The organism is Desulfopila aestuarii DSM 18488, from assembly GCF_900143695.1.
Lineage (GTDB): Bacteria > Desulfobacterota > Desulfobulbia > Desulfobulbales > Desulfocapsaceae > Desulfopila > Desulfopila aestuarii.
This window is the reverse complement of the sequence record NZ_FRFE01000032.1, coordinates 1-57,671: the sequence shown is the minus strand read 5'-3', so window position 1 is coordinate 57,671 and position 57,671 is coordinate 1. Positions and strand designations below refer to the sequence as shown.

At 51.0% G+C, this 57,671-nt stretch carries 50 protein-coding genes, 1 tRNA gene and 1 rRNA gene (1 of these 52 running past the window's edge); 32 read left to right on the top strand and 20 right to left on the bottom strand.

Annotated elements, in window-relative coordinates; translation table 11 throughout:
* From BUF15_RS21845 to BUF15_RS21835, 3 genes are all read left to right on the top strand, one after another.
* Positions 1–719, top strand: the 3' portion of a protein-coding gene (locus tag BUF15_RS21845) for an integron integrase (protein ID WP_200802450.1). The gene continues 547 nt to the left of window position 1, outside the view; only the last 719 of its 1,266 coding nucleotides appear in the window; the start codon falls outside the window, past its left edge; it ends in the stop codon at positions 717–719.
* Positions 720–948: 229 nt separating this feature from the next.
* Complete coding sequence (locus BUF15_RS21840; RefSeq protein ID WP_073615842.1) at positions 949–1,809, top strand: DUF2156 domain-containing protein; 861 nt, start codon at positions 949–951, stop codon at positions 1,807–1,809.
* 251 nt (positions 1,810–2,060) lie between these two features.
* Positions 2,061–2,711: a class I SAM-dependent methyltransferase gene (locus tag BUF15_RS21835; RefSeq protein WP_073615841.1), complete on the top strand. Its 651-nt coding sequence runs from the start codon at positions 2,061–2,063 to the stop codon at positions 2,709–2,711.
* Between the two features lie 61 nt (positions 2,712–2,772).
* Here BUF15_RS21835 and BUF15_RS21830 read toward each other — a convergent pair whose 3' ends face one another.
* Entirely contained in the window at positions 2,773–3,126 is a 354-nt protein-coding gene (locus BUF15_RS21830) for a translation initiation factor Sui1 (protein WP_073615840.1), read from the bottom strand.
* Positions 3,127–3,142: 16 nt separating this feature from the next.
* Positions 3,143–5,335, bottom strand: a complete 2,193-nt coding sequence (locus BUF15_RS21825) for a DNA topoisomerase 3 (RefSeq protein ID WP_073615839.1) — start codon at positions 5,333–5,335, stop codon at positions 3,143–3,145.
* A gap of 265 nt (positions 5,336–5,600) precedes the next feature.
* Between BUF15_RS21825 and BUF15_RS21820 the strand changes: the two genes are divergently transcribed.
* Both BUF15_RS21820 and BUF15_RS21815 read left to right on the top strand, forming a co-directional pair.
* Complete coding sequence (locus BUF15_RS21820) at positions 5,601–6,899, top strand: CDP-alcohol phosphatidyltransferase family protein (protein ID WP_073615838.1); 1,299 nt, start codon at positions 5,601–5,603, stop codon at positions 6,897–6,899.
* Positions 6,900–7,139: 240 nt separating this feature from the next.
* Complete coding sequence (locus BUF15_RS21815) at positions 7,140–7,472, top strand: hypothetical protein (RefSeq protein WP_073615837.1); 333 nt, start codon at positions 7,140–7,142, stop codon at positions 7,470–7,472.
* A gap of 58 nt (positions 7,473–7,530) precedes the next feature.
* Here BUF15_RS21815 and BUF15_RS21810 read toward each other — a convergent pair whose 3' ends face one another.
* Positions 7,531–7,905: a hypothetical protein gene (locus BUF15_RS21810; RefSeq protein ID WP_073615836.1), complete on the bottom strand. Its 375-nt coding sequence runs from the start codon at positions 7,903–7,905 to the stop codon at positions 7,531–7,533.
* A 318-nt stretch (positions 7,906–8,223) separates the two neighbouring features.
* Positions 8,224–8,826 carry a superoxide dismutase gene (locus BUF15_RS21805; RefSeq protein WP_073615835.1) on the bottom strand — a complete coding sequence of 201 codons (603 nt, stop codon included), beginning with the start codon at positions 8,824–8,826 and terminating at the stop codon, positions 8,224–8,226.
* Between the two features lie 709 nt (positions 8,827–9,535).
* Between BUF15_RS21805 and BUF15_RS21800 the strand changes: the two genes are divergently transcribed.
* On the top strand, positions 9,536–9,808 hold the full coding sequence (locus BUF15_RS21800; RefSeq protein WP_073615834.1) for a hypothetical protein: 273 nt from the start codon (positions 9,536–9,538) through the stop codon (positions 9,806–9,808).
* Positions 9,809–9,929: 121 nt separating this feature from the next.
* On the opposite strand, the gene BUF15_RS21795 is transcribed toward BUF15_RS21800, so the two are convergent.
* From BUF15_RS21795 to BUF15_RS21775, 5 genes are all read right to left on the bottom strand, one after another.
* A complete protein-coding gene (locus BUF15_RS21795; protein ID WP_073615833.1) occupies positions 9,930–13,577 on the bottom strand; it encodes a DUF3683 domain-containing protein in 3,648 nt (1,215 codons plus the stop codon).
* A 465-nt stretch (positions 13,578–14,042) separates the two neighbouring features.
* Positions 14,043–15,701 (bottom strand): exodeoxyribonuclease V subunit alpha, encoded by a 1,659-nt coding sequence (gene recD, locus BUF15_RS21790; RefSeq protein WP_073615832.1) that lies wholly within the window; start codon positions 15,699–15,701, stop codon positions 14,043–14,045.
* Entirely contained in the window at positions 15,698–19,231 is a 3,534-nt protein-coding gene (recB, locus tag BUF15_RS21785; RefSeq protein WP_073615831.1) for an exodeoxyribonuclease V subunit beta, read from the bottom strand. Before recB ends, recD begins: the two co-directional genes overlap by 4 nt.
* On the bottom strand, positions 19,228–22,398 hold the full coding sequence (recC, locus tag BUF15_RS21780) for an exodeoxyribonuclease V subunit gamma (protein ID WP_073615830.1): 3,171 nt from the start codon (positions 22,396–22,398) through the stop codon (positions 19,228–19,230). Before recC ends, recB begins: the two co-directional genes overlap by 4 nt.
* Before the next feature lie 120 nt (positions 22,399–22,518).
* Positions 22,519–22,821: a hypothetical protein gene (locus BUF15_RS21775; RefSeq protein ID WP_073615829.1), complete on the bottom strand. Its 303-nt coding sequence runs from the start codon at positions 22,819–22,821 to the stop codon at positions 22,519–22,521.
* Between BUF15_RS21775 and BUF15_RS21770 the strand changes: the two genes are divergently transcribed.
* A complete protein-coding gene (locus tag BUF15_RS21770; RefSeq protein WP_073615828.1) occupies positions 22,822–23,865 on the top strand; it encodes a thioredoxin domain-containing protein in 1,044 nt (347 codons plus the stop codon).
* 75 nt (positions 23,866–23,940) lie between these two features.
* Here the strand turns inward: BUF15_RS21770 and BUF15_RS21765 are convergent, their stop codons facing one another.
* Positions 23,941–24,435, bottom strand: coding sequence for a universal stress protein (locus BUF15_RS21765; RefSeq protein ID WP_073615827.1), 495 nt, complete (start codon positions 24,433–24,435; stop codon positions 23,941–23,943).
* A gap of 306 nt (positions 24,436–24,741) precedes the next feature.
* On the opposite strand from BUF15_RS21765, the gene BUF15_RS27530 reads away from it, so the two are divergent.
* From BUF15_RS27530 to BUF15_RS21745, 4 genes are all read left to right on the top strand, one after another.
* Positions 24,742–25,470, top strand: coding sequence for an MOSC domain-containing protein (locus BUF15_RS27530; protein ID WP_073615826.1), 729 nt, complete (start codon positions 24,742–24,744; stop codon positions 25,468–25,470).
* A gap of 442 nt (positions 25,471–25,912) precedes the next feature.
* On the top strand, positions 25,913–26,158 hold the full coding sequence (locus BUF15_RS21755; protein WP_073615825.1) for a hypothetical protein: 246 nt from the start codon (positions 25,913–25,915) through the stop codon (positions 26,156–26,158).
* 294 nt (positions 26,159–26,452) lie between these two features.
* Complete coding sequence (locus tag BUF15_RS21750; protein WP_073615824.1) at positions 26,453–27,163, top strand: GAF domain-containing protein; 711 nt, start codon at positions 26,453–26,455, stop codon at positions 27,161–27,163.
* A gap of 369 nt (positions 27,164–27,532) precedes the next feature.
* Positions 27,533–29,170, top strand: coding sequence for a glutamate synthase-related protein (locus BUF15_RS21745; RefSeq protein ID WP_073615845.1), 1,638 nt, complete (start codon positions 27,533–27,535; stop codon positions 29,168–29,170).
* A gap of 97 nt (positions 29,171–29,267) precedes the next feature.
* On the opposite strand, the gene BUF15_RS21740 is transcribed toward BUF15_RS21745, so the two are convergent.
* The 9 genes from BUF15_RS21740 to hisB all read right to left on the bottom strand — a co-directional run bounded on the left by BUF15_RS21740 (position 29,268) and on the right by hisB (position 38,156).
* Complete coding sequence (locus tag BUF15_RS21740) at positions 29,268–30,605, bottom strand: helix-turn-helix domain-containing protein (RefSeq protein ID WP_073615823.1); 1,338 nt, start codon at positions 30,603–30,605, stop codon at positions 29,268–29,270.
* 25 nt (positions 30,606–30,630) lie between these two features.
* Entirely contained in the window at positions 30,631–32,574 is a 1,944-nt protein-coding gene (locus BUF15_RS21735; protein WP_084554350.1) for an AMP-dependent synthetase/ligase, read from the bottom strand.
* A complete protein-coding gene (ubiE, locus tag BUF15_RS21730) occupies positions 32,571–33,254 on the bottom strand; it encodes a bifunctional demethylmenaquinone methyltransferase/2-methoxy-6-polyprenyl-1,4-benzoquinol methylase UbiE (protein ID WP_073615822.1) in 684 nt (227 codons plus the stop codon). The genes BUF15_RS21735 and ubiE overlap by 4 nt, the downstream gene beginning before the upstream one ends.
* Positions 33,251–33,388, bottom strand: a complete 138-nt coding sequence (locus tag BUF15_RS27210) for a hypothetical protein (RefSeq protein WP_159441350.1) — start codon at positions 33,386–33,388, stop codon at positions 33,251–33,253. The genes ubiE and BUF15_RS27210 overlap by 4 nt, the downstream gene beginning before the upstream one ends.
* A gap of 1 nt (position 33,389) precedes the next feature.
* Positions 33,390–34,760 (bottom strand): asparagine--tRNA ligase, encoded by a 1,371-nt coding sequence (asnS, locus tag BUF15_RS21725; RefSeq protein ID WP_073615821.1) that lies wholly within the window; start codon positions 34,758–34,760, stop codon positions 33,390–33,392.
* A 93-nt stretch (positions 34,761–34,853) separates the two neighbouring features.
* Positions 34,854–35,768: a damage-control phosphatase ARMT1 family protein gene (locus BUF15_RS21720; RefSeq protein WP_073615820.1), complete on the bottom strand. Its 915-nt coding sequence runs from the start codon at positions 35,766–35,768 to the stop codon at positions 34,854–34,856.
* Positions 35,765–36,502, bottom strand: a complete 738-nt coding sequence (locus tag BUF15_RS21715) for a tRNA lysidine(34) synthetase (protein ID WP_234981246.1) — start codon at positions 36,500–36,502, stop codon at positions 35,765–35,767. Before BUF15_RS21715 ends, BUF15_RS21720 begins: the two co-directional genes overlap by 4 nt.
* Positions 36,503–36,699: 197 nt before the next feature.
* Positions 36,700–37,314, bottom strand: coding sequence for a hypothetical protein (locus tag BUF15_RS21710; protein WP_073615819.1), 615 nt, complete (start codon positions 37,312–37,314; stop codon positions 36,700–36,702).
* Positions 37,315–37,550: 236 nt separating this feature from the next.
* The gene (gene hisB / locus BUF15_RS21705; protein WP_073615818.1) at positions 37,551–38,156 is read right to left on the bottom strand and encodes an imidazoleglycerol-phosphate dehydratase HisB; all 606 of its coding nucleotides are present in this window, start codon (positions 38,154–38,156) and stop codon (positions 37,551–37,553) included.
* Between the two features lie 250 nt (positions 38,157–38,406).
* Here hisB and BUF15_RS21700 point away from each other — a divergent pair.
* The 5 genes from BUF15_RS21700 (at position 38,407) to truA (ending at position 41,426) form a co-directional block, all read left to right on the top strand.
* Positions 38,407–38,481: transfer RNA gene (locus BUF15_RS21700), tRNA-Gly, on the top strand.
* A 72-nt stretch (positions 38,482–38,553) separates the two neighbouring features.
* Positions 38,554–38,982 (top strand): 50S ribosomal protein L13, encoded by a 429-nt coding sequence (gene rplM / locus BUF15_RS21695; protein WP_073615817.1) that lies wholly within the window; start codon positions 38,554–38,556, stop codon positions 38,980–38,982.
* Positions 38,983–39,000: 18 nt separating this feature from the next.
* Entirely contained in the window at positions 39,001–39,393 is a 393-nt protein-coding gene (gene rpsI, locus BUF15_RS21690; protein WP_073615816.1) for a 30S ribosomal protein S9, read from the top strand.
* 179 nt (positions 39,394–39,572) lie between these two features.
* A complete protein-coding gene (argC, locus tag BUF15_RS21685; protein ID WP_073615815.1) occupies positions 39,573–40,613 on the top strand; it encodes an N-acetyl-gamma-glutamyl-phosphate reductase in 1,041 nt (346 codons plus the stop codon).
* A gap of 27 nt (positions 40,614–40,640) precedes the next feature.
* Positions 40,641–41,426, top strand: a complete 786-nt coding sequence (gene truA / locus BUF15_RS21680) for a tRNA pseudouridine(38-40) synthase TruA (RefSeq protein ID WP_073615814.1) — start codon at positions 40,641–40,643, stop codon at positions 41,424–41,426.
* Between the two features lie 60 nt (positions 41,427–41,486).
* On the opposite strand, the gene BUF15_RS21675 is transcribed toward truA, so the two are convergent.
* Positions 41,487–42,461, bottom strand: a complete 975-nt coding sequence (locus tag BUF15_RS21675) for a LysR substrate-binding domain-containing protein (protein WP_073615813.1) — start codon at positions 42,459–42,461, stop codon at positions 41,487–41,489.
* Positions 42,462–42,747: 286 nt separating this feature from the next.
* Here BUF15_RS21675 and BUF15_RS21670 point away from each other — a divergent pair, with 286 nt between their 5' ends.
* The 16 genes from BUF15_RS21670 to BUF15_RS21590 form a co-directional block, all read left to right on the top strand.
* A complete protein-coding gene (locus BUF15_RS21670) occupies positions 42,748–43,170 on the top strand; it encodes an NADH-quinone oxidoreductase subunit A (protein ID WP_073615812.1) in 423 nt (140 codons plus the stop codon).
* Positions 43,143–43,670, top strand: a complete 528-nt coding sequence (locus BUF15_RS21665) for an NADH-quinone oxidoreductase subunit B (RefSeq protein ID WP_073615811.1) — start codon at positions 43,143–43,145, stop codon at positions 43,668–43,670. Before BUF15_RS21670 ends, BUF15_RS21665 begins: the two co-directional genes overlap by 28 nt.
* Before the next feature lie 56 nt (positions 43,671–43,726).
* Complete coding sequence (locus tag BUF15_RS21660; RefSeq protein ID WP_073615810.1) at positions 43,727–44,260, top strand: NADH-quinone oxidoreductase subunit C; 534 nt, start codon at positions 43,727–43,729, stop codon at positions 44,258–44,260.
* Positions 44,257–45,375, top strand: coding sequence for an NADH-quinone oxidoreductase subunit D (locus BUF15_RS21655; protein WP_073615809.1), 1,119 nt, complete (start codon positions 44,257–44,259; stop codon positions 45,373–45,375). The genes BUF15_RS21660 and BUF15_RS21655 overlap by 4 nt, the downstream gene beginning before the upstream one ends.
* A gap of 10 nt (positions 45,376–45,385) precedes the next feature.
* Positions 45,386–46,390 carry a complex I subunit 1/NuoH family protein gene (locus BUF15_RS21650; protein WP_073615808.1) on the top strand — a complete coding sequence of 335 codons (1,005 nt, stop codon included), beginning with the start codon at positions 45,386–45,388 and terminating at the stop codon, positions 46,388–46,390.
* Position 46,391: 1 nt separating this feature from the next.
* Positions 46,392–46,832 carry a NuoI/complex I 23 kDa subunit family protein gene (locus BUF15_RS21645; protein WP_073615807.1) on the top strand — a complete coding sequence of 147 codons (441 nt, stop codon included), beginning with the start codon at positions 46,392–46,394 and terminating at the stop codon, positions 46,830–46,832.
* Entirely contained in the window at positions 46,829–47,353 is a 525-nt protein-coding gene (locus BUF15_RS21640; RefSeq protein WP_073615806.1) for an NADH-quinone oxidoreductase subunit J family protein, read from the top strand. Before BUF15_RS21645 ends, BUF15_RS21640 begins: the two co-directional genes overlap by 4 nt.
* Complete coding sequence (nuoK, locus tag BUF15_RS21635) at positions 47,353–47,679, top strand: NADH-quinone oxidoreductase subunit NuoK (RefSeq protein WP_073615805.1); 327 nt, start codon at positions 47,353–47,355, stop codon at positions 47,677–47,679. Before BUF15_RS21640 ends, nuoK begins: the two co-directional genes overlap by 1 nt.
* 17 nt (positions 47,680–47,696) lie before the next feature.
* Positions 47,697–49,178 (top strand): monovalent cation/H+ antiporter subunit D family protein, encoded by a 1,482-nt coding sequence (locus tag BUF15_RS21630; RefSeq protein WP_073615804.1) that lies wholly within the window; start codon positions 47,697–47,699, stop codon positions 49,176–49,178.
* Positions 49,175–49,426 carry a hypothetical protein gene (locus BUF15_RS21625; RefSeq protein WP_073615803.1) on the top strand — a complete coding sequence of 84 codons (252 nt, stop codon included), beginning with the start codon at positions 49,175–49,177 and terminating at the stop codon, positions 49,424–49,426. The genes BUF15_RS21630 and BUF15_RS21625 overlap by 4 nt, the downstream gene beginning before the upstream one ends.
* On the top strand, positions 49,416–51,206 hold the full coding sequence (locus tag BUF15_RS21620) for a Na(+)/H(+) antiporter subunit D (RefSeq protein ID WP_073615802.1): 1,791 nt from the start codon (positions 49,416–49,418) through the stop codon (positions 51,204–51,206). The genes BUF15_RS21625 and BUF15_RS21620 overlap by 11 nt, the downstream gene beginning before the upstream one ends.
* Before the next feature lie 84 nt (positions 51,207–51,290).
* Positions 51,291–52,814, top strand: coding sequence for an NADH-quinone oxidoreductase subunit M (locus tag BUF15_RS21615; protein ID WP_073615801.1), 1,524 nt, complete (start codon positions 51,291–51,293; stop codon positions 52,812–52,814).
* Between the two features lie 34 nt (positions 52,815–52,848).
* A complete protein-coding gene (locus tag BUF15_RS21610; RefSeq protein ID WP_073615800.1) occupies positions 52,849–54,261 on the top strand; it encodes an NADH-quinone oxidoreductase subunit N in 1,413 nt (470 codons plus the stop codon).
* A 132-nt stretch (positions 54,262–54,393) separates the two neighbouring features.
* Positions 54,394–55,626: a M48 family metallopeptidase gene (locus BUF15_RS21605; protein ID WP_073615799.1), complete on the top strand. Its 1,233-nt coding sequence runs from the start codon at positions 54,394–54,396 to the stop codon at positions 55,624–55,626.
* A gap of 180 nt (positions 55,627–55,806) precedes the next feature.
* The gene (locus BUF15_RS21600; RefSeq protein ID WP_073615798.1) at positions 55,807–56,721 is read left to right on the top strand and encodes a hypothetical protein; all 915 of its coding nucleotides are present in this window, start codon (positions 55,807–55,809) and stop codon (positions 56,719–56,721) included.
* A 779-nt stretch (positions 56,722–57,500) separates the two neighbouring features.
* Positions 57,501–57,671, top strand: a 16S ribosomal RNA gene (locus BUF15_RS21590); the annotation flags it as partial.

Genomic DNA, 57,671 nt, shown 5'->3' with positions numbered 1-57,671 from the left:
GCAAACTTCCCATTGTATTTTCTGTAGATGAAATACGAAAGTTGTTTGCTCATGTCTCTGGAACAACAGGACTCACACTTAAGCTAATCTATGGGGCCGGTCTCAGAGTGAATGAATGTTGTCGGTTACGTATTCAGGATATCGATTTCAGTCAGCAACTTGTCTATGTCCGGGATGGCAAAGGAGGAAAAGACAGGACCACCTTATTACCCACGACCCTTATTGAACCACTGCAGCAACATCGAACCCACGTCCTCGATCTCCATTCAGTCGATCTCGCTGAAGGATATGGCTCAGTGTGGCTGCCCAGTGCACTCGATGCCAAATATCCGCAGGCTTCAACAAAAAAGGGATGGCAGTGGCTGTTCCCTTCACAAAACCTTTCAGCAGACCCTGAAAATGGCGTTATTCGCCGCCACCATATTTCTTCATCAGCGATACAAAAAGCGATGAAAACCGCAATCACGATGTCCGGTATTCACAAACATGCATCTGTACACACCTTGCGCCATTCATTTGCCACCCACCTGCTTCTCAACGGCATCGACCTTCGACAGATTCAAGAGCATCTTGGTCATTCACGTATCGAAACGACTATGATCTACACCCATGTCATAAAAGACATGCGCAACCCAACCACTAGCCCCCTTGACCTCTTGACCTCTTGGACACCTAACCGTGGGGTTCGTTGTCTCAAATACGCCATGACCTGGATCTGACTTTCAGTAAATCCTGCAGTATTTTACAAAAATCATTTTTTTCCATAATTTAGACTGGCGCTTGCGTCCTTGGTGTTGCATCATATAAGCCATCGTGTCCTGAATATATTTCTGATACAGGTGTACATGAAAAGATAAACATCGTTGTATTTGGCTGGATGGAGGTTTTAACCCTCACCCTGGCCAGACAGATATTCACCCACCCAATTCAACTCTAAACGAGCGTTCCATGAACGACATTCCCCAATACCCGGCCACCTGCCCACTCACCCTCGACCTGCGCCCTGTATTGCATGAGCTGTTACGGTTGCTGCCGGATGGAGTCTCTGAATTCACCTTTGCCAATCTCTATCTCTTTCGCGAGCGGCATAATTATCGCCTTTCCCGCTTGCCGGAAGGATTATTCATTATTTTAGGTAATGACGATGGCAGGCCATTTTTCCTGCTACCCTTTGGTCTACCGGAGCCTGTTACGCTGGCTCAGCTCTTTCATGATCACCAGCGAATGAAATGTGTTACCGACAGTCAAAAGGCGATTCTGGAACAGTTGGGATACACATTGATTGAGGATAGAGATAATTTCGACTACCTCTACCTGCGCACAGACCTGGCTGAACTGCCTGGCCGAAAATTTCACAAGAAACGCAACCTGATAAAAGGGTTCATCAACAATCATGACTATACGGCAAAACCGCTTTTGGATGAACATATCCCGGCAGCTCTTGAAATTCTTGAGAGATGGCGGGATGAAAATGGCGCACCAGGTGATTATACAGCTGCCCGTGAAGCCCTGGAAAAGTCGTGGGAACTGCAACTCTGCGGCGGCATCTACTTTGTGGATGATCGTCCCGCTGGCTACACCCTCGGGGAAGAGCTGGCCAATTCAACCAGTTTTGTTATCCATTTTGAGAAGGCCGTTATAGAGTACAAAGGTATTTACCAGTTCATCAACCAAACCTTCGCCTCGATTTTGCCTGACTTCTATCAGACTATCAACCGCGAGCAGGATCTTGGCGACCCGGGTTTACGGCAGGCAAAGCACAGCTACAAGCCTTCCAGCTATGTGGTTAAGTACCAGGCCACCCTTTAAGGCCACCTTAACGTCAGGACCGGCCGAGAGTTCGAATACCCCTCGGCTGGCCTTATTGCAATACGATCTCAGCATCATCGTCTTCCATTTACCCAAGCCATCTCCTGACAAATAGAATTTGCTATTTGGCCACCGCTGCTTATGCTGTGAAAGTGCACTTTCGTTATGCACCACTCTCAGTGGTCAGCAATCTCAGCGTTTTCGCTTCGATCCCAGCCAGGGCACTGTAAACCTCCACGACCCGGTATTTCATGGCCCCTTTGCGGTTTCGCTACCAGACTATAGAATTCGGAGATACCGATATTCACCTCCGCACGCTCCGTGACAATCAGCAATTCTCAGACAATGATGATATTGCCGCCAATCTTGGGATCTGCTCGGCAGCCTGGCCCATGTTCGGTGTGGTCTGGGTCTCAGGAGAGGTGCTCGCTCATCTGATGTCCCGGTTCAGCATCGCCGGCAAACGGATTCTCGAGGTCGGCTGCGGCATCGGCCTGGCCAGCCTGGTCCTGAACCATCGCCTTGCCGATATCACTGCAACTGATCATCATCCAGAAGCAGGAGCCTTTCTTTCCGAAAACACAAAGCTAAACAACGGTCCGGCCATACCTTTTGTCAGAACCGGCTGGACGGATGAAGAGAGCGACCTGGGCGAGTTCGACCTCATTATCGGCAGTGACCTGCTTTACGAAGCCGATCACGCAACATTGCTGGCTACCTTTATAAATCAGCACGCGCTGCCAAGATGTGAAGTGATCATCGTCGATCCCGGTCGGGGACACAGCAACCGTTTCGGACGGCAAATGGTGGAGTTGGGTTATGAGGAGGGAGGAGGAGAAACAGTGGATGTAGGACTGCTCAGCCGGCCTTTTCAGGGCCGGATATTACAGTATAGTCGTTAAGCTGCATGCTATGCAGGCATGACGCTACGCTGCCGTGAACCTGGAAGGAAACAGCAACGACTCAACCGCCCGCAAGTTTTACCGTATAGCCGGCCTGTTGAAGAAGTTCGCGCAACAATTCCCGATGGTCACCCTGAATCTCGATCACCCCATTTTTAATGGTGCCGCCGGTGCCGCATTTCTGTTTCAGGTTTTTGGCAAGAACCTTCAGTTCCGCCTCGGCCAGTGGCACCCCGGAAATAAGTGACACACCCGCCCCTTTACGTCCTTTGGTCTGCCGGCTGATCCGCACCACCCCGTCATTCGGTACAACCTGTGCTTTTTTGCAGCTGCACTGTTTGGGCGGCTGTCCGCAACCTGGGCAGAGTTTTCCCGTCTCTGTCGAATAGACCAGTCCCTGTCGTGTTTTTTTCATATGTTTCTCATCCAAGTTACGCCTGCGGTGAAGTTGCTTTGTCGTTATCCGCTTCCGGTCGGCTCTGGTTGTTCTGAAAGACCAGTTCCGCGCCTGGTTTCCCGTTTTCATCACGCCGCAAAGGGCATTTTCCTTCCCGACCAGTGGAACAGCCCCAGAAATAGCTGCCCATCCGTCGGTTGCTCTCATAACGGATCAGATATCCTTTGCCACAGGTTGGGCAGGGAGGACCGCTGTCCGGCCGCTCCATAAAGGCGGCGCCAGGTGCACCATTATAGTCGGACCGCGGCGGGCACCCCTTTTCGCGCCCTTCGGAGCAAACCCAGAAATATTTCCCCTTTTTGTTCTTTGACTCCAGTCGTGATAGCCGTCCACCGCAGAGGCAGCGGTAGACCTTGCCGGTAACCTTTTCAGAAAAGCGGGTGGCAAGCGCATACCGCACCATATTGGCCATCCGCCGGGTCAGCTCGGCGATAAATTCCTCTCGACCCAGCTGCCCTTCACAGATCCGATCCAGCGCATCTTCCCAGATTGCCGTCATACCGGGATTCTTGAGCGTCGGATGGATTTTGTCGATCAGCTCGCGGCCCAATGGCGTGGAAACGAGCACCTTGCCCTGCTTCTCAAGGTAGTTGCGATTTTGCAGCTCGCCAATAATATTGGTTCTGGTGGCGGAGGTACCGATGCCGGAGTTCTCTTTGAGCCGCGCCTTAATGACCGGATCCTCAACAAACTTGTGTACCTCGGTCATAGCCACCTGCAGCGATGCTTCGGTAAACCGACTGGGCGGTTTGGTGAACTTCTGCTCTTTTTCCACATCGGTGATATTCACTTCATCACCTTTCGCCACCACGGGCAAAATCTTTTCCTTGGTCTGCTGATCGTTTAAGACCATCCATCCCAATTCCTTAATGGAAATGCCGGTGCCCTTCCAAAGCTCATCCTCAACCTTTACCACGACGTTGCTCGAATAGTATTCATAGTCGGGATAAAACTGTTTCAAAAACCGCCGAGCCACAAGCAGATAGATATTGCACTCCTCTTCCGTGAGGTTTTTCGGCATGACCTCGGTGGGGATAATACCATGGTGGGCCTCGGCCCCCTGCTTGCTGGTATCCCAGGCCGGAGACTGGATGGTGGGGTCGGCGTCGTGCGCGCCTTCGATATTCTGGGCCCGCAGGGTCTGCAGCACAGAGGGCGCGTCTTCGAACATCTCGTTGGGCAGATAGCGACATTCGGTACGCATATAGGTAAGCACCTTGTGCCGTTCATAGAGCCCCTGGCCGATATCCAGCGTCTGCTTTGGCGAGTAACCGAACTTGTCCTCGGCCTTTTTCTGCAGATCGGATAAGAGAAAGGGCAACGGTGGTTTTTTTCGCTTCAGGGCTTGTTCCCTGGCAGTCACAACACCGGTTTTCCCCAGCACCTTCTCCCGCAGCTGATCGGCAGCTGCTTCATTAACCAGCCGCCCTTCGGGGTCGAGCCCCAAGGCGAGTTCATCGGGCATCCAGGTGGCAACAAATGGGCCTTCGGCATGTTCCACCGTGGCCCGCATGACCCAGTAGGGCTTTTTCACAAACTGCTCAATCTCGCGATCGCGATCCACAACCAGGGAAAGTGTCGGGGTCTGCACTCGCCCGGCAGAAAGCAGGGTATTGGATTGCCCGGCGGCAATGGTGAGCGCCCGGGTAACGTTTATCCCCACCAGCCAATCGGCATTGGAGCGGCAGGTGGCCGCGTCACGAATATTTTTAAACTCTTTGTTGTCGCGAAGATTTGCAAAACCCTTTTTTATTGTCCGCACATCAAGGGCCGATATCCATAATCGTTGGGCCGGGCCGGTATAGCCAAGATAATCGAGCACCTCGTCGATGATCAGCTGGCCTTCACGTTCCGGATCGCCTGCATTGATAACCTTCTCGGCCTTCTGCAGGAACCCCTTGATAATACCGAGCTGTTCCATGGTTCTGGGAATCGGCTCAAGTATCCATTTCTCAGGGATGATGGGTAGATCAGCAGCCCGCCACTGCTTATAGCGCGGGTTGTAGACGTGCGGTTCAGCCTGCTCCAGGATATGGCCGATGCACCAGGTACAGACAACATCCCCCTGGCAGACAAAATACCCCCTGCCTTTACCGGTAATTCCCAGAAAGGTGGCCAGGTCTTTGCCGACACTCGGTTTTTCCGCTATGAGCAGGGTCATCCCCATCGTTACTTCTCCTCGGTTTCATCGGGTAGCGCTGAAAAGATGGCGCGATTGTGGTCGTCTTTCCTATCCTGTTTGGCAGAAAAAATCAAAGTTCTCTCACCCTCGTTGCCACTTTTTTGTCTCGACACCACAGGAACTGCCGCAACTTTTTTCTCATCAATGGACTATTTGCCGGTAAAATGGTAAACAGTCCACCGATAGAAATGTGACCGTTGATCCGGCCAGCCCGGGCAGCATCCCAAACGCACCTCACCCAGAGTAGACCATGGAACGATTCATTGTAATTGCTGCTGCCGGCGCTATCGGCACTGCTTTTTATATCTGGTTCAGCCAGATGATGAAAAAACAGTCGATGCACGACTATATCTACGCCCATCAGTGGCTGCTGCACCCCAACGCCATCTGTTACTGGCGAACCGGCATGGCATTCGTTGGCCTGGTATTGTACTTTTTCACCGGCTTTCAGGCTGCCGCCATTTTTATTTTTACCTTTGCCGCTATTCTCGACGGCGTTGACGGCATCGTAGCAAGAGGCTGCGGACTCGGGACAAAATGGGGGGAATGGCTTGACCCCATGTGCGACAAGTTGACCTATCTGCCGCCGCTCATCGGCTTTGCCTACAAGGGCATTCTAGGGATCAATCTCATCTGGATCCTGGTGGCGATTGAATTTGCCGGCCAGTTTTTCGCCCGGCACATCCTCAAATTGCTCAATGTCTCAGGCGCGGCCAATAATTTCGGGAAAATCAAGGCCATTATCTGCTTTGCCCTGGTGATCTTCTGCGCCCTCTTAGACGAGAACCGAACGATCATCAATCTGGGCGACGAGGTGTTGACTGCCTGCATCATCCTCTCCACCGCCTCGGTGGTATTTAAATTCATTCCCAATCGGCTCTATGCCGATATTCTCTCAACCCTGAACTTTATTTGCGGCGTTACCAGCCTGGTACTCACCAGTCAGGGGCGGTTCGCCTGGGCCATCTGCATTATTATTATGGGCCAGCTCTTTGACCTGTTCGACGGCCGGATGGCGGAAAAACACGGTGGCACCAAATACGGGCCGTATCTCGATGACATTGCCGATTTCGTCAGCTTCGGCCTGGCACCCGCGTATGTGATGGTAAAGGCCGGCGGCTCATTCGCCTGGATCTTTGGTCTGATCTTCATTGGCGGCGTAGCTTTCAGACTCATTCGCTTCGTCACCACCGACAAAGACCGTACCGATCTGCCGCCCGGCATCTTCAACGGTCTGCCCAGCCCAGCCGGGGCACTGATCGTACTCGGGGCTGCTCTGATCTTTCCGCCCAACATCCTATTAGGGGTCGCCATGATCTCGGTGGCGTTGATGGTGAGCCATATCCGCTTTGCGCATTTCGGCCGCGTGATTCTAAAAGAGATGCCGCGCCCCTTATTTTTTCTGACCAGCGCCACCATTATCGTCGCCCTTGCGTATGTCTTCAAAACCAAAAACGCCGAAATGTTCGGTTATCTGATCCTGACATCTGTAATTTTCTACATCTTTGCCGGTAGAAAATGGCATGCTCCATCGGAAAGTGAACAGTAGGATTCAGCAGTATTTTTTCGCGACCACCGGGCCACAGGCCCGGTCCCGCAGCCCTGTCCGGACAATATTTTACGTGACAGCCCCGGCAAATGTCTTAAAATATACGGTAGATGCTGGACTTACACAGCAAGGGACGGACAGGCTTTTCCATAGATAGACGACCGCGAAGTCACCGTATACGATAACGCAATACCTTTAGGCAGCACCCGGTTTTATTGCACAGATGTAGATGTAACCATCATGTTTCAACCACTTGACTCCCCACAGCCCAAACAACTGCCCCGTACTGTCGAAGAAGTCGTCGACATCCTCTTCTCCGATCTACTCTTGCGAGACCGCGTAATCATGGCCACGCTCTCCGAAGAAGAGCTCGACTCTTCGGTTTATCTGGCTCTTGCCAAGTCTATTCGAAAGGAATTCGGGCTCTACAACGGCAACGATCACCTCATCGAATCCTGCCGTTCGTATCTCGGACGAGAGTATGACAGCTTTGAAGATCCCGCAATGGTGATCATCAAAGAACTGTGGAGGAAGATTCGGGCCAATCATCACCTGCGGCTGGTGAAGGCATAGCCCGAATCGCTTCGTTGCAGGGCCGATTCCCCGCTCCATTTTCCTTCAGAGAGAATGGTTACATCCGAATTTTGGCCTCGGTCTTCTCCGGATTCTTCTCAAGGTGCTTGTATCTGTTGCAGGCAGAAGTCGCAAATCTGCCGACAATATGCGGCAGGTCGGATTCGCCCCATATCGAGGCGAATTGTGGGTTGGACACCAGGTTATCATGTAAAACAAACCGCGGTTCGACATCACTTTCCATGAGGTGATTCAGCCGGATATCCTCATACCGTGGCTTCACCTCCCCTTCACTTGCTTTGTTCACCAGATCCTGAATGGTGTGCACAAAGAACTTCTTCACATCCTCAGTTGATTCAGCACTGCCGATCTGTTGCCTGAAAGCGGGCAAGAGTTCCTTTTCAATTTTTGAAAACGAATGCTGTACTGTCATGTACACTCCTCCTGTCAGAATGGGCAAGAAACGATAAGGGCATCATGGATAGAGCGGGAAATGAGAGATGCTGCCAGCCATCTCCATCAACCAGTCAGGCTTGCTCAATCTCAATGTATGCTTTACCAAGGTCCCTGTCAATGCAACCTTCCCAGAGCACAACCGGCAGGCAATCGTTATTGACAGCAAAGTACAGAGCTGTGAAACAATCCACAGGCTCCCATGAGCTGTTATGCAAAAGAAAACTGCCCTCAAGTCGGAAAACCTGGAGGGCAGTCGTGGAGAAGGAGATGTTATGTCTTTTTTGAAAAATTGCTTTTAACCGGCAGCCTCGTAGTACTCGTTCACCTTCTCCCAGTTGATGACCTGAAAGAACGCCTCGATATATTCCGGCCTGCGATTCTGGTATTTGAGGTAATAGGCATGCTCCCAGACGTCGATGCCGAGAACCGGCTTTTTGCCGAGGGTTAAAGGGTTGTCCTGATTCGCAGTGGTCACAATGGCAAGACCACTCTCCTCTCGAACCAGCCAGGCCCAGCCACTACCGAAGAGAAGTGCGGCACTGGTGGAAAACTTCTCCTTAAATCCCTCAAAACTGCCAAACTGCTTAACGATAGCATCAAATGCTGGCCCTGCCGGTACAACATTTTTTTTCAGCATCGGCCAGAAAAATGAGTGATTGGCATGTCCGCCGCCATGATTCCGAACGGCGGTCCGGATGGTTTCCGGCACCTCGTTCAGGTTGGAGACGAGCTGTTCTGCGGTGTGACCGCCAAACTGCTCATGACCTTGCAGGGCTCCATTGAGTTTATCTACATAGGTTTGATGATGCTTGGTATGGTGAATTTCCATGGTCTTCGCATCGAAATAGGGCTCAAGTGCATCATAACCATATGGTAAATCTGGTAATTTATGACTCATATCATCCTCCAGATAAGAAAGTGGGATACTTCAGCTGTGTGACGCTTCCAATGCGCCAGGAACAATATTCAGTACATTGGCAGTCACAACTACCACAATGTGGTCACACGGAGAACTTGTCAAGTCAGGACTTACAGGAAGTTGCCAATGATATGCAAATTAAAACAGACACATAAATCAACCTACCTTCAAAATTCATCGTTGAATGGAGCAGATGCATCGATTGCCACTACTCTTCAGAAATAGAGGGCAACAGGCTCAAGCAGAATACAGATATACGGCTTCAAAGCCATTACACTATTGCCAATCAAGAATACGACAAAATGGGATAATGATAGAAAAACAGCCTCTTCCGCACCTAACACGCTCTAGCATTTAACAAAATCACAGCCACCTTGTGGCATTCACAAGCACCCCAACGCACATAACCTCGATAATCCGTTATTTTTGCAATGTGCATTCATTTTATATGGCATCATTTTTTGCTTCCGTGCATAATAGGCGCCTATTGTGTTTGTCCCGTAACAATCCTACCCAACCACCCATACCGGTTACGACAACACATTTTTTGCGTTCCTCAGATCGCAATCCACGTATTGCAGGTGAAGTCTCGGAAAATACTGCTGAGGCCATACGATTTTTGCTACACGGAGCTGAATGTCCACTGGGTCTTTAGCTTATAGCTTTATTCTTGAGGTTGTTTTCGTTTATGAAAGAAGTCATCGGCTCATTTGCCGTAACCGATAAAACATTGCGGCAGCAGACGGTTGTCATTAGCCAGGAAATCACTCTCGATAAAACCGGAACACTGATAGCAACCAGCAAACACCTGAACCTCAACTCTGTGGATGGAGAAGAGGTTTTTCGTAGCGAGGACGACGGCACCCTTACCCTCGCAAACGGCTCCATCCTCAAAAAATCAAGTAACATCCGACTCGGCCCTCCTGAACCACACAGTTCGCATCCAAGAAGATCGGCCTAACGCCTGCACATCCTCCTGCTTACCAGTGCAGCTTGAGGATTTAGCTTCAAAAAAAAAGCAGAAGCTCCGAGTCACCGGAACTTCTGCTTTCGTTTTTTTGTGGCAGCAAATACTATCCTGATCAGAAGGTGACTTTTTCCACCCGATTACCAAGCAGTTCGGTAAATTCGCTTTCCCAGCTGTCACCGCCCAACGCTTTTGCCAACATCACCGCAAGATGCTCGGGTTTTACCCCGAGATCACGATTACGTCCTAATCCAGAAATACAGGAAGGACAGTTCGTAACGATGGTCGGCTCACCGTTTATTCCGGCTTTCGCTGCCTCGATCGACTCGCGCTTACGCTGCATCATCTTATAGCTGATATCCGGCCGGGAAATGGCCAGCGTCCCCGCTTCGGAACAGCAGTTAGCTGCATGTTTCACTTCACCTGCGATCTGGCGCACCAAAGAAACACCCTCACCTTCCAACGAATCGTGGCAGGGAGCGTGATAGAGAACCGCACTGTTTTTCTGGCCTTCAAAATTCCGGCTGCTGTTTTCCAGGACAAAGCGGGAAACGTCCTGAACCTCGCAATCAAAAATCTCCTCGGCACCGGCATCATGAATGGCCTCACGACAAGTACCGCAACTGATAACGAACTTATCAAACACCAGATACCCGAGCATCTCTCTGATCTGACTCAGGATAATGGTGTTTCTGAGAGTAATCTCATCATGCATCTTTTTCTTGGCGTTCACCTTCGACGGGAACCCGCAGCAGAGAAACGGCGGTGGCAAAACGACGCGCACATTATTCTTTAACAGAATGTAGATGGCCGCCATGCTGATGTTTGAATAGAGCCGCTCCGAGCCGCAACCGGGGAAGTAAAATACGGTCTTCACCGGTTCACCGGCCGGTTTGAGCATCAACGCCTCGTTTGCCAGACATTCCGGCAGCCATGCCCACAGTGTCTTGGTCGGAGCCGGCATCATCGGCGACTTGAGCATGGTGACATACTGCCAGTCTTTTTCTTTCAACTTCTCCGGGACTTTCTGCAACAGGCGGGTTCCAAGCTGCTGCAATTCGCTTCCCCACTCCAGCACGCCCTTCCTGAACACCGAATTGAAGACCTTGTTACGGTTCTTCAGATAGGTGAGCGAAAGTTGGGTGGCCGGTGCGGTATGCTTGTAACCGAGATCACTCAGGATGGAACGCTCAAGCACGCTCACCTCAGCCGTATCGATATTGACAGGACAGGGTGTGAGGCATTTGCCGCACATGGTGCAATGGTCTGCAATCTCTTCCAGGTTCTTCATCTGGTTGAACCGTGGCTGGTGCGAACGCTGGATATCATAGAGCAGTGCCTCGATCAGTGAGCCAATCACCATGTTCTTGTTTCGCGGATGCATAAAGATGTTGGACCCGGGATAGTAAACGCAACAGCCAGCCATGCATTTGCCGCAGCGCACGCATTTGGAAATCTTGGCAGCAAGTGTTTCCAGGGACCCGTGTTGTAAAATCCGTGCTTCCAGCTCCAGCAGATTGAACGAGGGGGTAAACACCTTATTGATAATTTCCGGATCACTGAGCATACCGGGGCTCATCAAGCCGCGCGGATCAATCGCTTTCCGGTAGGCAGCCAGTTCCTGCCGACGACTCTCCTCTAAGAATTTCATCTTCGTGATGCCGATGCCGTGCTCACCGCTTACCACACCATCCAGCTCAACCGCCTTGGCCATCACATCTTCAGCGGTTTTCTCGGCTCGACGCATCATTTCACGGTCATTGGAAAATACCGGGATGTTGACATGGTTGTTGCCGTCACCAGCATGCATGTGGGTGGCAATGACAATACGCTTGGACCGTACCTGACGATAGATCTCCTCGATGGAGGCCAGTACTTTCTGGTAACCGGAGAAGAGCTCAAGCAGATCAGCCATCAGCTTTTTAATATACGCCTCATGCCGTACCGACTCCTTAGTGCGCAGGGCAAGCTTTGACAGAGTATCCTGACAGAGGTCCATTGCCTTCGGAATCTTGGCTTCGAGCCAGTCCGGATCCTCGATCGGCTCTGCTGTCCGGAGATAGCCAATAATGGAGTGGATCACCTGCTCTTTATTATAGATGTCCTCCTCAATATTGTAGTTGTCGACAAAGCGGGTAAACTCCGCCAACGCCGACAAGGGCAGCACGATATCCTCATTCAGCTTAAAGGCGTTGGTGCGGGCGGAAATGGCTCCCAACCGCTTTCGGTCACGCCAGAAACGGGCGGCCTCATCAGCGTCCTGCGCGGTAAATATCTCGGTATTGGCGTAGTTGGCAAGAAGCGTCTCAAGGCGCTTTCTACCTCGGTTGATCTGGTCGCTGTTATGGCCGACCATATCAATGAGCAACACCGCCTTGGGATGCTCGCTGCGGGCCGCTTTGAACTTGTATTGGATGGCCTTGATATACTCCTCGTCGAAATGCTCGAGTGCGATCAACGCCTCTTCACCTTCATTGGTGAATTCCTCGGATATCTCGACGATAACCTTACTCGCCTCGTCCATATCCTCACCATAGAATTCAAGGCAGAAGGTGATCTTACGCTCGTAGGCTTTGTAGAGGACAAACTCGGCTGAGGTTATTACACCGTCGACACCTTCTTTCTGCAGACCGGGCAGACCTTTTAACGCCTTATTGGTGATATCCTTCCACAACCCTTTCTTGCGGATATCTTCACTGCCCAAATCAATACGCTTTTTCAAAGTATCAGTCTGGTCGGTAACCTCGTAGCTAACAGTATCCCCAGGCAGGATCTTACGCATGGGATGCTCGATGCGCCGGACGTTGACCAAACCCTTGCCGGGCATAGCGATGTTAAACGACAGCAGGTTGTCGATGGCAGTTCCCCAGAGCACTGCCGTCTTGCCGCCGGCATTCTCGGCGATATTGCCACCGATGGTGGAAGCCCAGGCGCTGGTGGGATCGGTGGCGAAAACCAGTTTGTCTCTGGTGGCACAGGCCATGGCGTCGGAAGTAACAACACCAGCCTCTACCTTCATCACCGGCACCATCCTGTCGCCATTGGTCAGGTGGGAAAATTCACGGTATTCAATGGGGTAAATTGTGGTCAGCTTCTCGGTGTTGATGATGACACAGTCCGCCGCCACCGGTACACAGCCACCGGTAAGACCGGTACCGCCGCCCCTCGGGATAACATGGAGACCCAGTTCATCGATTGCCGCCATCACCGGAGAGACCTGATCTTCGGTTGCCGGCCTTACCACAGCCACCGGCAGAAACAACCGCCAGTCAGTAGCATCGGTGGCATGGCTGATCAGGGTGAATGGATCGAACCAGACGTTCTCTTTGCCGACAATGGGCGTGAGTTTTTTCAGGATCTGCGAACGTCGTCCCTGAACATTGCTGATTTCCGTCTTGAGTTTTGCCAGACGATCCCGACAGATGTTGACGAGGTTCAAGACCTTGGTCGATTGCTCACTACCTGTCCGGCCGATGGTTGCCGCCTTCTCGATAATCGAAAGGTCTTCTTCCGCAGTCTTGAAAAACTGCTGCCGCCTCCGCTGGGATTCAATCAGTTCCTGATAAAGGAAGGGGTTGCGATGCAGGATGAACAGATCGCCCATAAAACGCATGACCAGCCGGGCTGAGCGCCCGGTAATCCGCAGATTGCGCAGTTCCTGCAAATCATCCCATACCTCCTGCCCAAAGAGCTGATTAATGATCAGCCGATCATCTGCCGAGGTAAAGTTATAGGGAATCTCTCGATAGTCCTTCTTCTGCATCTTCGTTCCACCTTTTTGTGCAATCCCTGTCGGTTCGTCAATCAGCACCGAGACGTATGGGGTCAATAGTATACATTCATTTATTTTCAGGGCATCGGGATGCCTGCCGGATGGGCCTGATCGTCTCACCCGCCCTTAGCGTTGTAAGCCGCACCACCTTCGGCCATTCTACGTTTTTCGTAATTTCAAGCCACATCTGCTGCGTTTCCCACGACAAAGCAGTCGATAAAAGCATCATTACTGCCACCACTTTACGGATTCCGCAGTTTCAAAACCACTGATGACACCACTGCATCACCGCTCGAAACCGGGACAAAAAACACCCGGAACAAACGGAAAACCTGCCAATCAACGGCGTACATTCATTGAGACGAGGAGCTGTGCGACCAGGATTTTATTCCGGATATTCGCTGCACTAGCAGCAAACAGATGGGGCGCAGAAGAAAACAAATAGACTCCATTCAATCACAACCGTCTGCCCTCTCCCGCGTGATGCAGCATTTCAGCAAGTCCGCTGGAGCGTGGGTAATCGGACTGGAGAGCATACACTAAAATCTTTTTCGATGCTACTATCTGTACACATTCTTTTGCACGGGTTACGGCGGTGTAGACCAACTGCCGATTTAGCAGCCGGCTCTCTTCTTCGGGAAGCATCACCACCACCTCACGAAATTCCGACCCCTGACTCTTGTGGATCGTCATACCGTAGACCGTCTCACAGCTGGGAATCCTGTAGGGAAGGCAGCTTCTATAGCCACCATCACCACGTTCGAACCACACCTTCATCCGCCCGTCCGTTGGATCGGGTAGACAGATGCCGATATCGCCGTTAAAGAGCTCGAGAGAATAATCATTGGCCGTCACCATTACGGGCCGCCCCAGGTACCAGGGGTCGGATGTGACATCGTAACCCGCTATTTTCAAGTGATTTTCAACAGAAGCGTTCACCCCGGCAACGCCTCGTGCTCCATGCCGCATGGCACAAAGGACCCGGAAGGCGCCAAAGGCCTGAAACACCGCATTCATGCCACGATCCCGATGGTGAACAGCCACTTCCATATAAGCGTTATATCGCTCTGCGACCACCCCGAAATACGGATTCCGCAGCAGGGTCACATTGTCATGTTCACCACCGTTCAATAACTGCCAGGCCAGCTCGCCATCCCCCGTATTGATGGCCTGAGCCAGCGCCTTAATACCGGTATCGAAGCGATAACTTTTTTGCAATTCCACAGTATTCTCTGCCAGGCTCCGGATACAGTCTGCCAGTACTGATCCGGATTCCACTGAGGCAAGCTGGTCCTTATCACCCAGCAGAATGAGCCGCGCACGTGGCATGAGTGCATCAACGAGCTTACTCATCATTGCCAGATCCACCATCGACGCCTCGTCCACCACCACCACATCCCATGGCAAGGGATTGTCATGGGTATGACGAAAGCCGGGGCGATTGCGTTGGACGCCGAGCAACCGGTGAAGCGTGGAGGCGGTGGTGGGGATTCTATCGATAATCTCTTGTGGAAATGTAAGCCCAGCCAGACTGTTGGCTATGGATTCCTGCAGCCGCATCGCCGCCTTGCCGGTAGGCGCTGCCAGGGCAATACGCAATTCGCCACCCAGCGCCTCAATGAGCAGACCGATAATCTTGACCACTGTGGTAGTTTTGCCAGTACCAGGCCCGCCCGAAATGATGGCGAGTGATTGCTGCAAGGCAACCCGTGCTGCCCTTTTCTGATAATCCGGTTCTTTTCCATCGGGCCCGAAGCAATAATCCAGCAACTCATGACAATTGGGAAGAGCGTGACTGATCCCGGCCAATCGTGCGAGCTGATCAGCCAGACGGGATTCATAACGAAAATAACGGTGCAGATACAGACGATCATGGGCAAGGATCAGCGGGGTCTCATCTCCAGATGAGATCAGTGCACAACATGAAAGCAGCTCCCGGTCTTCCGGTGAAACCGGCAGACAGCTATGCCCGCCGGCCATATCCATGGAAAGCAAACGTACCAGTTCTTCAAAACGCGATTTTTCTCGACCGTTCAGCCCCGAGCGCTCGGCCAGGAACCTGGCAAAATGGATATCGAGCAGCCGCGGCTGGTACTCACGGTTATCAGCGCTCATCGCCCACCTCCAACCGCCGTATCAAGTCGCGTCAGGATCTCCTGCGAGGGCAGGGCCGCATAGACCCCGTTACCGGGCATAGCTGGCGACAGACCACGGACAAAGAGATAGAGAACACCACCGAAATGTTTCTTATAGCTATATCCCGGCAACACATTGGCTAAATACCGGTGCAACACCAGAGTGTATATCCAGTATTGCAGGCCGTAGTTATGGGAAGCCATGGCAGAGATGAGCCTATCAGGCCGATAATCACCCATGTTGCCACCCAGAAAATTGGTCTTGTAGTCGAGGATATAAAATTTTCCATCATGCTCGCAAAACAGATCGACAAAACCTGTGAGATACCCCTGCATCACCTTCGGTGAAAGCGGCGTAACAGTGGTTTCACCGCTCAGGGCATCGTTTATCTTCCTGGTATCGAGCCGCTCCATATGAAAATAAAAGGGCATCTCACTAACAATGCGGTCCTCATCAAGCTGGGCCAAGGCAAAACCGCCTTCACCGTGGAGGAGCGGCGTAGTAACAATCGTCGCAAGAAATGCCTGCACAGTTGGTGTCTCAATAGCCATACCATAGCGTCGGCAAAGACGTGCCAGTTCCTCCCCATGAGCCGTCCCGGAAGCAAGAGAATGAAAGGGGAACAACTCCAGGGCGTCATGGATCAGATTACCGAAGCTGGCCCCGGCCGGCAACCCAGGATGCAGGATCTCCGGCCCTGGTTCAGCCACCGAATCTCCCGGTGGCTCTGCGCCATGATCTTCCTGCTCGCTCAACGAAGCCATAGCCGAGTAGCTAGACATCTGATAATTCGTAACAAGCGTCCTCTCGCCCGGCGACAAGGATCGCATAGCCAACTCATTGGCCGGTGGCTTCAGGTGATGGGCCGAAGATTCACTCACAGACAGCAGCAACCGGTACTCGACACCTGGATGGGCCGAAAAGGCCTGCAGTTTTTGCTGTTGTTCGGGAAAACCACCAGCGCCGTCAGGAAAAATCAAGTATCCCAGGGCGGATTCATGAGACGATGCCACCCTCCCTTTCACAGGCTTAACATCGGCCCACATAGTGTAACAGCAGAGTTCGGCACGGGTAAGCGCCACATAGGCCAGGCGCAGATCCTCAGCGAGCGTCTCTTCGGCCGCCTTCAGCCGGCGCTTCGCTATTTCGGCTGAACCCAGATCTATAACCAGGCCATCCTCTTCATGACAGCTCACCAGCTCCGCCCGTTGCTCCCGGTCGGAGCGATACCAGAGGAAGGGGCAAAAGACAATGGGGTACTGCAATCCTTTGGCGGAATGCATGGTGACAATGCGCACAGCCTGCTCGTCACTTTCCAGGCGCAGCTCCCGATCCTCATCACCGGATTTGCCGGCAATCATGGCCCTTAGCCAAACAAGTGTCTCGTCAGGCCCGAATTTCTCCGCTGTTTCCGTCTCCTGCACCAGCTCCAGTAGATGATGGATATTGGCAATGCGCCGTTCCGCCATCTCTGCTCGGGCCAGATTGAGATACACATCCTCATCGGCCAAAAGCCGGTTCATCATGGCAAGGAAGCCCTTCTCCTGCCAGCTTTGATGGTACGAGAGGAACCGGTTGAAACGATCGTCAAAGGCGGATTCATCCTCCCAGATGGCGAGCAAATCGTTGCCTGTAAGACCGAACCATGAAATGGTCATGGCCCGTTTGACGGAAAACATATCACCGGGAGTTGCCAGTGCAGCAAGGAGCGTCAGCAGCTCCTTGGCCTCTTCGGTTTCAAACACACTTTTTTTACTGCCAACTACCGCCGGGATACCAGCCCGCGCGAAAGCCAGCAAATATTCATCGGCATGGTGATTGCTGCGCACCAACACCGCAATATCCCGGGCGGCCAGTACCGTGGCACTGACAGCGCCGTCCTTTTCTTTTCGGCAGGTTACCGGGTTGGCATGATCAAGCAAACGGCAGACCTCAGCGACCACATATTCCCGGATGGACTCGGCGGCCTTACCGGAGGACCAGCGCCCCTTGTCTTTGTCGCTCTCCGCCAGCTGGCAGTAGACCATGACCGGCAGCCGCTCACCATTTTGCAACAGTTCACCATCCTTCTCACTTTTTGCCGGCAAAACAGGGTGAAACGGCAATGCATCATCGGGGAAACAAAACGGCGCGACTCGCCCGGAAAAGATGTTATTTACCTCGTTAACGAGGAGCGGGTGCGAACGATAGTTATGGGCCAGCGTTGCCTGATGGTGAGCAGCATTTCTTGCGGTAAAGTAGGAAAAGATATCTGCACCGCGAAAGCGGTAAATCGCCTGTTTGGGATCACCAATCAGGTAGAGGTAGTGGCTGCCGCCGCCAAAAAGGGTGGAGAAGATCCGCCACTGTGCAGAATCCGTATCCTGAAACTCATCGATCAGGGCCGCTGCAAACCGCTCACCGAGAATACGTTTGAGTCCTTCACCCTCATTGGCCAGCGCCAGGTCCAGACGAACGATCAGATCGTCAAACGACATGTGTCCCTGTTCCTGAAGTCGATGCTGCAGCTCCGCTCTGAGGGTCTTTGCCAGCTCTAAGCGCAAGGCAAGCAGGATGCTGCCGGTCATCTCCTGCACGTCCATAGCCAGCTGCTCGGGCAACGGCCATTCAGCCAGGAAATCATCTTTTGATCTTTTGCGAAACTTGTTGCCGTTCAGCCCTTCTAGTAAACCTTCACGGGTCAGATAGTCGAGGTGTTTTGGTAATCCCCCTTCTCCATCAAACCAGGCACTCAGGGAATCCCACCAGAAACTGAGCTCCTCGCTGAGAGCTTTTTTGAGCTGCCCCTCTTCCTGGGCTTTCTGGAAATAGCCATAAAGAACTGCAGAGGACTGTTGCCACCAGCTGGCAAGACGCAAAAAACATTTTTCAAACCGGGTGGTTGCCTCATCAAAAGATACACTGTCCGGCAAGATCCGACCATACGCTAAACCAGGCACCATGATGCTGGCAGCCAGTTCAGCCGGGGTTGGATATTTGTCGGCAACAATACCGCAGACCCTAGGTCCCAAGGGGTAGAGATGACTGCGCCAGAAATCTTCCACCAACTGGGTCCGCACCTGCCCCACATCAGCAAGGAGCTCCACATCAAAGAGCTGACCGCTTTCCAGTGCCTGCTCGGTCAACATCTGGAGACAGAAGGAATGGATGGTGAAAATCCCGGCGCGATCAATCAGTCCCAGAGCCTGGCGCAATCGCTCCAGCGCGGTTTGTCGGTCGGTAACAGTTGCCAGCCAGGCGTTGATGGTTGCATCGTCGGAAGATCCGCCGGTCAACAGGTTTCGCGCTTCCGCCAGCCGCTGGCGGATACGACTGCGCAGTTCTTCCGTAGCCGCTTTCGTGAAGGTGACCACCAGAATCTGGTCGATGGGAATGCCAAGTTCAGTCACGGCACGCAACACCAGCATACCGATGGCATAGGTCTTGCCGGTACCGGCGCTGGCCTCCACCAGATTAATTCCGCGTGTGAGCGGTGTCCGGGCGCAATCGAGAATGGCTTCCGCGATCATTCCGCCCTCCTGATGATCGGCTCAAGCACGATCTTGGCCAGCTCAAAAAAAGGCTCGTTCAAGAGTGTTGCCGTATCACACTCACGGAGCAGCAATGATGTCTCCCGGTCATATCCGGCTTCAAGAATCCGATCGAGAGCAGCACCGGCCGCAACTAGGGCCGCTTCCGGCTCAGCCTGTTTTTTGAGCCAGGCAATTCCCGGTTCGATATAGAGAGGGCTCGGCTCCCGGCAACCATTAACAAAGACCTCAACCATTGTTTCAAGATCAGGAGTACTCCCGCAACCTGCCGTAAACCTGAACTCACCCTCTTTGCCAAGCATCACCACATCTACTGCCCTGCCAGTCAGCCGTTCATAAAGAAGGTAGTGAAGCCAGCCAGAAAGCAGTTCACGGCCTGCAAGTTTGCCATACCGGAAGAGCAGAATGCCACATTCCTGGAGATTGGCCAACCTGCCAGTAAGGCGATAACCACCGACCTCAAGGTCAACCTCCAGATCGTCAACCCTCTCGCCAAACCCAAGCGATTCTATCCTCTTAACAAATCGCCGCAGATCCACTACTCGCTTCGAGAAACTAAGCCGGCCCGGCTCGCCGAGCGGCCAGCGGGCCTCGGCCTGCAGCTTGCGACACATGGTTGACGGATTATCCCCGGTGATCAATCGGGTAACCAGCTCCTGGTTGATGAGATAATCTTCCAGCCCGTTCTGGGCAAAAGGTTCGCTGTCCGCCACCACACCCTCGTCCGCATCAAGCCTGATCCCCAGACAGTCTCGCACGAACCAGCGCTGGGGGTTGCGATAGAAGGCAAAAAGATCGCGAACGGCAATCTCTTCTCTCACGATTGCCCTTCTGCCACTCCACCAGCGTCCAGGTTTATGATCCAATTCGCGAAGCGCTTGAGCAACCTGACAATATTTCTGGTCATAGCTGAAAAGACCGGGCTCTTCGCCGTTGAAATAGCGGCCGCTGAATGGATGGAGCGGATGTTTGACCTGCAGGTGCTTCGCCTGGTAACATCCTTCAAGTACTTCCAGCAGTTCGGTCACCACCACTGAAGGTGGCAGGGATTCGTTATTTTTTATGGACTGCCCGATGTAGCTGAGATACAACTGCTCGCGGGCCGCCATGATCGCCTCCAGGAACTGGTAGCGGTCATCCATTCGCTTCGACCGGTCTCCCGGCCGGTGGGCCAAACCCATCAGGTCAAAGGTGGCATGCCGGTCATCGCGTGGGAAGGCATTGTCATTGAGGCCAAGCAGACAGACCTTTGTAAAGGGAATCGAACGCATAGGCAGCATCGAGCAGAAGGTCAGCTGCCCCCGTAGAAAACCGGAACTCGACCGGGTCTCACGAGCTGTGTTCTCGATCCAGGCAGTAATCACCTTGAAATCTACAACACCCTGATGAAAGGCTCCAGCAGTCTCTCCAAGTTCCACCAGGAGTTCCTGAAGTTCAAGAAAGTCTTTGGAGATACCTCCATCAAACTGCCCCCTGAACAGCCTGCCAGCATAATCAATCAATAGTGCCGACCATTCTGACAAACTCTGGGGCGTGGCAAACATCTTCCGCGCCTCCTCCACCAGACTGACAAAATGGCAGAGTCCACCAAGAGCCGCCGCTCCACCACCCTCTATATCTCCATAGGGCAGGATATCGGCAACGAAGTCGTCACTATCAATGGCGTACCCCATCAACAGCCGTGCAAGTCCCGCCTGCCAGCTGCCCTCGTCGAAATCAGGCAGGCCACTCTCGGCACGCTGCCTGCCGGAAAGTCCCCAGCGAATACCTGCTTCAGTCACCCAGCGCTGCAGGTTGTCCAGATCACTCCGGCTCAACTCCAGATTTTCGGCAATGGTCGGCTCTTTGACCAGCTCAAGCATCTCATCCCAGGAGAACCGCCCCTGAAACAAGCCGAGAAAATCGGCAAAAGCGGCTAAGACACTGTTTCGCCTGCGAAGACTGCGATCGGAGATGGAATGTTGAATGGAATCGAAAACGGCAGGAATCAGCGCAGCATATTCCTGGATATCAGGCGCCATTACGACAATATCGCGGAGTTGCAGCTTCGGGTCGGTATAGAGCCAATGGAGAATGTGCTCTTTTAATACTGTTATCTCGCGCAGTTTTGAGTGACACGAAACCACATGAATAGAGCGGTCCTGCTCGTCCCAGTTGTTGCCTTCACAGGTCACATCCCCAGCCAGCAGATCAGACTGCAATCTATGCAACAAGGTTGTCTTCCCGTCTTCACAGGGATCGTGATAACTGGAAAACTCCATTTTGAAGCTGATCTGATCACCAAAAAGCATCCTTTGGAAATCACGGCCCTGTCGACCAAAGGAGACCAGTAAAGGATGGTTTTCCGGGGCGACATCAAGTGCCTGCGGATTGGCTGCAACACTCTCGGCAGGGGCCAGCAATCGGCCCCTGCGCAGTTCCAGATCGCCCCAATACTCGCGGCATGGCGACAGGACATAGAGATGCACATCCACATAGCGACCAAGTCCCTGCAGATAATCGAGGAAAAGCGGTGGCATAATAGAGAGTCCGAAAACGGAAACCCGTTCCGGCAATATGGCCGAAAGATCGTCGCTTTGCTGCAGTCGGCTGACTATGCTCTGGAGTACAGCTCCACGATGCTGGCCGCCCTCTGCCTGCAGCCTGCGCCAAAGAGAACACTGCCAGCGCTCATGAACATCACGGGTGACCAGCCGTTTTTTCTCCCAGGCTGCCAGCATATCCGGTCGCATCAGCTGGTATTGATCGAAGATATTTGCCAGTTGATCAGCCAGCTGGTAGCGCTTTAATGCAAGGTTCTCGCCCTGCAGATACTTTCTGACAGGCTGATACTCTTCTCCCTCAATATCACGCAACAGCTCCTCGAGCCGCCAGGTCATGGTTTTACGCTCGTAGCCGTCCGGTGTCACTTCCATGCCCAGCAACCTGGCGCTATACGTGAGAAAACCGAGCGGCAGGAAATACTCAAAATTGCACCAGCTGACAAAATTTGCCGCAAGCGTCTGGGAGACCATCCGCTCCATCCCCTGACTCTGTATGAGCAGGATCTCTTTGGCAAAGAGATTTCGCCGACCACCCACCCGCAACACTTCCACAAGGTGACGCAGCAGGTTTTCAGTGCGGTTGGAGACGTGAAGATACAACATGAATCAGCCCGGAAGTTTAACGTTGAAAAGGCTGGCAGCTACTTTTTGACAAAGCAGCCAACTCGCTGGATGGCCAGAACAAATACAGTTCATCGTTTACAGCATGGGTGCTGACGAGTATTATTTCGGCACAACGCCCTGACCGGCATATTCATAGATGGCGTAAACCAGACCACTCATAATGCCCAGGGCGAAAAATATGCGTAAACGGCGATCCCAGGGCATCTTTTTATTGCCAGCGGCATACTGCAGCAAGGCAACGATAAAGACTGTGAAACCTGCCACATATGGGGCTGTATAGAGGATCTGCAGACCGGTCTCTCGCATCGTCGCCAGGAGATTACCCGGCACCGGTCTGAGATTAAACAGCAGATATAAAGCTGCAGACAGATAAAACGTAACCTTTTCTTTTAATTCGGACATATGAACTCTCTTGAAGCGATATATTTTCCCGGAACGGCAATCTACTCCGCCCGTCAGTTTCCGGTTTTTCTCCTCCTGGAAAAAGCCCATCTGCTGCGCCCGGTGGAACTGCCGGACACACCCGGCGACAGCCCAGATATATTCATAACATCAGGTCTCTGTCAAGAATATACGCCCTGCCCTCTAGGCGATAACAGAGATCGCTTCCTCCGTCTGATCAAAGACATCCGCGAACGAAAAGACGATTACGCCGCCCAGCTGAGTGCCCTTACCATCGCCTCCCTGTCGGCGAAAAAATCCTCGATTGACGATACGACCCGGGGAATCATCTCTTCACTACTCGGTAGCCACGGCGTGGCGACGTCTCCGGAGGTGGAACAGGATGACCAACTCTGGCAAGCCAGGCTGGTCTTGAAGATTGCAGAAATTCTCGATCAGGAAGAAGAAGAAGTCGCCGTACAGATGGCAATGCTTGAAGACCAGGAACAGGACCTGTTCAAAGAGCTGCAAGGTGAGCTGGACGATGAGGAAGATGAATCCCTGCTGGACGAACTCCGGCAGGTACAGGACAGGATCGCCCGCCCCACTGCCACTACGGTCAAGAACAGGCTGAACGGTTGGAGTAAACTCTATCGCGCAGCCGTAGAACCCGAGTGCCGGCTGTGGCTGACCCACCTGGAAGAAGCTGCTGACATTTTGCTGGAAAAATATGAAAACGCCACCAAGTTACCGGCTAAAGGTATAGCCGAACTGGAGCTACCGGCCAATATCGGCTGGTCACGCGAAGATGCGGTGGAAAGCATGCTCAACTTCAGAAAGACCTCTGCAGAACTGCGAACAGAGATATCGGCCGCACTCAGCAAACCGAACGAGGACATCTTGCATGACCTGTGTCATCGCTGGTCGCAGGCAGTAGATGCAGCCTTCCCCAGTGAACAGTACGGTCGCACCACCCTTGTCATCTACCAGCTGCCATCGACCGGATGCAGTAGTTTGCTTGGCAAAACCAATGATTCGGGTCAACTGCTTGGAGTTGTCCGTTAGATCCTGAAGAGAGTAAAGAGCATTACCGGGATGTCGCGATTGTATGCACCCCGGTAATGTCGTTATCTTACACCCCTATTCCTTCTTGCTGTCCTTGCAGCAGGTATAGGGGTTGATGGTCATAACCGGGCATTGTGCACCGCGCACAATCTTGTCAGCCACACTGCCGAACATAATCTTTTCCAGCCCCTTGTAGCCGTGGGTTCCCATAATGATCATATCGCTTTCGATCTCGGTCGCGAAATCGACAATCTGCTCCGCTACATCACCCATAAAGACCCGGCTCTGCAGCTCTGACACACCAAACTTATCACAGATGGGTTGCATCTCCTTGCAGAAGTTCTCCATCTTATCTTCCGCCCCTTCAACCAGCTCAGTTTCCAGGTTGGGCATGCTCATCTGCGGCACAAAGAATCCTGAATAATCCTCAAAATTCTGCACAACGAAGATGAGATACATCGCAGCCCCGAACTTACCGGCCATATAGGCAGCTGATTCAGCAATAAGCCGAGAGTTGTCCGAGAAATCTATTGGGGTCAAAACACGCCGCACATTGAGCCATCTCTCCATACGATCCTCCGTTTAGGTCCCGGATATATATCTATGGCAGATCGCGCCCACCTATTACTTCTATGCTGAGCAAATCTGCCCGCCAATACTGCGACAGCTCATTGGTCAAGCTGTTCCTACCTTCATTTTTTCACAGTGAAATCGAATAATCAAGGGAATCCTCCCAATACGGTCATATCGATGCGACAACGTCAGGCAATAACAGCCCTCTATGCGTTTGGCCTTGAAAATCTGTTTTCAGAGGCTATTGTTTCGATGATCACGTAACAATGCACCTACATGGTATTTAATTTGAGGAGGAGTTTCATGAAGCGGGTCAAAGCAATTTCAATCAGTGACCGAAAAGGTATGCGCAAGAAAAATATCGACGCGGTCACGCTCGTGGAAAATTTTGGCCTCGAAAACGACGCCCATGGTGGAAAGTGGCACCGCCAGGTCAGCCTGCTTGCTGAGGAATCCATAGAATTCATGCGAAAAAAAGGGCTCGATGTCGTCGCCGGCAATTTCGCAGAAAACATCACCACCGAAGGCATCGATCTCTGCAGCCTCACGGTCGGCACTCACCTTCGGATCGGAATAACTGAACTTATCATCTCTCAGCTGGGCAAGGTCTGCCATCACCCCTGTGCCATCTATCACCAGGCCGGCGATTGCGTCATGCCAAGAGAGGGCATTTTCGGTGTGGTCATCAAAGGCGGCAAAATTGCGGTGGGCGATGAAATTGAAGTGCTGGAAGCGCGGTCATCATCAGTGGCCATCATCGGAACTGCTGAAAGCGAAAAAGATTATGGCGAGCAACTCTGCGAACTCGTCAATCACAAATGGCACCCCGGCTTTATTCGCTTCGATCGCCTCAAACCAAAGGAAGATAATCTGCACACGATTCTTGACGATCTCATTAACACCCAGAAGGTTGATCGAGTCATACTCTTTGATACATCAGGAAAACACGCACTCGCCTTTGCTGGAAAATCAGAGAACGGACCTGTGATTTTACACTACTGCAAAACTCTTGATGATATTGAAACCATTTAAATATTCCGTCAAACCGGGGGATGATGTGATCATCCTCCGGTCCCTCATATTCTGGTTGTAATTGTTTTTGGACCAGAATCAGCAGCAACCATTCTCCCCACGACGTCGTTTTCTCTAAGATGTCATCATCAGAACATCATCTTTCTTCACATGGTCTCTTCGGTAGCCGTTACCCCACAATATCGGCACTATTCTCCATAACAGAATTCAGCTTCACTATATTTGTTCAAATATAATTCATTTTAAATAACTTTCCCGTTGCAGCACGTCTGGAAGTACTATAAGAATAAAGCATTATCGCTGTGCATTTTCACCCTGAACTCATAGCCAGAAGCAGTGCCCTGTATTTCATTTTTATACAATACGCCTGAGAAAATCAGGCAATAATGGCACAAGAGTATTTCAGTCTGATAATTCTCCACTTCCTGCGGAGGTTGCCACGATGCTACTCAAACAGCAGAAGATGCAGGTTCTTGCCATTCTCTCTGATAACCTGAACAACCCCCATCCTCAACCTGTTCCAACAGCTGCTATCGCCGGAAAGCTCAACATGTCAGTTATGGAACTGCATAACATCCTGAAAATCATGGATGGACTAGGCATTATACAGACAGACCCGGACCTGCGGCACAACCTTATTACCAAGCAGGGTCTCCAATATCTCAATTTGGAGACACGTGTTCATTAACACCAGAAAGGAACTTCGCAAGTTCGACCTCTCACGAGTTTCTTTTTATGTTCAGATCGGGAAACCGGCAGTTCAATGAGTCTGCTGCAAAATGTGGTCTTTCCCTAAAAATAAGGAAAGAGTAGACACTGAGGTATGCGGAAAATTTTACTGCGGTATATACATAATATTCCGATGTTATTTTTTTGAACACAACGACGAGCTCGGACGAAAAGACCATTTTACAAGTGGCTCAAATGATAATAGGTCTCTCTATGCGGTTATCGCAGATACACTCTTTCCCAGCAGAGTCTCATGAACAGATCAACGCAGCATACATATGACCACTATATCAAAGCATTGATGAACATCAGTCAGGCCATCACTTCCGATCTATTTCTCGAAGATCTATTCAAACTGATCGTGATGGTAACCGCCAAGGTTACCGGCGCAGAGATCTGCTCGCTCTGGCTCGTGGATGACAGCGAATCCCCACCTCTTGTTCGTCTGAAAGCGACCCAGTCGTTTGAGCCGGAGTATGTTAAAGACAGGGCTTTGCGTCTACATGAGGGGGTCGTCGGTTATGTGGTGTCAACCCAGCGCCCCTACGTAATTGCAGATGTATTGGCCGATGACAGATTCAAGGAAAAAGAAATGGCCAAAAAGCTTGGCCTTGTCTCCATGGTCAGCATCCCGCTGCACGGAAAGGAAGACAAGGTCATAGGTGTACTCAACTGCTTCACCTCCACCCCCCATGTCTTTTCAGAAACAGACATCAATCTGCTAACTGCGGTTGCCAGCCAGGCTGCCGTGGCAATCCACAATACCGAGTTAATCATCAGAACCAGGGTTATTGAACGGGAACTTCAGACAAGAAAGCAGATAGAACGAGCCAAGGAAATCCTGATGATGCACAGGAAAATGAGTGGGGAGGAAGCGTATCGCTGGATCCAGAAACGCAGCATGGATACCCGTAAATCGATGCTCGAAATCTCAGAAGCGCTCATCCTTTCCGACGAGCTGTAAAAATTGAAGCACTTACCGACAAAATCTTTGCACTGCACCAAAGTAATGGTCAGAATGATTTTTCCGGCAGCAGAGATCTCTCAGCAGCGTAAACAGACTTGCTCCCTGTATTTAAATCTCTATCTTCACAGTGTCGTTGACGATTATACAGCGAATGTCGCAATTCTCTTGACATAAATATGAAGTACAGCTAATTAATGTGAATTAAATTAACCTTTGTTGTACAATGGCGTACAACAAGGCTATTTCGATCAAGACAAAGGTGTCTGGTTCCTCTCCTGAGGGCGGGCGCCTTTTTTTGTTTCCGCTTCACTGCCGGACACAGGCCCCCTCAGGGAATCATTCTCATCCACGGGAGGCTACTGTATGATGCGTTTAGAAAAAAACAATGATGTTCTGGGTACCACCAACAGAGGAAATCCTGCAGAGTCGGGGCTCTGCACATTATGCCGGGCAGACTGCACAGGCAAATGCGAAATCTGGAAATCGAGCCTTACAGGTCGAAAGTTGCTCTACCCGCGCGACTTCGGCCTCGTCACCGCGGGCGCCAACAATACTACCCATGTTGGCGTCTCCTACAATTCTCTGCGAATTCAAGGATACGCCTACGGCTCCATCGGCCTTGCCGAAGGACTGACTAAAGATGCCGACCATTGCATCTTCCCCAATGTCGACCTGTCGACGGAGTTTGGCGCGACTATCAAAACCAAGACCCGCCTGCCGTTGATGACCGGTGCCCTCGGATCGACCTTCATCGCCGCCAAATATTGGGATGGATTTGCCGTGGGTTGTGCCCTCACCGGCATTCCGATCGTCATAGGTGAGAATGTCGTTGGTGTCGACAAAGAGTCGGCTATCAGTGGTGGCAAAATCGAGATATCCCCAGAGCTTGATCGTCGCATCAACACCTACCTCCGTTACTATGATGGCTACGGAGCCATCATAGTCCAGCTCAATGTCGAAGACACCAGAAACGGTGTTGCCGAGTATGTCGCTGACAAGTATGGCGACAAATGCATCATCGAATTAAAATGGGGGCAAGGCGCCAAAAACATAGGCGGTGAGATACAGGTTACCAGCCTTGACTACGCCATTTTCCTCAAAGAGCGCGGCTACGTCGTTGACCCAAATCCAGCGCTACCAGAGGTCCAGGAAGCCTTCGCCAAGGGTTCAATAAAATCCTTTGCCCGTCACAGCAGACTTGGTGGTACCCATTTCGATTCGGTTGATCTGGTTCGCGAAGACTTCATGAAGTCGGTCGACTATCTCAGAAGCCTTGGATTTTCGCGCATCTCACTTAAAACCGGAAGCTACGGCATGGAAGAACTGGCAATGGCTATCCGCTTTGCTTCGGATGCCAACCTCGACCTCCTGACAATAGATGGCTCCGGCGGCGGCACTGGCATGAGTCCATGGAACATGATGCAAAGTTGGGGCGTACCCTCAATCAACCTCCACGCCAAAGCCTACGAGTATGCAGCCATACTTGCGGCTAACGGCACAAAGGTTGTCGACCTCTCCTTTGCCGGCGGCTTCGCTCTTGAGGATTCTGTCTTCAAAGGCCTGGCCCTCGGGGCCCCCTTTGTCAAACTGATCTGCATGGGTCGCGGAATCATGATCCCGGGCTTCCTTGGGGCCAACATCGAGGGAGCACTGAACCCTGAACGCAGGTCAGCGGTCCATGGCAACTGGGAAACTCTTCCTAAATCGGTCAGCAGCCTTGGCAATTCACCGGAAGAACTCTTCGCCTGTTACTTTGAAGTCCAGAAAAAAGTGGGCAAGGATGAAATGCGGAAAATACCATACGGAGCAATCGCCATGTACACCATGGCTGACAAACTAGGTTGCGGCATTCAGCAACTGTTGGCAGGTGCACGTAAGTTCCAGGTTAACCAGATATCGAGAAACGACATATTTGCCGCCAACCGGGAAACAGCCCGGGAAACAGGCATCACCCACATCACCGACGCCAATCACGAAAGTGCAATGAACATCCTGCTCAAATGATAACGTATCATTCTCAAAAGCTCTTCTGAACGTATGAGGGCTGTACCGGCAGCTTCCGGTACAGCCCTCATACATAACAACCAAAGGTCCGCACCTTCTACTGTTTGAATGTCAGCCAGAGTAGCTCAGCACTCTGCTCAGAGAGGTTCTGCCATCCAATCGGCATATCCTTTTCCAGATAAACCATATCACCGGCATTCATCTGATATGTTTGATTGCCCATGATCAATTCCACCTGTCCGGTGATGAGGTAGCCCATCTCTCTTCCTTTATGAGCGAAGAAATGGCCTGCAATTTTTTTCCCAGGCAGTAACCTGAGCATCGTTACATCAGCAGGAGCCTCAAGGTCAGGCGGTAGCAGCAGTTCACCGCTTACATACCCCTTCAAGGATTTAGCCAACGATATGGAAGAACGGGATGCAGAGGCATAGACACAAGAATCCCTATCTCTGTCAGTATCTTTCAGTAGTGTGGCAACTTCCACTGAAAGACTCTCGCCAATACGAAATAAGGCAGGGAGCGATGGATAGATGAGGTTTTTCTCAACCTGAGAGATAGTACTTGGTGTCACCCCAGTCAATGCAGCCAGTTCTTTCTGGGAAAGACCACGCATCAGCCTGGTCGATTTGATTCGCGCACCGAGATCAAACCTGTTTTTTTCCGATCGCTGATTTTCAAAGATGATAGTGGAACCTTCGCAACTATAGCAATGATGCTCATTGATATACTGCGAGCTCCGTTTCTCCGCTTTGAGAATTTTCAATACTGCATTGCCCCGCCGCACAGAGAGATCGATAACAACTTGGGCAATCTTGTTGATATTGGCTTTCAGCCTGCTTGAGTGTGCACCTTTTTCCACGAGCCAATAGGCAATAGTATCGAGTTCATAGAGCCGCGGACAGGTCTTTACGTAAAACTCAATAACCTGTTCCTCTCCGCCCCACAAAGACTGCATACCGGTAAGACTATCGATTATAAAATGGACGTCTCCAGCGAGGTTACTGTGCACACCGTACATCGCCTCGGCCACATGAGCAGCACTTGTCGGATTATTGACCTTGATGACCTTGTAAGGCCAGAGCGCCCCATCCTTTTCATAAAATTTATTAAAAACCTCAGAACTATCACCTTTGCCGTTCGTAAAGCAGTCAAGGATGGTCAGATTCTGGCTTTCGGCAAGAGTACCGAGGAAGGAAACGACATTTTTCGGAGAACGATCAAAGGTAACATAAATAAGGGGTTTCTTCCGTGCCAACGTCTCTCGGATAAAACAGTGGGAGAACGCAGCGGAAAAGCTCCCCATGTCATCATACCAGAGGACGTTGTCGCCGATATAGAGGTCCCCCAGCAGTGTGTCAAGTTCAGAAAGACCGGATGAGACCCTTCGCTTTTTGATATTTGCCGTAGAAAAACGGTTTGATGTTTTCAAGCTCATGGGTGTGATGATTGCCGCTTCAAACTCAGTGGAGCAACTCGTTGATCAGTTCACGATATTTCTTTTCGATAACGTGCCGCTTCTTTTTTAAGGTGTTGGTCAACTCTTCGCCGAGCTTAAACTCTTTTTCAAGAAAGGCGATATTCTGGAGTTTTTCGTAAGGCTTGAATCCCTGCTTCGGCATCAGCAACCGGTTCATTTCTTTTTTGATGTGATCAATCACATTACGGTCTTCGAGGAGTTCAGCCTTTTCTTTTTTCAGGTCGCTGAATTTCTGGCCAACATATTCGAGCAACTCTTCCATATTCGGTACCACAAGAGCACCAAGACCTTTCTTGTCCTGCCCTACCAGGATGGCATCCTGGACAAAGGGGAACATGGAGATGGTATTTTCGATCCGGGTTGGATCAATATTTTCACCACTTGCCAATACGATGATTTCCTTGGCCCTGCCGGTAATGACCAACTCGCCGCCTATAGTCAACTTACCGAGATCGCCCGTCTTGAAAAAACCATCCTCAGAAAAGGATTTCTGGTTCTCTTCCTCATTCTTATAATAGCCTTGGGTCACTTGTGGTCCCTTGACCTCAATCAGCCCCTCCTCACCGGGAGGAAGCACCGCACCGTTTTCCGAAACAATCCGCAGTTGGGTATGGGGCACTGGCGGGCCAAGAGTGCCATATACCCGGCAATTCACGCCGCGACCGGCGATCGCGGGTGAGCACTCGGTCATTCCGTAGGCATTGACGATGCGAATTCCTACCGCGTCAATCCACTCCTCGAGATGGGTGGCCAGCGTGCCGCCGCCACTGATAGCGAGCCGTAATCGTCCGCCAAAACGCTTTTGCACAACAGAGAGCTTGCTCCTGGCAAGAAGATAGAGAGGCGCCAGCAACATCATTTTCAAGCCGGCAAATCCTTTCTCGAAAACCCTCTGACCAATCCACCCTTCGCTATAGCAAGGCAGCCGGTTCATCACTTTCCGCCTGTTGTAACGATAGACTGACGATGCCCAGATCATGGTCCGAAAAAGACGCATTGCCATCGCACCTTTTTTGCGAATTGTTCCCTGGACCCTTGAATAGAGCGATTCCCACACCCTCGGCACAGTGGCCACCAGCGTCGGCCGGTATCGCTCCAGATCAGCGGCGAACGTCTTTACCGACGAATAGACCAGCGTTGTGCCGGCAGCCAGAGCCACATATTCGGCGGTGCGTTCGAAGATGTGCCAGGAGGGCAGGATGGAAAGCCAGCTGTCGTTTGAAGTGAGGCCGATAATATCAGGAATAACCCGCACATTGTGCATGACATTGGCATGCGTCAGCTGGACGCCTTTCGGCATGCCCGTGGTTCCCGAAGTGTAAATAAGGGTTAAAAGATCTTGCTCACTGATCGACTCACCCTGCTGGATGAACTTCTCGATATCTTTCTGGGTATATCTCCGATCATCGAGCAAATCGAGATAGGAATATGTACTGCTGAACAGGGTGTGCAGCGACGGACCACTCATCACGAAGATTGATTTAAGCTGCTTGAGTCCTTTTAAGCACTCATTGTGATACTCAAGCAGCTCGGCGTTCTCAACCACCAGATAGAGGGCATCGGAATGGGTGATGATAAATTCCAGTTCCAGCGATGGAGTATCTGCACCACGTGGCACATTAATGGCGCCCAGGCTCATGATGGCCAGATCGGTTACAATCCAGGCATACCTGTTGTCGGAAAGCACCATTACCTTGTCGCCCTTCGTCACCCCACGACGCCTGAAGGCCCTCGACAGCAGCAGTACATCTTCAAACAGCTTCGCATAGCTGACCTGATGCTCCTCCTCACCGGAGCGATAAATATAGGCAATATTCTCCTTATAGCGGGAACAGGAAGAGAGCAGCATCTGGAAAATTGTGCTGAGGGTAGGAGCTTTGTCCCAATGTTCAGGAACGGAAATCAGGTCAGTGCACACTTCACTCATTTTCTCCCCCAATGAATACCAATTGTGCCAAGCATGAACTTTCGGTAGCCTACATCAATCAAACCAGCTTCGCGAAAGGCATCGGCCAAAGCTTCTGCCGAATGAAAATCCATAGTGGAACCGGTGAGGTAGGCATATGCCGCCTCATCGTCAGCGATCATCCGCCCCATGAGCGGAATCCCATAAGCGAAGTAGAGCCGAATAAAGGGATAAAGCAGGTTTTTGGCCGGCGGTGTGGTGTCTAGACAGACTACACGCCCACCGGGCTTCAGCACTCTATGCACTTCCCTCAGCACTCTCACCGCATCGTCAACATTTCTGAGCAGATACCCAAAAGTTACAGACTCAAACACATTATCGTCATAGGGAAGCCTGTTGGCATCGCAGGCTTGCCAGTGGATCGGTTGGTCGGCAAAGCGCTTTTGCGCCTCGCGCAACATATTCTGGGAAAAATCTGCACCAATCACCCGGGCTTCATGATAAGAAGCGCAACTGAGAGCAGCGATATCTCCCGTCCCGGTGGCCAGATCAAGCATCCAGCCACCGGCAGGATTACCGGCTTTTTCCACTACAAACCTGCGCCATTTCTGGTCCTGCCCCATGGTCATCACCCGATTCATCAGGTCATACCGGCCAGCAATGGCATCGAACATCTTTTGTACACCCGGTCCCTTACTCAACCTACCGCCTCCATTGCCAACACCTTACCCTGATCATCCACTGCTGGATCTTCCCCCCGCCACACCATCATTACCACAACGTCATGGTGCCTGTCACCAACGGTAAATGCACCAGCCTTATAGCTTTTATTCACATCAACAGGGAGCAAACCCCGGGGTTCTCGGGAACGGGATAACCTCACGGATATTAGCCATGCCGGTCACAAACTGGACCAATCGCTCAAAACCGAGACCATACCCGGCATGAGGAACTGAACCGTATTTGCGCAGATCGAGATACCATCGGTACTCCTCAAGCTCAATACCCGCCTCCAGCATCCTCCGCTCCAGCACCTCATAACGCTCCTCACGCTGGCTGCCGCCAACGATTTCCCCAATACCCGGCACCAGAATGTCCATGGCGGCCACGGTCTTGCCGTCGTCATTGACGCGCATATAAAAGGGTTTTATGGTCGCCGGATAATCGGTCACGATCAGCGGACAGCCAAACAACTCCTCGCAAAGGTAGCGCTCGTGTTCTGACTGGAGATCAATCCCCCATTTCACAGGGAATTCGAATTTCTTTTTCGAAGCGATCAGTTTATCCACCGCTTCAGTGTAGGTGAGATGAGCAAAATCTTTCTCGATGACTGAACGCAGTTTGGCCAGTAGTCCTTTTTCGATAAAAGAATCAAAGAGTGCCATATCCTCACTGCAGTTTTCTACCACATCGCTCAAAACATATTTCAGCATATCCGTTGCAAGTTCCATGTTACAGGCAAGATCGCAGAAAGCCATCTCAGGCTCGATCATCCAAAACTCGGCCAGATGCCTGCTGGTATTCGAATTTTCTGCCCTGAAGGTCGGCCCGAAAGTATAGACATTGCCTAGAGCGAGGGCGTAGACCTCCGCCTGCAGCTGACCGCTTACCGTCAAACCGGCTTTGCGACCGAAGAATTCCTCATGCGTGCCTTTGGCAGCGCCCGCCTCTCTGGCCGTTGTCACCTGAAACATCTCCCCGGCGCCCTCACAGTCGCTGGTCGTAATAATTGGAGTATGTACCTGGAAGAATCCGCGCTCCTGGAAAAAGCTGTTGATGGCCCAAGCCAGTCGCGAGCGGACTCGCGCCACAGCTCCGAGGGCATTGGTACGCGGTCGAAGATGACTTATTTCTCTTAGAAATTCAAAGGAATGGCGTTTTTTCTGCAGCGGATAATTTTCCGGATCTGCCCAGCCGACAACTTCAATAGTGTCGGCATGAACCTCGACATTCTGTCCCTTGGCCGGCGACTTTTTCGCCACGCCGGTGACAATAACGCTGCAGCCGGTATTAAGACGCTTGATCTCCTCTTCGTAATTGGCAAGCGAACTGTCGGCAATGACCTGAAGATTTGCGAGGCAGGAACCGTCATTCACCTCGAGAAACGAAAATGTGCCTGTATCCCTTCGGGTCCGCACCCAGCCTGCCACGATGACACGTTGCTCCTGAGGTTCCTCACGTAATACGACATTGATCCGCTGTTTCATTTCATTCCCCAATAAAATATGTTTTTGTCGGTTGTTTGCACGAACACTGAATCCGACGATTCACCTTCGTGATTTTTTTTAAATATATAGAGATCAAGAGTAACGCTTCTCTCCACTACCACCCGGTTGATGATAGACAACCAGTTCGCCATTACCGGCAAGTTTCTCTGCCCCCCCCACCAGTTCGCTTACATGTGCTGCCACCACCTTACACTTAACTGTCAGCAGAAAAAATATTTCCCGCTCAGCTTCTGAAAGTGTCTCAAAATTTCCCTGTCCTTTGGAGATGACCAGATCAGCCTCACGAAACCTGCGACGAAAGTCTCCGGAGCAGAGCATAAGAGGTGTCCCTGGGCAGGCCGTGCCGTTTGTAATGATCCGGGCATACGTACCAATTCCCGCCTGTTCCGCATCGGCCAACAAAGCATCGTTAATGATCGGAGCCCCCCGTACCACTACGGTCACATCAAGACCGGCGCGATTCAGTAATTCGACCACTAACGAATCATATATGATTTCGCCGCAGTTGTCGGCCAGATAGAGCACGGATGCACCTGGCCTAAGCCCTTCAACAGCGGCCAACAACCGTTGGCGGTGGTCGATGGCAAACTGCATTTCACGACATTTCGCAAATGTACCGGCAACATCAAACCGGGAAGCAGCGCCATAATCTATTATATTAGCGGCAATAGCAAAACCGATAGCTGCCATCAGCGGCTGAGGGGCCGCAACTATTTCTTCCTTCAGCACAGGCAGGGCCTGAAGCGCTCTATCGTTCTCGATCTGCTTGACGTTCAAATACGGATCACGGCAGCCCGTGATTTCTGCGATGGTGCCATAAACCTGGATGGCATTAACTGGTGGACTTTCTAAAAAATCACATTCAGGCAACAGTGCAGCGACAGCACGCATCACCTCTATTTCCTGTTTCTGACCGCAACCATTAAGGCGAGCCACGCGTAAAGCCTGCTGCAAAAAACAGGGAAGACAATCAGGCGCAGTTCTCATAGCATATATCCTTTACGAACATTGGCAAGCGCAGCAAACATGGACTGTTTTGCCCCCGGCTCACGCTCGTATATCCCGGCAAGAATCTCTCGTACCCGTTCGCGCCTGGTATCGTTGGCTAACGGACAGAGATTGACAACAGGTGCGAGACCCAGCATTTCGGCGATGGCTACGACCTCGCTTTTCTCCAGATACGCCATTGGGCGAATCAAGGCCAGCCTTCCTTCAAACAGATCCTGCCGTGGTATCATGGTAGAGATATTGCCACTATAGAGGATATTGAGAAAAAAGGTCTCCACCAGATCATCCTTGTGATGACCGAGTGCAACTTTGTTATAGCCGCGCTGGCGGGCCAGGTCAAATAACTGACTGCGCCGGTTGCGCGCGCACTGGTAGCATGTACGATCTTCTTCGCTCAGGTCCCAGGCCCGTTCGACGGTGTGCTCAATACCCATCTTATCAAGCTGACTGCCGATGGAAACAGAAGGGCTAACTGCGCCATCATGCGCCCTCCAGAACTCATGATCCACAGTTATCGCCGAAAGTGTGTACCGTATCGGAGCCTTCCGCTGCCAGCTTTTCAGAATCCAGGCGAGCACCAGGCTGTCGACTCCGCCGGAAATTGCCAGCAACACCCGATCGCCTTCCGCCAGCATAGCATAATCGTGCATGGCCTGCCCGATGCGCTTATTCACCGTACCAGGCAATGACGGATACTGTTTGTTCTTAACCACCTTCTATCTCTCTAAAAATAAAAACGCCCGCAGCCTGCCTTATTGGCAGTACCGCGGGCGTCGAGTTTGTTCCCCTGGGCTATCCGATGCTGCAAGACAGAAAACCTGATACAGATAAAGCCGTCTTGCTTAACTCATACCAAAAGCCATACTGCCGAAGCAGCTTTACCAACTTCAGCGCCATTCGTCATGTATTTTCACTCAGTTTTCAGATATGGACATTGACTCAGCCGCTCTTTGAGCCCTTGAGCCATAAGCTCTTCGACAGTTATCCATTGAAAACCGCGGCTCTGCGCCTTACCAAAAGAAAATATATTACTGAACAGCGACTCCTGGGTTTCACTGAAATCAGCTGCCCAGAGAACATTCTTGGTTACCGCATCATAGATGCGAATATCAAACGAGGTCGAGGCCGGTTCGTCTGCCGCCATTGTCGAGCCAGCCCGCTGCCGGAACTTGTAAACAGTAGCTACCATGACTCCTTCGCATCCTGTATTCGCTGCAGCCTCGACAATGATGCCACCAAGACTCTCCATACCCTCTCCCGACACCATCTGGATCTTAGGCTGCCCCGCGAGTTCCTGTCGGATTACAGTGTCCGCATATTCGGCACCACGTCGAACGTTGTCGGTTCTTCCTCCCACCCGGGAGATATCCTCATCCTCACCCATTCGGGATGGTAGAACAGCGATACAGTTTACCGGTTTGACAACCAGCTGCCGGGGACTATCAGTGGTGCCCTGTTGCGACGAACACGATGCGAGGATCGAAACCAAACAGCCGCACACAATGGCGGAAAAATATTTTTTCACAGCATTCCTCTTTTACGTTAGATTGCCCTTCAAGCATTTATGCGCCTGCAGAGATAAACCTCCCTCCAGGCACTCACATTTCCGGATATTTCTGGACTAATACCAATCAGATAAAATATCTAAGAAAACAAACTACTCAGCATTAACCAATGTTATGCTGCAAGATTCCTTAAATTTGAGGCAGGTTAAGCAGTGAAGACAATCACAGAGAAAGGAGCTTAACCAGCTGTATTATTTTACAAACACCCCTTACTTGACATAATACTACCGGTGCCAAGGGGGGTCGTAGCCTCGTTCATTGCTCGCCCCAGACCCTTAAATACTGCCTCTATTATATGGTGGGAATTCTCTCCGTGCAACAGGTCCACATGCAAAGTCACACCGGCATGTTGACTGAAAGCCCGAGCGAATTCCTTTGCCAGGCACGTGTCAAATGTTCCCAGTTTCTGATCGGCGACCGGTGCATCATAATGTAGATAGGGTCGATTGGAAAGATCAACGACCACCCGAACCAGTGTTTCATCCATCGGCATATAACAACTGCCGTATCGACGAATCCCACTTTTGTTGCCCAGGGCCCCGGCAAAGGCCTGACCGAGACAAATCCCGATATCCTCGACGGTATGGTGATCATCAACCTCGGTATCTCCGTCAGCATCCAATCGCAGGTTGAAAAACCCGTGCACGGCAAAGAGGGTCAGCATGTGATCCAAAAAGGGAACACCGGAGTCAATGGTGTATTCCCCACTGCCATCAAGGACCAGATCGAGATGAATATCTGTTTCGCCCGTCTTCCTGGTAATAGTTGCCTGCCTGGCGGAAACACCTATGTCATCAGCCATTTGATATCACTCCATAATTAATTTCACGTATAATACGTGCCTGAAACCGTGTTAAAGGCAAGAAATGTATGCTCTAATCGTCTGACCGGCCAAATATCTTACCTTAATCAACCAAAACCATCTCTATTTTTCGTGACAGAAGAGTGGAAAAAAAATATAATCGAATCTCTAATGCAGCCGAATTTTTTATTGACACCTGCACCCCGAGCTTGTATATATGCCGCTGTTTTGACACTACTCAACAGCACGAGCGGGAATAACTCAGTGGTAGAGTGCAACCTTGCCAAGGTTGAAGTCGCGAGTTCGAATCTCGTTTCCCGCTCCAGAAGCGAATATAAAAGGTTCGGCGCTGCTGAACCTTTTTTTATTAAATTGACAGCCATTTTGAGGGACTTTAATGAAAACTTATCTTGCTCCAGTCAACGAGATCGAAAAGAAGTGGTACGTTGTCGATGCAGAGAATAAGGTACTTGGGCGCCTGGCATCCGAGATTGCCTCACGCCTGCGCGGCAAACACAAACCTACTTTCTCCCCGTTCATGGACAATGGTGATTTCATCATTGTAACCAATGCCGAGAAGGTACAGTTGACCGGCAACAAATTGGATGACAAGAAATACTATCGTCACACCGGCTATATGGGCGGCATCAAGGAAGCAAGTGCCAAGGAGCTTCTGGTCAAGCACCCGACTGATCTGATCGCCATAGCGGTAAAAGGTATGCTGCCGAAAAATAAACTGGGTCGCGCTCAGCTGAAGAAACTGAAAGTATATGCCGGCGCCAATCACCCGCACTCTGCACAGCAGCCTGAAGTTTTAGATATTTAATCCTGGAGAAAATACACCATGGTTCAAGATCGTTTTTACGCCACCGGCAAAAGAAAAAATGCTATTGCTCGCGTATGGCTTACCCCGGGTACCGGTAAGGTCATCGTTAACGAGATGGAAGCCGATGCCTATTTTGGCGGCACCTTCAAGACCCAGAAAATCGAGAAGCCGTTTAAAATTACGGAAACCGCTGAGCAGTACGATGTTATGGCCACCCTCAAAGGCGGCGGTAAATCTGCGCAGGTTGATGCCTTGTCCCATGGTATTTCTCGTGCTCTCCTCGAGGTCAGCCCCGAGAATCGTCTGCCGCTGAAAAGATCCGGCCTCCTGACCCGCGACCCGCGCGTCAAGGAACGTAAGAAATACGGCCAGAAGGCAGCCCGCGCCAAGTTCCAGTTCTCCAAACGTTAATCTTTTTTTCCGACAGCTTCAGTTATTTCGCCTTTCGAGGGGAACTGTTGCTGGTTCTGGTAAACTGATCGAGAAGGCAATGACAGGTCCGCTGTCATTGCCTTTTTTTCGTTTCTGCAGTTCCCATGGTTGGACACACACCCACACTACCAACGGCACCTTTTACAGGAGACATTGCCATGACCAGAGTTGCTATTGTCGGAGCCTCGGGCTACACGGGCGTCGAACTCGCTCGGATTCTCTGTAATCATCCAAACATTGAACTGACAGCCGTCACATCCCGGCAATATGCCGGCATGCCCCTGGCTGAAGTATTCCCTAATCTGCGATCAAAAGTCTCTTTAGTTTGCGAAAATCTTACTACCTCCGAGATCTGCGATCGGGCCGATGTCGTATTCGCTGCTGTACCCCATAAAACGGCAATGGATCTGGTTCCTCAGTTACTGGGCGCCGGCAAAAAAGTTATCGATCTCTCTGCTGACTTCCGTCTCCGCGATGTGGCTGTCTATGAAGACTGGTACCAGGCTCATTCGTCAGCCGAATTTTTGGCAGAAGCGGTATATGGCCTCCCTGAATTGTATCGGGACGCTATTGGCGGCGCGCGGCTGGTGGCCAACCCTGGTTGCTATCCCACCTCTATTATTCTCGGGCTGGCTCCACTCTTGAAGGCCAACGCTATCGATGTGCACACCATCATTGCCGACTCCAAATCGGGTACGTCCGGTGCTGGCAGAGGCGCAGCCGTTGGCACCCTCTTTTGCGAGGTAACCGATGGCTTCAGACCTTACAAGGTTGGTGGAACTCATCGCCATATTCCTGAAATCGAACAGGAACTCTCGGTTCTTGCCGGGGAAGCGCTGCAGATTTCCTTTACCCCGCACCTGCTTCCAATATCCAGAGGCATCCTGAGCACCGTCTACGCCACCTTGCGTCCCGGATTCGATGCAGCCGCTCTTCAGGCGCTCTACCACAGCCATTACGACAACGAACAGTTCGTCAGGGTGCTGCCTTCTGGCTCATTGCCAGCCACGCAATATGTGCGAGGCTCGAACTTCTGTGATATAGCCTTTTCCGTCGATAGTCGAACCGGCCGAATTGTCATAACCTCGGCGATCGATAATATCGTCAAGGGTGCTGCCGGCCAGGCGGTACAGAACATGAATATCGTCTGCGGATTTCCGGAAGCAACAGGCCTGGAAGGCGCACCGTTTTTCCCATGATGCCAGCCTGTAAAATTCATTTACGTCATGGTAGCAGATCGTAATATCAGGCTGATCATCGCCTATGACGGCACCGACTTCAACGGCTGGCAACGTCAGAAACATGATATCACCATCCAGGGCGAGATTGAAAAGTGTCTCGCCCGGATGACCAATCATGAAATCATGTTGCATGGTGCAGGCAGAACCGACGCCGGGGTTCACGCAGAGGGGATGGTGGCCAATTTTTTCACCACCTCAAGGATCACCTGCAGCGCGTTTTTAAAAGGCTTGAACTCAATGCTTCCCTATGCCATCCGTGTCCTGGCTGCGGATGAGGTTTCACCTGATTTTCATGCACGATTCTCTGCCGCAGGCAAGCACTACGAATACCATCTCTATACCGGCAAGGTCATGCCGCCACTGGCACGGCTCTACAGCCTGCACGTCCCCATACCCCTTGACCTGCCAAGCATGCATGAGAGCTTGAAGATCCTACTCGGAACCCACGACTTCTCGACCTTTGAAAATGCCGGATCACGGGAAAAAGACAAACCATCCCGAAAAGGCGCGATCCGCACCATCACCACTGCGCAGATAGAAGAGACCACACCTGACCACCTCATCGTCACGATCATCGGCGAGGGATTTCTGCGACACATGGTTCGCAACATCGTAGGAACGCTATTAGAAGTGGGAATGGGAAAAAGAAGTATTGAGGAATTCAGAGAGGCGTTGCTGGCCAAAAACCGGAATGCGGGGGGCGCCACTGCGCCACCCCACGGCCTTAAACTCAGGAAGGTGCTCTACGGAGATACCGAGCAATTGCAGTAAACGATGGATATCTGACTCGCTACCCATCGTTTGATAGTTTCGGTCTAGATTATTACCCCGTTAACGCTTTTGCGCCGATTGCCGTGCCAACAACGACTGCAACTTCCAGGGCGATGAGAGACATACCCTGTCTTCCTTGCAATCATTCATCACGTCGCAAAAATTCATAAACTCGGCCAGCTCATCGGTCAGTTCTTTGTCTTTTCGCTGAATAATCTTGAGCTGACGTTTCATATCAAGCCCTTTAATCTTCAAGGTCTTTATCCAGCCATGCTCTGTTTCCCTGCACACGCTGAGACTGGAAAGACAGGCAATACCAGCGCCTGACTCGACCGCTCGCTTGATCGCCTCCGGATGCCCCATCTCCATGACCACATTGATCTTGTCGAGATAATCACGCATCTTTTCGCGGAAAGTGGCATCGGTTCCTGAACCGGGTTCACGCATGATCCACTTTTTCTCTGTCAAATCGGTTTCAAGATCAAAATACTCATTGTGAGCCATAGGATCAGTCGGCCCACAGAGAATGACCAGCTCATCCTGAAACCAGGGTCGAACCTTCAACTCCGCGTTTTTACCAAGCAGACCTTCAACATATCCCACATCACAGGAACCATCCATCACCAACTGTTCGGCATTTTTGGTGTTGTGAACCAGCATATTGACGTGCACTCGCGGGTGCACCCGCTTGAATGCGCCGATAAGGTATGGAAGAATATAATTACCCAACGTGGTACTGGCCACCACATCGATCCGTCCCTGAAGCGTATCGTTGCGCTCGGACATGATGGATTCTATATTTGATACCTGACACGTAATATCCTTCGCCAGCGGGAGGAGATAGCGTCCCCGGGCATTCAGCAGAAGACTCCGTCCATGTCGGTCAAAAAGGGAGCCACCCAGTTGATTTTCCAGTTCCGCCAGGGCCATGCTCACTGCAGACTGGGTCACGAACAATTTTTTGCTCGCCTTCGTCACCTGGGCAGTCTCAGCCACCGCGATAAAAATCTCTAATTGTCGTAATGTTATAGACATCTGTTCTTTTGGATTCAGTCGGATTGATGATAATCATCTTTTTTTTTTAGTAGGCACGCTCATCATAGCATGAATTACAGGATTCTCAAGTTTTTTCAAACTGTAACACGGTGAAACCATGTTTCCAAAAACAGCCACGTCGTGGTATTGGGAAAGATCGATAAATTGTTGTTGACATTGTGTTTTCAATTTCCTATACATTTAAACGTTCAATTTGCTTGAGCATGATATTCAATTGATTTTTTATCGATTCACATAGCTATCCCCAAGCCAAAGGACTTTTGCCATGGAGTCACAGTTCACCGATTTTTTGTATCGTGACAACGTTCTCTGGGTCACTGCTTTTACCCTCGGAGGTCTCGCCTTCGCCCTCGGCCCCATTGCAATTGTCTACCTCTTAATGCCCCTGAAAACCCGCCAGATCAACAATAAGGCAGAGCAGTATATCGAATGTGGTATGGATCCTATCGGCGACAGCTGGATTCGCTACGGTATAGTGTTTTATCTCTATGCCCTCATATTCCTTGCTTTCGATGTTGACGTGCTCTTCCTCTTTCCGGTTGCAGTAGCCTACAATTCTGAATTGTTTGCCTCTTCTTTCCGGGATTTTATCGAAATTGTGCTATTTGTCGGTATTCTTACATTGGCGGTCGTCTACGCATGGATAAAGGGAGTATTTAAGTGGGAGCGCAGAACATACCTACGATAAACGAACCAGTACCTTCTTCAATAGTTCAGTTTGCCGCAGCTGACAAACTGATTAACATCTGCCGGGCCAATTCACTTTGGCCCCTGACATTCGGCATTGCCTGCTGCGCCATTGAAATGATGGCTACGGGTTGCGCCCGCTTTGACATGTCGCGTTTCGGAGCCGAGGTTTTTCGCCCCTCGCCCCGTCAGAGTGATGTCATGATTGTCGCCGGCACCATCACCAAAAAGATGATGCCTGGTATCAAAACGCTGTATGACCAGATGCCTGAACCCAAGTGGGTTATGGCCCTGGGCAACTGCGCCATTTCCGGCGGCCCGTTTGCTTTCGAGGGGCAGTACTCCATTGTCCTTGGCGCTGACGAATTTCTGCCGGTCGATATTTACGTCCCCGGCTGCCCGCCTCGACCAGAAGCTCTCCTTCAGGGCATAATTGAGTTGGAACATAAAGTCTCCGGTTGGAAACGCTGGAAAGACCCCGAGGCATCGATCAGATCGTAACGCGTCCAGGTCGCCGACCTGCGCTCTATTTATCAGCACCTTCGGAGCAACAGCAAATGATTGCAGAAACTACCAAGAAGGCCCTGCAGGCACTGTTTCCTGAACCTGCAGCTGCTGTCGAGGAAATCCCTGCCTCGCCAGAGACTGAAGAAGCCGACAAGGCCCCAAAAAAAGAAGCTGGTCCGAGACCAAACGGCGTTATCGAGCGAGACTACGCTGTGCATGGATATCATCTGGATGCCCAGGTTGCCGTCGACCAGCTCATTGATGCCGTGAACATCGTTGACCAGAACGAGTTCTTCATCGAGACTATCACGGGTGTCGACTGGATCAAAGAAGGTGAGTTCGAAGTGATCTACGATTTCAGTCGTTACGACTTTGAGGTCTGCCGGGTTGTCATTCGCACCCGCGTCCCCAGAGACAATCCCCAGGTACCAACCATCACCGGTATTTATGCCGGGGCCAATTGGCATGAGCGTGAGACCCATGACTTTTTCGGCATCAAATTTGAAGGCCATCCGCATCTGATCCCGTTGCTGCTTCCCGAGGATGCAGATTTCCACCCACTTCGAAAGGACTTCAAACCATGAGTAAACCTATAGAGCTCCGGCCGGACGAAACATTTGTCGTAAACGTAGGTCCGCAACATCCGGCAACCCATGGCGTTCTCCGGGTCAAGATGCGCATGGACGGCGAATATATCGTGGAAGCCGAAACAGTCATTGGCTATATCCATCGCATGCACGAAAAGATGGGGGAACTCAAGACCTACCCACAGTTTCTGATGAACCTGAGCCGCATGGATTACCTCGGGGCCATGGGGTACTGTCATGGTCATGTCCTCTGCGTGGAAAAAGCAGCCGGCATCGAAGTGCCCGAGCGTGCCGAGTACATCCGTGTCATCATGGTCGAATTGAACCGGATCGCCTCGCATCTTTTCTGGTTCGGCGCCTTTGTCATGGACCTGGGTGGTTTCAGTCCGCTAATGTATGCCCTTCAGGATCGTGAATATATCCTCGACATGATGGAATCGGTAACAGGTTCACGACTCACCTACTGCTATTTCCGCTTCGGCGGCCTCTATAATGATATCGACGACGAGTTCATCGCCGCCGCACGCCGCTTCATCCCGCGCATGCGCAAATCGATGGCGAAATACGAAAAGCTGGTTACCGGCAACGTTATCTTCAGAAAGCGTCTTGAGGGCAATGCCTTCCTGAGCAAGGAGGTTTGTCGAAAGTACGGTGCTTCCAGCGCAGTCGCCAGGGGTTCAGGTATCAATTTCGACGTTCGGAAAAACGAGCCCTATTCTGTATATCCCGAGTTTAACTTCGATATCCCGGTATTTCATGAGTGTGACTCCCTGGCCCGTTACAATGTACGCATGGCCGAAATTGAGCAGTCACTCCGAATTGTTGAGCAAGCTCTGGACAAATTGCCTGATGGCCCCATCATGCCAGCCAAGGCACCCAAGATTATCAAGCCGAACGCCGGCGACTACTACCAGGCTGTCGAAACTGCCAGGGGCAGCTTTGGGGTCAGATTGGTCAGCGATGGCGGCAAAACGCCCTATCGACTCAAGCTCCGCTCCCCGACCTACTCCAACATGCACCTTTTCGATGAAACGTGTACCGGTATGATGATCATGGACGCCCTCGCCTTCATGGGCAGCCTCGACCTCGTTATACCTGAGATCGACAGGTAAGGATGAAATTATGAGCTTAACTCTATTAAATGTCATCTTCGCGGTGGTTGTGGCCATCGCCTTTGCCGCGCTAAACGCTGCCTATCTGGTCTGGGCAGAGCGGAGGGGAGCGGGTCGTATCCAACGCCGCCCCGGCCCAAATATCAATGGCCCATTTGGTCTTTTCCAGCCGCCTCTTGACGGTTTGAAACTGATGGCCAAACAGCTCACAATACCGGGCGGCGCCGACAAGATCCTTTTTGTCGCGGCTCCGGTGCTGTCAATGTTTCCGGCTATCATGAGTTTTGTCACCATCCCCTTCTCCGAAATGATTGTCGCCCACAATATGAACGTGGGGTTGTTGATGATCTTTGCCTTTGCTTCCAGCGGTTCCATGGCCCTGCTCTTTGCCGGCTGGAGTTCGCGTAATAAGTACGCAATGATGTCTGCCGTACGCTCAGTCTCCCAGGCCGTTGCCTATGAGATCCCCATGCTTATTACGGCGATTACCATTGTTCTCATGACAGGCACCATGGACCTCATGGAGATTGTCCGGCAACAGGGTCCGTCGATCCTTCACTGGAACATCTTCCCGTTGCTGACGAATTCACATAACCTCCTGATGCCTTTCTCGTTTCTCATCTTTTTCACCTGCACTCTTGCCGAAACCAATCGGGCGCCTTTTGACCTCGGTGAGGCAGAAAGTGAACTTGTGGCAGGTTTTCACATCGAATACGGTTCCATGGGCTTTGGCTTGTTCTTCATGGCCGAATACGCCAATATCGTCATCGGCTCCTGCCTCACCACCATCCTGTTCCTTGGTGGCTGGCATCCCCCTCTGCCCTTTCTTGGCTTCATCCCAGGCGTGGTCTGGTTCCTGCTTAAGATCTACATTCTTATTGCCACATTCATATGGATTCGCTGGACATTTCCGCGGACAACGATCTACGGTCTTTTAAATCTGTCCTGGAAAATCCTTATTCCGATCTCTCTTTTCAACCTGCTGCTTACCGCAGGACTACTGAAGGTATTTTAAGATGGGTGCCTATTTCAGCGAAATTTTTCAGGGACTCTGGAGCCTGTTCGTCGGCCTGGGAATCACCTTCAAGGAATTCTTCAAGCCCGTTGTAACCATGCCCTACCCCTACGAGACAATCGAGATGCCCGCCAGGTATCGTGGTCATGTCGAGCTTATCGAAGATGAAGAGGGTAAACCCAAATGTATTGTCTGCATGGCCTGCCAGCGCGCCTGCCCATCCGACTGCATCACCCTTGATGGGGAAAAGCCGGAAGGATCAAAGAAGAAGGTGCTCACCAGCTACCAGCTGGACTTTACCAGATGCTCGCTCTGCGGCTCTTGCGTGGAAGCATGCAACTTCGATGCATTGACGTTTTCCAAGGAATACAACCTGGCAAGCACCAGAAAAGAAGATTTTTACTTTGATCTTCTGAAACGTTTGGAGGACCGAAACTCATGAACCCGTCTCTCTTCAGCGCGGATGGCCTTGTCGGGCTGATTTTCCTGCTCACCATCGCTATCACCATTGCCGGCGGCATCATCGCCTGTAATTCCGAACGACTTGTTCGCGCCGTTGCCGGCCTCATGATCTGCTTCATCGGCGTAGGCGCGCTCTACTATTTCCTCAACTCACCCTTCGTTGCAATGATGCAGGTACTGATCTATGTCGGCGCCGTGGCGGTGACCATCTCCTTTGCCATCATGCTCGCTGATCCCGAGCAATCTTCCCAACATGGTCCGATTAACGCACTTTCCGGCCCGTTCGGTTTTATCACCGCAGCTCTTCTCACCGTCGGCCTTGCCCTCATCGCCCTCAAAACCATGTGGGGCGACGAGCCAAAGGTCAACGACGGCTCGGTTAAAATTATCGGCACTCAGTTACTGACCGACTACTCCATGGTCTTTGAGCTTGTTTCCATCGTCCTGCTCATCTCGATTATCGGGGCCCTGGTCATCGCACGTGAAGGGAGGAAAAGCTGATGTCAATACTTACCCTCTACAACAGTCTTCAAGCATACCTTCTGGTCGGTGCCCTTCTTTTCGGGATGGGTGTTTATGGACTTATCACCCGACGGACCCTTATCGGCATGCTTATCGCCGGGGAGATGATCCTCGTTGGCGCTTCGCTCAACTTCATGGCCTTCAACCGCTTTACCGCTCCAGACCCAGCAACCGGGCAAATATTCGCGCTCTTTATCATGGCCATAGCCGCCGCCGAGGCAGCCATCGGTCTCAGTATAGTTATCGCGATTTACCGGCATTACAGGTCGATTGATGCCCAGGATGTTGTCAAACTTAAAGGCTAAGAAAGGAACCAGCTGGCATGGATCATACTACAGTACACTCACCGGCGCTGCTCATAGCCCTGCTCATCCCCCTGATCGGTACTTTAGGAGTTATGTTCAGAGGGAAGGAGGAAAACGTCCGCGAAGGCATTTCCTCGGTCTCTTCCATCTTGCTCTTTATCACCGTCTGCACCATGATCCCCAAGGTGTTGGCTGGCAAGATACTGATGTTCAACATGTTCAACCTCCTGCCCGGAGTCTCGGTGACGTTACGCGCCGATGGAATGTCGATGATATTCGCGCTCGTCGCTTCCTCACTCTGGACCATCGCGGTCTTCTACTCGATGGGGTATATGCGGGGCCTGAACGAACATGCCCAGACCAGGTTTAACGCCTGTTTTGCGCTGGCCATTTTCGGCGCCATCGGTGTTGCCTTTTCCAACAACCTCTTTACTCTCTATCTTTTTTATGAGGTTGTCTCTGTCTGCACCTATCCACTCGTCGCCCACCATCAGGATGAAGAGGGCTATGAGGGTGCAAAAAAATACATTGTCTATCTGACCACTACCGCCAAGGCCTTTTTGCTGCCGGCAATGATCCTCATATACGTTCTGACCGGCACCCTTGATTTTGCCACCAATATCAACACTGGTATCTTCCCAGATGATGTCAACCGCTGGGTAGTCACCATGCTGTATGTGTTCTGCCTGTTCGGCTTTGCCAAGAACGGTATCATGCCGTTTCATCACTGGCTGCCGGGCGCTATGGTTGCGCCCACGCCAGTCTCTGCATTGCTCCATGCCGTGGCCGTTGTCAAGGTCGGTGTTTTCTGCACCACCAGGACCATGCTCTACGTCTTTGGTGTAAATATCATGGACGCCTTCAACCTTGGCATCCCAACCGCCTATTTTGTCGGTTTCACCATCATTATGGCCTCGGTGATTGCGCTGTCGAAAGACAACCTGAAATCTCGACTGGCCTACTCAACGGTCAGCCAGCTCTCATACATCATTCTGGGTGTGGCACTCCTGACCCCATCCGGAGTGGAAGGCGGCCTGATCCATATCGTCAATCACGCCTTTTCCAAAATCACCCTGTTCTTTTGCGCCGGCGCCATTTACGTCGCCACACATAAAAAATATATATCTGAAATGGAAGGGCTCGGCCGAACCATGCCGTTTACCTTCGGGGCCTTCGCTATTGCCTCACTCTCCATGATAGGCGCACCGCCTGTGGCTGGCTTTATCACCAAGTGGAATCTGCTGGTAGGCTCCATAGAGGCCCACCAAATTGGCATTCTCCTCATTCTGCTCGCCAGTACCCTGTTGAATGCCGCCTATTTCGCACCAGTCACCTATAGGGCCTTTTTCGGCAGTCGTCCGGAAGGTGAAGTATTTACAGGAATCAAAGAGGCCCCCCTGGCCATGTTGATTCCAATTCTTATCGCAGCAACAATTTCCGTGATCATAGGCATTTTCCCCAATATCATGATGCAATTTGTAAAGGCGGTGACAGGATGATTGTAAACCTCATCGATTACCTGAAAGAGCGCCCCCAGGCAGTCAAACAGACCTGCTATGGTGGTATTGCGCTCATTGTGCTCTGGAGCGCCATTGCCGTGGATACGCACCATGCGCATACCTGGGTTGAAAAGATCCCCGGCTTTTGGTCAATTTTCGGTCTGATCTCCTGCGTCGTTCTCATCTTTGTCGCATCGTGGCTTGGCAAGAGCGGCATTCAGACCCGGGAGGACTATTATGACAACTAGTTTCATCCACCCCGCCCTGATTCTTATCATCGGCGCGGTGATACTCCCGTTCATCAAGGATCCGTTCAGGAAACCGTACCTGTTCCTTATCCCGCTTTTGACGTTCTGCGATGTTGTCTATCTCGGCCAGCATCAAGGTGTCTATGGCGTCTTCCCCTTTATGGAGAACTGGACGCTGACCTTTGGCCGTATCGACAGTCTCTCTTTTGTCTTTGCCTTTATCATGGCTTTGATGGCAGTCATCGGCACCATCTACGGACTGCACGTCGACAACGAATGGCACCATATGGCCGCGTGGTTTTACGTTGCCGGCTCACTTGGTGTCATCCTCTCCGGTGATTACCTGGTACTCTTTCTCTTCTGGGAGATTATGGCATTCGCCTCCACCTTCCTTGTGTGGTTTAACAAGGAAGAGGGCGCGCTGGCCGCTGGCTACAGATATCTGCTGGTGCACACCTTTGGTGGCCTCATCCTTCTGATGGGCTTCGTCCTGCGTTATCAGGCTACAGGCGACCTTTCGTTTGTCCATATGGATGAGCACAACATGCAGCTCTACTCCTGGTTGATCATGATCGGCCTGATGCTGAACGCTGCCGTACCGCCTCTTCACTCATGGTTACCCGACGCCTACAGTAAAGCAACGGTCACCGGCGCAGTTTTCATGTGTGCATTTACCACCAAGACCGCGATCTATACCCTGGCTCGAGCCTGTGCCGGCTTTGAAGTTTTGATCGTACTCGGCGTAATCATGGCGATTCTCGGAATCATCTACGCTATCCTGGAAAATGATATCCGAAGACTGCTGGGTTGGGAGATTGTCAGCCAGGTTGGGTACATGGTGACGGGTGTCGGTATCGGTACTGCCCTTGCCATTAACGGCACCGCCGCCCATGCCTTTGCCCACATCCTCTATAAAGGTTTGCTCTTCATGGCCGCCGGCTCTGTTCTTTACTCAACCGGCAAATCAAAATTCACTGATCTTGGAGGACTGTACCGTAAAATGCCCTTGACGCTTCTGTTCATGGTGATCGGAGGTATGTCGGTTTCCGCCTTCCCATTTCTTTCCGGGTTTGTTTCGAAATCGATGATCATCTCGGCGAGCTTTGAGGAGCATCTCATTCCAGCAGGATTTCTGCTCACCATGGTCTCCGCCGGCACCTTCCTGGTGGCTGGACTTCGCTTGCCCTATCTCATTTTCTTTGGTGAGAGCAGATGCTCATCTGAAACACTGGACAAAGCCTGCGACCCGCCATGGAATATGACCATGGCTATGGGTATTGCCGCGTTCTTCTGTCTCGTAGTCGGCTGCTATCTTCCATTTCTCTACGATATGCTACCAAACGCTGAGACCACGTATCACCCGTATACCACCTATCACTTTGGCGAGACATTGCAGATTCTGGCCCTCACCGCCCTTGGCTTCTATTATTTCAAGGACAAGATCGGCGCCCGGGCAACCATCAGTTTTGATCTTGACTGGTTTTATCGCAAGGGTGGCCTGATCTTCCTGTGGTTGGCCAAGAAGCCGATTCAGGGGTTCGATACCGCCTGGGGTGAAATCTATAAATTTGTCGGCCTCAACTCACTCATGACCTCTGCTAAGTTTTGGGCTTGGTTCGACTGGCATGGCATTGATGGGGTAGTGGATGGTACCGCTCGCATTGTCAGGAGATTAGGTGGCCAGGTAAGCAGAACGCTGCAGCGGGGTCAGATTCAACAGACCCTGTACATCACGATTTCGTTCGCGGCGCTTTTACTGTTTGCCTTTGCCTGGCTGTAATTCAGGCATTCATACGACGTAACTGCCTGGTTTTAAAATTTTAAACAAAACCAGCAATTCAAACTACATCAAGGATCACTGGTAATGGATCAGCTACTTATCAATCCGGGACCGCCACTTCTCAGCATATTGATATTTTTACCACTTGCAGGGGCTCTTTTCCTGCTATTGGTAAATAATGAAAACTTTGCACGCTACTGGACTCTTGCGGTAACTGGCATTGCAGCCCTGCTGTCCTTGCCTATCCTAACCGGTTTCGATAGAGGTAGTGCCCAGTTCCAGTTTGTCGAAAAACACGCCTGGATTGAAACGCTCAATATCAATTATGTGGTTGGCGTCGACGGCATCTCTCTCTTGCTGCTGCTCATGACCACCTTCATCATGCCCTTTTGCGTTTTGGCATCCTGGACCTATATCAAAACCAGGGTACAATCTTTCATGATATGCCTTCTCATCATGGAATCGGCCATGGTCGGGGTCTTTGTGGCACTTGATTTCGTCCTGTTCTATATCCTCTGGGAAGCGATGCTCATCCCGATGTACCTCTTGATCGGTATATGGGGCGGTCCACGGAAGATTTATGCCTCGATCAAGTTCTTTCTGTATACCCTCGCCGGTTCCGTCCTGCTGCTGGTGGGTATTATCTGGCTCTATATCACCAACAACTACAGTTTCTTCATTCCGGATATGATGTGGCAGCACTATTCGGTGACTGCTCAGGTTCTCCTTTTCCTGGCATTCTTTCTGGCATTCGCCATCAAGGTGCCCATGTTCCCATTCCACACCTGGTTGCCAGCTGCCCATGTTGAAGCACCTACCGCAGGCTCGGTCATCCTGGCCTCGATTCTATTAAAAATGGGAACTTACGGTTTCCTCAGGTTTGCTTTGCCGATGACGCCGGAGGCCACGGTAATGATGATGCCATACGTCCTTGGACTCTCCATTGCAGGTATCATCTATGGCGGATTCACCGCCTTGGCCCAAAGTGACATGAAAAAACTGATCGCCTACTCTTCAGTCGGCCATATGGGCTTTGTCACTCTCGGCATCTTTGTTCTCAACCAGCAAGGCATTGAGGGTGCCATTCTGCAGATGATCAATCACGGTGTTACCACCGGCGCCCTCTTTCTCTGCGTGGGTATGATCTACGAACGAACCCACAGTCGTGAGCTGCTTTCCGCCACCGGTGTTGGTCAATACATGCCGGTCTTCGTCACCTTCCTCGGCTTCTTTTCTCTGTCGTCATTTGGTTTTCCCGGCACAAACAGCTTTGTCGGCGAATTCATGATTCTGGCTGGAACCTTCGAGTACAGCATCCCACTGGCCCTTGCCGCCATCCCAGGGGCAGTACTCGCGGCAGCATACATGTTGCGCATGCTGCAGAAAGTCGTCTGGGGGGGAACCGACAATCCTGATCAATCCTGGCTTACCGATCTGAATGTCCGGGAGATTGTGACTTTGACGCCATTTTTAATCTTTGTCTTCTGGATCGGCCTCAGCCCGCAGCATTTTCTTGACCTGATGCAGACCAGCGTTACCAACCTGCTGGATAATTTTACAGCCTACAGTAGCCAGTATATGGCCGCTGCTGACCTGATTGTACGCTAAGTGAATAACCACAACGATCCTCAAAGGTACACCGATGCTATTTCTACCTGAACTGACATTACTGGGAGCTGGCTTAATCTTCTTTGTTTTCAGTCTCGGTACCCACTCCAGCGACATGATCAGGAATGCGGCCATCGCCCTATGCGCAATCACGCTGGCAGCTTCTATTGCCGCAGTAAACAGCTCTGGTGAGCTGTTCTACGGAGCGTACAGGATTGACCTCTTCTCCCAGGTATTCAAGATCCTGATGGCCCTGGCCACACTGGTGGTTGTCATTTTCGCAAACAAGCTACCGGGCATAAAGAGCAAATACCAGGCTGAATATTACATCTTCATGGCTATGTCTGTGCTAGGGCTGATGATGTTGGTCTCCAGCGTCGAATTGCTGTCCATTTTCGTCGCTCTTGAGCTCTCATCATTTGCCGTGTACATCATGGTGCCCATGCGTGACGAGTCCCACGGCTCCAAAGCCCAGATGGAGGCCGCCATCAAATACCTCCTGTATGGTGTTACTGCCACAGGCTTCATGCTGTTTGGCATGAGCTACCTTTTCGGTCTCACTGGTTCCACTCGTATTGACGTCATCATCACAAAACTTGCCACCATCTACACGCAACCAGCGGTGGTTATCTCCATCGCTCTTGTGCTGGCAGGATTCTTTTATAAACTTGCCCTGTTTCCTTTCCACTTCTGGGTTCCCGATGTATATGAAGGAGCAGCCAACGAAACCACTGCTTTCATCGCCGCCGTACCGAAAATTGCAGCCGTGGCCATGCTGGTTCGATTCGTCTCACTTGCCAGTGGTACCGGTGCTGTACTTGCCAACCTGCTGATGGTATGTGCTATACTCTCAATGTTTTACGGTAACCTTTCAGCCCTCGTACAGAAAGACCTGAAGAGAATGCTCGGTTTTTCAGGTATTGCCCATGCAGGATTTGTGCTTCTCGGCCTTCTCACATTTCAAGTGACAGGATATGCGACAGCACTTTATTACATCACCGGATACGTGCTGATGAACCTCGCCTGCTTTCTGGTTATCTGCACAGTCGCAGGAAACGGCGCCAACCTTGCCATCGAGGACTTGAGCGGCCTCCACAAAAGAGCACCACTCCTTGCCATTACTCTCACGGTCGGTCTTTTCTCTTTAGCAGGCATCCCTCCGTTTGTTGGTTTTACCGGCAAATTCATGCTTCTTTTGGGCGCCCTTCGGGAAGACTATCTTCTTCTGGTCATTCTCGCCGCTATCAACACCGCAATCGCCATTTTCTATTATCTCTCTGTGGTACGACTCACTTTTTGTACTGACAGCGAAGAACGTGGATCTGTAGAAGTCGGCTTCATGACCAATGCAGTTTCCGTCCTCTTGATTATCACCATTGTCATCATGGGTGTTGCGCCACAGCGCTTCCTCGATATTGCCGCGTCGACAATACAATCGATCATGTAGTATCCTATGCACCTCTATGCATGAAACACCAAGACCCGGGAGGAAACTCCCGGGTCTTGGTGTTTCTGTCAGCAACCATTAAGTCGAACTACTTACAGTCTCTCCAACCAATCACTCTATCTCACATATCAAATGAATCCCTGGCTTGTTCTTATACTCTTGATCCTTGTAGCTGGTTACCTGCTTGATTGTCTGGTTTCATTGCTCAACCTTCGGGCGCTGAGCCCTGAGCTCCCCCAGGAATTCAGAGGCGTCTTCGATGATACCGAGTACGCCCGTTCACAATCCTACACCAGGGTTCGAACCAAATTTTCTCTCGTCTCCTCAACAGCCTCCACCATCTGTACCCTTGCTTTTCTCCTGCTCGGTGGATTTAATTTCGTCGATATCTTTGTCAGAAGTTTTGACTTTGGGCCGGTGACCACAGGCCTCATCTTCACCGGTGTGCTCATGCTATTGACATCTCTTCTTGGCCTGCCCTTTTCCATCTACTCAACGTTTGTGATCGAAGAACGATTCGGTTTCAACCGGACTACTCTTTCAACATTTGTGCTCGATATGTGCAAGGCAGCGCTTCTTGCAGTTATCCTTGGCGGACCGATTCTCGCCCTCATTCTCTGGTTCTTTGAAAAAACGGGTGACAATGCCTGGCTTTTTTGTTGGCTTGCAGTGGTACTGTTTTCCATTTTGGTTCAATTCCTCGCCCCTGTCCTTATATTTCCTCTCTTCAACAAATTCTTTCCCCTTGAAGAAGGCGAGCTAAAAAAGCGTATTATGGCTTATGCAGAAAAAGAACGCTTCCAGATTCAGGGCGTCTTCACTATGGATGGCTCCAAACGTTCCACCAAACTCAACGCCTTTTTTACAGGTTTTGGCCGGTTTCGAAAGATTGTATTTTACGATACCCTCATCGAGAAATTGACTACCGAAGAAATCGTGGCTGTACTGGCTCATGAAATGGGTCATTTCAAATGCCGACATATTCTGAAAATGCTCGCCGCCTCCATCCTCCAGACTGGTATTATGTTTTACCTGCTATCTCTTCTTCTGAATAACAGTGAAATGTTTGCGGCACTGGGTATGGAGCACGTTTCGGTATACGCAAGTCTCTTTTTTTTCGGCTTTCTTTATACGCCTGTCAACACCGTGGTGTCGATACTCTTTCATTATTTATCCAGGAAACATGAATATGAGGCTGACGCCTATGCCGTCGCCAGTACTGGCGATGCAGAAAGCCTGGTTAGTGGTTTAAAATCCTTATCACAGGCAAACCTCAGCAACCTTACACCCCATCCGGTCACAGTTTTTCTCGAATACACCCATCCGCCTGTACTGCAGCGTATTGAGGCCATTCGCAAACTGTGATATTACGTTCCGTGATAACCAGAGGATATTGGACTTGACACAAGAGCATATTCACGGTTCACTGTAGGGGAATTATTTCTCTTTTTCCCACTCTGTGTGTTGATTTTTACAGATAGATCATTAGGTTTTTGCATTATTTTTTTAACCCCTTCTTACATATCTGAATTTTAGGAGAAAATCATGAAAAACAATGAGTTTCGCACGCCATTGATGCAATCGGGTGCCTTACTTGTGGCAATCATTTTTATCATCTCTATGATCCCCTCTGGAGATGGCATGGGCGTTGGAGCAGTTCTCGGAGCCTTCATCTCCGGGATTTTCAAGCTGTTCCTTTTCATTATAGCGCTCTTTCTAGCCATTGCTGTGGCTATAGCTGTGATGGTAGGCGTCTTCCTTGCAGCAATCGCCCTTCAATCACCGGAGAAAGCAAAAGACATTTTTGACGAAACAAAAAGACGACTGGCTGCGCTTATACAGGATGCCGTTGCATGCAAATCAAATGCTCCAGCATGCGAGGCTACTGCTGCTCCCGTCAACACTGGTATATCTCAGGAGGAATATGATCAGATGAAAAGTAAGATTTCTTCACTTCAGAACGCAAATTTGCAATTGCAGTCAGATGTCTCTGCCCTCAACAGTAAAAACGTAAAGCTTCAGGATGACATTCACGGCCTTACAACCATGGTCGATGAATTAAAAGAGTCTGAAACAAAAATCAAAGAACTGATCAGTGAACTTTCAGCAAAGGTCAAAGAAGAACCAGATACTGAATTGAAAAAACAGATCCAGGTGCTTGAGGAAATGGTAGGTAAAACCAACCTCAATATTGCAGACCTTGCAGGACGATTGGAAGCACTTGAAGAAGCAGCGACGGGACCCTCTGCCGAAGAACTGTCAGGTGGTATATTCTCCTACATCACTAGCGAAGAGCAACGCACCCTTTTTACCAACAAGGTTCAGGAGGGTGTTAATAAGGAACTCACCTACGCTCAGTTCGACGAATTCCTTACCGAAGCCCTTCCCGGCGATCTCGACAAAGTCATTAAAGATCATCCGTCACTGACCAAGGACTATATCCGAAGCATGCGGAAATAACTCCTAGGTCTTTTTTCCCCGAGCTTTCTGGGCTGCCGGACTACACCATTTGTGGTTCGGCAGCCTTTTTTTTTATTTAACCCTACTGACAAAGTAAAATAATCGATTACTAGCCAGACCTGTTTTCTGGTGGATTTCCAACTTTACAAGCGATTATTCCTCTAGTTTTATTCATAGGGAAAAGTCATTGACCAAAACTATCTCTATGAATTTCTGTCTGACTTCACATTCAAGACAATTGCAGGCTACTAAAATAATTACTTCTTGTGACTTTTCCTGTTGACACCCGCATCCCGATCCAGTACTTTGCCGCCTCCTTGATCGGGGCAGCCAACTGGCAGCATGACGGTCAACGAAAAAAAGAAAGAATGCGCTTGACAGTTACCGTTTCGAACGGTAACATGGCGCTCCGCCGAGAGCCCAGTAATTTCAGGTTCTTGGCGATGGCGAAAAGATATAAAACCGTTTTTGCCAGGCGGTTCTCACCGTTTTCTTTTGGCGGCTTGGCAATTGGTTTTTGGACCGGCTTGGGGGATTCAAAAAACTGTTGACAGCATAAACGCAACGGTTTAAGATAGACAGCTCGCCGCGGACCTTGTGCCGCGCGGTTTTGCTTCGTGCAAAACTGGGAACGATCCTTGAAAACTGAATAACAACACGTACAGCAAACGGGCCCAACGCGAGATACATCTCGCTAAGGGCAACTTTGAAATTCAAAGGAGCTCTTATATAATTAAGCACTATATAAGAAACCATCCTTACGGATGGTCTAGGATATCAAACTGGAGAGTTTGATCCTGGCTCAGAACGAACGCTGGCGGCGTGCTTAACACATGCAAGTCGAACGCGAACGAGTTCTTCGGAACTTTAGTAGAGTGGCGCACGGGTGAGTAACGCGTAAGTAATCTACCCTGGCATCTGGAATAACCCACCGAAAGGTGTGCTAATAC

Bases quoted from the DNA above. Each gene is read 5' to 3' on its own strand.
- BUF15_RS21840 (WP_073615842.1), top strand. From the start codon at position 949: ATGAACGACATTCCCCAATACCCGGCCACCTGCCCACTCACCCTCGAC.
- BUF15_RS21835 (WP_073615841.1), top strand. From the start codon at position 2,061: ATGGCCCCTTTGCGGTTTCGCTACCAGACTATAGAATTCGGAGATACC.
- BUF15_RS21830 (WP_073615840.1), bottom strand. From the start codon at position 3,126: ATGAAAAAAACACGACAGGGACTGGTCTATTCGACAGAGACGGGAAAA.
- BUF15_RS21825 (WP_073615839.1), bottom strand. From the start codon at position 5,335: ATGGGGATGACCCTGCTCATAGCGGAAAAACCGAGTGTCGGCAAAGAC.
- BUF15_RS21820 (WP_073615838.1), top strand. From the start codon at position 5,601: ATGGAACGATTCATTGTAATTGCTGCTGCCGGCGCTATCGGCACTGCT.
- BUF15_RS21815 (WP_073615837.1), top strand. From the start codon at position 7,140: ATGTTTCAACCACTTGACTCCCCACAGCCCAAACAACTGCCCCGTACT.
- BUF15_RS21810 (WP_073615836.1), bottom strand. From the start codon at position 7,905: ATGACAGTACAGCATTCGTTTTCAAAAATTGAAAAGGAACTCTTGCCC.
- BUF15_RS21805 (WP_073615835.1), bottom strand. From the start codon at position 8,826: ATGAGTCATAAATTACCAGATTTACCATATGGTTATGATGCACTTGAG.
- BUF15_RS21800 (WP_073615834.1), top strand. From the start codon at position 9,536: ATGAAAGAAGTCATCGGCTCATTTGCCGTAACCGATAAAACATTGCGG.
- BUF15_RS21795 (WP_073615833.1), bottom strand. From the start codon at position 13,577: ATGCAGAAGAAGGACTATCGAGAGATTCCCTATAACTTTACCTCGGCA.
- recD (WP_073615832.1), bottom strand. From the start codon at position 15,701: ATGAGCGCTGATAACCGTGAGTACCAGCCGCGGCTGCTCGATATCCAT.
- recB (WP_073615831.1), bottom strand. From the start codon at position 19,231: ATGATCGCGGAAGCCATTCTCGATTGCGCCCGGACACCGCTCACACGC.
- recC (WP_073615830.1), bottom strand. From the start codon at position 22,398: ATGTTGTATCTTCACGTCTCCAACCGCACTGAAAACCTGCTGCGTCAC.
- BUF15_RS21775 (WP_073615829.1), bottom strand. From the start codon at position 22,821: ATGTCCGAATTAAAAGAAAAGGTTACGTTTTATCTGTCTGCAGCTTTA.
- BUF15_RS21770 (WP_073615828.1), top strand. From the start codon at position 22,822: ATGAACTCTCTTGAAGCGATATATTTTCCCGGAACGGCAATCTACTCC.
- BUF15_RS21765 (WP_073615827.1), bottom strand. From the start codon at position 24,435: ATGGAGAGATGGCTCAATGTGCGGCGTGTTTTGACCCCAATAGATTTC.
- BUF15_RS27530 (WP_073615826.1), top strand. From the start codon at position 24,742: ATGAAGCGGGTCAAAGCAATTTCAATCAGTGACCGAAAAGGTATGCGC.
- BUF15_RS21755 (WP_073615825.1), top strand. From the start codon at position 25,913: ATGCTACTCAAACAGCAGAAGATGCAGGTTCTTGCCATTCTCTCTGAT.
- BUF15_RS21750 (WP_073615824.1), top strand. From the start codon at position 26,453: ATGAACAGATCAACGCAGCATACATATGACCACTATATCAAAGCATTG.
- BUF15_RS21745 (WP_073615845.1), top strand. From the start codon at position 27,533: ATGCGTTTAGAAAAAAACAATGATGTTCTGGGTACCACCAACAGAGGA.
- BUF15_RS21740 (WP_073615823.1), bottom strand. From the start codon at position 30,605: ATGAGCTTGAAAACATCAAACCGTTTTTCTACGGCAAATATCAAAAAG.
- BUF15_RS21735 (WP_084554350.1), bottom strand. From the start codon at position 32,574: ATGAGTGAAGTGTGCACTGACCTGATTTCCGTTCCTGAACATTGGGAC.
- asnS (WP_073615821.1), bottom strand. From the start codon at position 34,760: ATGAAACAGCGGATCAATGTCGTATTACGTGAGGAACCTCAGGAGCAA.
- BUF15_RS21720 (WP_073615820.1), bottom strand. From the start codon at position 35,768: ATGAGAACTGCGCCTGATTGTCTTCCCTGTTTTTTGCAGCAGGCTTTA.
- hisB (WP_073615818.1), bottom strand. From the start codon at position 38,156: ATGGCTGATGACATAGGTGTTTCCGCCAGGCAGGCAACTATTACCAGG.
- rplM (WP_073615817.1), top strand. From the start codon at position 38,554: ATGAAAACTTATCTTGCTCCAGTCAACGAGATCGAAAAGAAGTGGTAC.
- rpsI (WP_073615816.1), top strand. From the start codon at position 39,001: ATGGTTCAAGATCGTTTTTACGCCACCGGCAAAAGAAAAAATGCTATT.
- argC (WP_073615815.1), top strand. From the start codon at position 39,573: ATGACCAGAGTTGCTATTGTCGGAGCCTCGGGCTACACGGGCGTCGAA.
- truA (WP_073615814.1), top strand. From the start codon at position 40,641: ATGGTAGCAGATCGTAATATCAGGCTGATCATCGCCTATGACGGCACC.
- BUF15_RS21675 (WP_073615813.1), bottom strand. From the start codon at position 42,461: ATGTCTATAACATTACGACAATTAGAGATTTTTATCGCGGTGGCTGAG.
- BUF15_RS21670 (WP_073615812.1), top strand. From the start codon at position 42,748: ATGGAGTCACAGTTCACCGATTTTTTGTATCGTGACAACGTTCTCTGG.
- BUF15_RS21660 (WP_073615810.1), top strand. From the start codon at position 43,727: ATGATTGCAGAAACTACCAAGAAGGCCCTGCAGGCACTGTTTCCTGAA.
- BUF15_RS21655 (WP_073615809.1), top strand. From the start codon at position 44,257: ATGAGTAAACCTATAGAGCTCCGGCCGGACGAAACATTTGTCGTAAAC.
- BUF15_RS21650 (WP_073615808.1), top strand. From the start codon at position 45,386: ATGAGCTTAACTCTATTAAATGTCATCTTCGCGGTGGTTGTGGCCATC.
- BUF15_RS21645 (WP_073615807.1), top strand. From the start codon at position 46,392: ATGGGTGCCTATTTCAGCGAAATTTTTCAGGGACTCTGGAGCCTGTTC.
- BUF15_RS21640 (WP_073615806.1), top strand. From the start codon at position 46,829: ATGAACCCGTCTCTCTTCAGCGCGGATGGCCTTGTCGGGCTGATTTTC.
- nuoK (WP_073615805.1), top strand. From the start codon at position 47,353: ATGTCAATACTTACCCTCTACAACAGTCTTCAAGCATACCTTCTGGTC.
- BUF15_RS21630 (WP_073615804.1), top strand. From the start codon at position 47,697: ATGGATCATACTACAGTACACTCACCGGCGCTGCTCATAGCCCTGCTC.
- BUF15_RS21625 (WP_073615803.1), top strand. From the start codon at position 49,175: ATGATTGTAAACCTCATCGATTACCTGAAAGAGCGCCCCCAGGCAGTC.
- BUF15_RS21620 (WP_073615802.1), top strand. From the start codon at position 49,416: ATGACAACTAGTTTCATCCACCCCGCCCTGATTCTTATCATCGGCGCG.
- BUF15_RS21615 (WP_073615801.1), top strand. From the start codon at position 51,291: ATGGATCAGCTACTTATCAATCCGGGACCGCCACTTCTCAGCATATTG.
- BUF15_RS21610 (WP_073615800.1), top strand. From the start codon at position 52,849: ATGCTATTTCTACCTGAACTGACATTACTGGGAGCTGGCTTAATCTTC.
- BUF15_RS21605 (WP_073615799.1), top strand. From the start codon at position 54,394: ATGAATCCCTGGCTTGTTCTTATACTCTTGATCCTTGTAGCTGGTTAC.
- BUF15_RS21600 (WP_073615798.1), top strand. From the start codon at position 55,807: ATGAAAAACAATGAGTTTCGCACGCCATTGATGCAATCGGGTGCCTTA.